Source organism: Novosphingobium aquiterrae, assembly GCF_042434435.1.
GTDB lineage: Bacteria > Pseudomonadota > Alphaproteobacteria > Sphingomonadales > Sphingomonadaceae > Novosphingobium > Novosphingobium aquiterrae.
The window spans coordinates 1-53,697 of record NZ_JBHLTL010000005.1 but is presented as its reverse complement, the minus strand read 5'-3'; the positions used below and the strand labels follow the sequence as shown (position 1 = coordinate 53,697).

The window sequence follows — 53,697 nt, the reverse complement described above, 5'->3', positions numbered from 1 at the left end:
CCTGATCGGTTTACGCAGAGATTGACTCTGCTTTCCATCTTTGATTTTTTGATCACGCGCATTCCCGATCAGATCCGCACGCCACCTTGGAAGGGTGCGTCGTGATTTCATCCAATTGTAGTTTGATCGTCGTTGCCGCAATGATTTGCGTCTCGGCCGCGAAGGCTAGGGAAGTCGATCTTGTCAATTTTTCTCCGTTTTTCGCTACCGCCAAAAATGAGCAAGGGGCTGTCGGAATCGCGTTAAGCACCCACTTTGAAGGGTTGGTTGAGCCGGCCGATGCGCGCCGAAGTGGTGATAGAACCCACGCTATTGGCGGAAACGACCCGTCAGGACTTTTCGAACCGAAACATCCGGCGATCATGGCGCCTTCCACCTCGTCATCGTGCCTGCAGAATGGGTATCGCTCGACTTGGTGGTTGTCTCCTGAAGTGGAGAACCGCCGAGTAGCCTATTTTGCAGCAATGTCCGCAATAGCTTGCGAAAACGGGCTTCCTGAGAGCCTTCTCGACGCGGTCATTGCTCAGGAGTCAGGATACAAGGCTTGGGCACTAAGCGGGGCGGGGGCGATGGGCATGATGCAGGTCATGCCGGGAACAGCGAGAAATCTGGAGCTAAGGAACCCTTGGGATGCGCTGGCCAACATGAGGGCGGGGGCACGCTACCTTCGTCAGCAACTCGATCGCTTTGGACGTGTCGATCTGGCCTTGGCTGCATATAATGCGGGGCCAGAACGTCGCTCCCTCGCGCTGGGCAACATTCCTGCAATCCCGGAGACCCGTAATTACGTGCAGGCCATCACCACCAACTGGCTCCGGCTCACCAGACTTGGGAGCCAAAATTCACCCGTCGCCGAACGGGCAATGGCGGCCAATATCGCGGTACGAGCATCAGGCTATCGCGAGGTATCCCTCATAACCTACGAGGGCACGAATGCGGCAAACCCGATGTAGTGGGCATACAGAACCGCGATCGCCAGAATGCTCGGAAACCCCAAGAAATACGCGAGTTGGAAATGCAACCACACCCGCGGCAGCCAGAGAACCCACCCCACGATTGATTGGCGAGGTGGAGCCAGTGCGCCTGTCCGAATGTCGTAGCACGTCTTGAGCGCCGCACAGGCCGAGCAGATCGCGGCAAGCAGGGCGACGGCGCTGTAAAGCTTCTGCCACGCCAGTATGGTCTCAGGCGCCATTCCGCGCTTAAGCCTGCAAAGTCTGGTCGTTCTGCATGACCCGCTCTTGGTGCGAGAGCAGCAGGTCGTAGGCCCGCCGGGCGGCCTCGTGGATGATCGCCGGCCGCAAGTCGACCTCGATCGAGCCGCGCCGGCAGGTCATGACCTCGAGGTAGAAGCTCTTGAGGCTTTCGGTTGCCAAGAACACGGCCTGGTTGGCGTAGGCGTCTGGGTCGTGCAGCAAGGCTACACTGATCTTGGCGCGGACGTGATCCATGCCAAGTTCCCTGAAGATCCGATCTCGAAGGCCTTCCGTGAGCGGGTTCGTCTGTTTGAGGATCTTGTGCAGCCTAGGCCGAGGTATCCGCATCCGGTCCGCCAGATGTGCGGGGGGGATGCCCTGCCGGGCGAGTTCGGCATTGATCAGTTGCTTGTATTGGTCCTGTTCCCCAGGCCCCGGGTTCGGATTGGCAAAGAGAAAAACCGGTTCCGTCTCCGGATCAGCGCTCGGCTTGAAGACCGTCTCAGGCGTTAAGTTCCTGTGAGGCATTTCCCATCCCTCCCAAGGCAAAACGTCTATGGGATGGCATAACCTGTCAAGAGTCTTAAGAAGCGCGCAATACCGCTCCGGATATCCACCTAGATCAGATTGTGGCGTTCGGCTAGGTAGACGGCAAGTGGGACGAGGATCTTATCAACCCCCTGCTTATCTCGGATCTTCTTTACCTTGTCGCGCAACGCATCGTAGTCATCCGACCACTTCGGCGTGACCTCCAGCCACACCGCAATATCGCCCTCGATCGTGAAATCGCTGAGGAACAGGTCCAGCTCCTCCTTGGAAATCCCGTGGGATTTAAGGCGTTCACAGGCCCTTTGCACCGTCATTCGCATCGTTTGGAAGCGCCCGGTCCGCTTGGAATAGGCGCACATCGCATCAGCCAGCAAGTCGAAGCACTGCTGGCTCAGGTGTATCCTGACATTGCGGTTGCCTGCGGCCATAGACGGATCATCCAGCACATGTGTTGCCCCGCACAATGGCCCGGAATCGTAAATTTTGCGAGTCCGGCGACTGCGGAGCGAGTCGCAGCGCTTGTTTCCTCCAGAGGGAATTCAAATTCCCTCTTGGGCATAAACAATTCCCGCAGGGGGAAAAGCAGTTCCCGCAAAGGGAATTCCGTTTCCCCAAAAGGGAAACAAACCCCGCTTGAAATTGCCGCTTCGGGAAAGCTTCCGATTCGCGTGGACACCTCAACCACCTGTTAATTGCTCCGATCTGCGCACCTCTGTTCATTCTGAAGGCCGTGAATGACGCGGCTTTTGGAAAAAGGACGAGAGATGAAACGCATCACACAAGGGAAGGGGCAGACCCTGCTCCAGGGCGCGGCGGTCATCGCCGTTGCGACCGTCTTCGGCACCGAGGTCGCGATGGCCGGCGCTGACGCCACCTTCAACACGGCGCTCACCGCCTTCACCGGCTTCCTCGAAGGCTCGGGCGGCAAGATCATCACCGTGCTGAGCCTTGCGGGCGGCATCGTCGGCCTTGCCTCGGGCCGCTTCAGCCTGGCGCAGGTCGCCATTCCGGTGGGCGTCGGTGTCGGCGCGGGAACCGGCGTACCGATCGTCACCGCCGCAGTCACCGCAACGATCTGACCCCAAGCGGTCCCCCCTCCGGCCTCGCTCTCGAAACGAAGACTGGCCGGACAAACTGGAGGGCGGTGTCGTCTCATGAATCGCTATACGGTTCCCGCGCATCTCGATGATCCCGAGCTCATCGGCTTTTGGACGCTCGATGAGTTTCTCGCGATGATCCTGCCCTTCGCGTGGGGAATCCTGTCTCAACATATTCTGATTGGGATTTCAGCAAGCGTGCTGGCCTGGTGGGGATTGCGCAAGTTGAAGGCGGGACGCGCCGTCTCGTGGATCATTCATTCGGCCTACTGGTACCTGCCTGGTGCCTTCATGGGCCTCAAGGCGACGCCGCCCTCCCATCTTCGACTGATGGCGGGCTGATATGGACCTCTCGATTTCCCACGGCCAGGCGCAGCGGCTTTTGAAGCAGCGCAACCTCCTGGCGATCACGGCAACCGGGCTGTTCGGCCTGAGCGTGCTGCTTACCCTGACTGCGGCGCACCGCGACCGCGAGGTCGTGCTGCAGCCGGTGCTGGCAAAGCCGCTGACGCTATCCTCCAGCCACATCGACAAGGACTATCTCGAACTGGTGACGCGCGATGCCGCGCTCCTCACGCTCAACCGCTCGCCATCCAACCTCCAATACTGGATGGATTCGATCCTCGCCATCACCGATCCCAGGACCCACGGCCGGATGAAGGCCGAGCTCATGAAGATCTTCAATGAGCAGAACGGCTCGAGTGTCTCGCAGTATTTTACGATCGAGCAGCTGAGTGTCGATCCGGATGCACTGACCAGCGAGGTCAATGGCGTCCTCCACACAGTCGTCGGCTCGAAAGAAGTGACCGCCGAGGCGCGTACCTTCCGCTTCGTGTGGAGCTACTCAGGCGTCAGCCTCAAGCTCGCCGGGTTCGGGCGCGTCACCAAGGATGGCGCGGGTGCCGAGAGCGGCAAGACCAGCAACAAAAGCGATGGGGGAGAGGGTTGATGGCCCAGCTTGGATGGGGCGCGATCGGCGTCGGCGCGGTGCTCGCCGGCAGGCCCTATGCGATTACGGGGCGGCCGGTGGGCGCGGCGCTCATCTGCCTTGGCGCGCTGTGCCTTGCTGCTCCCGCCATGGCCGACCAGAGCATTCCTGCGGCCGACAACGGCACGGTGGCCTGCGTCGCCTCGGCGAAGGATCTGACCCGGATCAGCCTTGCCGGCGATCAGTTCGCCGCAGTCTCGAAGATCAGCACAGGCAACCCGGCCGAAGACTTCAAGATCGTCAACGAACCGGTGCGCGGCGACATCTATCTCTCCGTCCCCGACGGCTTTGCGAGGAGCAACCTCTCGTTCTTCGGCACGACCCGCAAGGGCTACGTCTACAAGTTCGTCTGCCAGGTTCGCGGGAACGATGCCGAGCAGGTCTTCGTCACCAATACGGCGATCAAGGCCGAAGTGGCACATGACTGGGAAGTGCGAAGCTCGCCCGAGGACAGCGCGGTGCGCCTCGCTCAGGCGATGTACCGCAGTGAGACCATCGAGGGCTTCGAGATGCGCCAGGACGTGCTCGAACCGGTCACGGTCGGAAAGCTCGAAGTGCAGCAGGTCGGTGAATACCGCGGCGCCGACCTCAAGGGCCTGGTCCTGCGCGTCCGCAACACCGGCCGCGACGCGCTGGCCCTCGACGAGAACATGCTCGCCGCCAAGGGCGCGGTCGCCTTCATGACCCCGGTCAGCGAGCTCGCGCCGGGCCAAGCCGCCGCCGTCTACCTCATCCAGTCGAATGGAGGCCGCTGATGGATTGGAAGAACCCGTTCCGCAAAGGGCCCAAGGCGCTCGATGGGTCTGCCGGCGACACGGAAGGAAGCGATGCCTCGCCGCTCGGCGATGCGATCGTCGCCAACGAAGCGGTCAAGAAGAAGCAAATGCTGCTGCTCGGTGCCGGCGGGCTCGCCGCGCTGCTGATCGGCTCGACCTACATCTTCTCGGGCGACGGCAAGAGCAGCGACGCACACGTCAAAAAGGAAGTCGGCGACGTCTCGGTCGACGAGATGGTCAACAAGAACATGGCCGAGAAGGAGTGGCGCGCCCAGTCCGAAGCCCAGATGATGGCAATGGACAATAACATGCGCGCGCTCGCCGCCCGTGCACAGCGCGCCGACCAGCTTGAGGCGCAAATGGCGCAGGGCCAGGCCCAAGGAGCGATGGGCAGTGCAGGCGTGTCGCCGGACACCGAGCGGGTGCTTTCCGCCTATCAGAGCGAGAACGAGCAGCTCAAAGCGGCGCTCGCGGCGGCGCGGCAGTCGCCGGTCATGGGGCAGCCGGTTATGGGCCCGGGGGTTACACCGGTCGGACCCAATGCCATGTACGGGCGCACCAGCCCGCCAAGCTACCAGAGCGCGCAGGCCACTCCTGCAGGGCAGGCTGCGGCCGCCGCTGCGGGCCTCCCCAGCGGACGAGGAAGCGAGGTCAGCCTCGTCTCGTTTAATGAGGGCGCGAGCGGGACCGGCAGTCCCGTGCCCAAGGGCAACACGGTCTACACCGACAGCGCCAACTACCTGCCGCCGAACTCGATCGCGGTCGCCAAGGTTATCGTCGGGGTCGATGCGGCCGCCGGCGTGCAGAGCCAGACCGATCCACTTCCCGTGGTCCTGCGCATCACCGGCCCGGCGCGCTCGGTCTATGACAACGGCCGCCTCCTCACCACCAATATTGCCGGATGCCTGGTCAACGGCGCGGCGCGCGGCGACCTCTCTTCCGAAAAGGTCTACGTCAAACTGCAGCGAATGACCTGCCCGCAGCCAAACGGCCGCTACGCGGTCTCGGACGTGAAGGGCTTCATCGCCTTCGGCGGCAAGACCGGGGTGAGGGGGCGCGTCGTGAGCCGCGAAGGCGCGCTCATCGGCCAGGCTTTCCTTGCCGGGCTCGCCGGTGGGTTCGGACGCGGGTTCTCGGCGAATACCAATTCGATCCTTCAGGGCACCAACGTCAATGTGAACGGCCAGCGGCAGAAACTTGGCGCCGGAGAGATCCTCCAGGGCGGGCTTGGCGAAGGCGTCGCGACCTCGGCCGACACCGTTTCCAAATACCTGATCGAGCGGGCCGAACAGTACCAGCCCGTGATCGAGATGCCGACCGGGATCGATGTCGAAATCGTGTTCCTCGAGGGCGTGTTCATCAACGGATGAGGAGGAAATCATGAAGCTGAAATCACTGAGCTTGAAGTCACTGCATTGGGGGCCCGGCGCCCTTCGCAAACTGGCGATGCCGCTCGCGGCGATCGCGCTCGGCAGCGGGGGCTCGCTGGTGTGGGCGAATGCCAATGCCAACGCGCCGAGCGTCCCATCGGAAACCGATCTTGCGGTGACCGCCGCGCTCAAGGAGCGCCTGCCGCGCACGCAGGTGAGCAGGGTCAATTGCCAGGTCGTCGACGGTGTCTGCGAGGTCACGGCGGGATCGCAACTGTTCTACGTCGACAGGACCGCGCGCTATCTCCTGATCGGGCGCGTCTACGACATGCAAACCCGCCAGGACCTGACCGCCGTGCGGCTGCTCGAGGTCAACCCCGACCTGCTGGTCGGCGGGGCCGCGGGTAGCCGGCAGGAAGCCCAGGAAGTCGAGACCCCCCGCCGCGGCGTCAGCACGCCATCGGCGAGCGGTGCCCCCCGGATGATGTCGCTCGCCGCACTGCCCGAGGCGGGCGGCATTGTCTGGGGAGCAAGCTCGGGGCCGACCGTCACCGTCTTCAGCGACTTTCGCTGCGGCTATTGCCGCGCGCTTTCGGGGGTTCTCGAGACGATGAACGTCCGGGTGATCGAGCGGCCGATCTCGGTGCTCGGCAGCCGCGACCTTGCCAACCAGGTGTTCTGCGCGCGTGACCGGCGCAAGGCGGTCAAGGCTGCCTATGCGGGCGCCCCGATCACCGACACACGGGCCTGCGACACCTCGCCGCTCGATGCCAATGAACGTTTCGCCCGCGAGCAGGGGCTGGCCGGCACGCCGGTCATCGTGCGCTCGGACGGAGCGGTGATCGAAGGCTTCCGTCCGCGCGAAGTGCTCGAGCAATGGCTGAAGGGCGCTCGCTCGTGACCGCGCTGACGCCAGGGCAGCTTGCCGGTCTGTGCCGCGCAGTGACGCGCAAGTCGCGTGGGCAGGTCTCGCTGCCGCCGGTCGCGATCGACCGGGCCGAGGCGTTTGCGCTGTGGCACGAGGTCGCATCGAGCTTTGGCAAACCCGAAGGCCGGTTGCTCGCCGCGCGTGATCTCGACCGCCTCCGCCGACGGGCCTGGCAGGTTTCGCACGGGTACGCGGCGCTCCGCGAAACCAGCCTCAGCCTCGAAGCGGGCCTTGCCTTCTGGCGTCTCGCCCTGCGCCTCGGCAAGCTCGCCGAGCGGCGCAAGGCGGGCGGCCTCGCGCGGGCGGCATCGGTCGCGGCGCTCGGTCTCGCCGCCACCCAGCTCGCGGCTTGCACCAGCCTGTTCGGCGGCAACATCAAGGGGAGCTTCGCCTGCAGCGCGCCGAACGGCACCTGCGCGCCCTCGACGGTGATCGACGACCAGGCCCTGTCAGTGATCCAGAACGCCCGGCCGATGACGCCGGGACAATCTCCAGCGGGACCCTATATGCGCTCGCCCACTGCGGCGCGGCCAACAACCGCCGCCTACGTACCAATCGGATCGGGCCGCATCACGCCGGCGCAGGGCGGCATGGCCCACCGAGAGCGCCGGGTGCTCCGCGTGGTGTTTCCATCGTTCGTCGATGGCGGCGGCAATCTCCATGAGCCGCGGATCGTGCATGCCTTGGTCGATGACGGGGCCTGGATGCAGCTCTCAGGCAGCGAACCCACGGCGATCGACCAGATTGAGGGCCGCACGGCGAGCCTTGCCAGCGCGGCTTTCACCCCGCCGTCCTTGCCGGATGCGGCGACCCTGCCGAGTGACATGTCACCCGCGCCGGAGGCCAAGCCGGCACCTGCTGGACCGCCAAGCGCTGAAGCCGTAGCGGCGGCACGGGCCAAGGGCGCAGCGCTGAAGGCAGGGAGTGCGATCGACGCGATCCGCGCCGAGGTGCAAAGCCGCCTCGCGCAAACGGCGAAGGCCCCGGGTTCCGTGCCGCCGGTAGCCGCCCTGACGCCCAACGCGGCACAAGGCGCGGCACATAATGCGGCACCTGCCGACGCGGTCAAACCCGCTCCTGTCACCGCAGCGCCGGTCAACGGGCCAGCGGCCTTTCCCTCCAAGGTCGAGGAGTAGGGCCGATGGCTTCGCGGGGCTTCTGGGACCGGTTCCTCGACATGGTGTTCGGCGAAAGCGCGCATCCCGAGGCGACACGCCCGGTGCTCGGCGCGCCGATGCTGTCGAACTGGCTGCCCTATCGCAGCTACGACAAGAAGAGCCGGATGTTCATCAACACGGAATCGCTCGGGTTCATCCTCGAACTCGCGCCGATGATGGGGGCGGATGAGCGCAGCGGCGAGATCCTCACCCAGTTCCTTTCCGACGCCGTGCCTTCGGGCTGCGAAATCCAGTTGATCCACTGGCAAAGTCCATCGGTCGGGGAACGCATCGCCGACTGGGTCATGCCGCGCATCGTCGCCAAGGGCGTCTACGGCCGCGCCGCGACCCACCGCGCGCGCTGGCTGCGCCGGGCAGCGTGGATGTCGATTTCGCGCGATGCGCCTTTCTACCTGCGTAATACCCGCGTGATCCTCTCGGTCGGCGCACGGCTCAGCGGCGGAATCGGCGCTGATGCGCTCGGCTCGGTCCGCGAGAGCCTGCACGGCACGCTTCAGGCGCTCTCGATCCCGGCGCGCGACGTCGGCCCGGTCGAACTGATCGCCTTCCTCGACGATTTCCTCTGCCCCGCAGTCGACAATGCCGACCGGCCCGAACACTATTCCGAACTCGATCCGATCAACATCCAGTGCGTGCGCCGCGACCTCGAGACCCAGGTCACGCCCGATCGCATCGTGCTGCAGACCGAACGGTTTCGTGCCACAGGTGAAAGCCAGGACGGCGCGCCGGTGATCGGCGAGGTGGTCCCCGACAAGTTCGACTGGCGCTTCTTCTCGGTCCGCAACCTGCCCAAGCAGTGGGCGCCGTGGGACGTCCAGAAGATCATCGGCGACGTCATCAACGACAAGCTGCGTTTCGGCTGCAACGTGATGACCGTGCTTGGCCTCGTTTTCCAGGACGAGGAGGCGGCCCAGTCGCGCGCCGGGCTCAAGGTTATGCGCACGACCAGCCTTGCCGACAGCCGCTCGGCCCGGTTCCTGCCCCAGCTCTCCGAGCAGCGCGACGAATGGCAGTATGTGCAAGGACAGATGCGGCAGGGCCGCAAGCTCGCGCAGGTCTATTACGGGGTTGGCGCGCTCTCGCCGCTCGGCAAGGGCGACGTCAACGAGCGCATGGTTAAGTCGGTCTACAAGGCGTGCGGATGGGATCTCATCGACGAACGCTACCTCCAGGTCATGGGGCTACTCGCTGCCATGCCGCTCTCGTTCCCCAACGGCCTGTCGGCGGACCTCAGGTGCATGAAGCGCTTCAAGACCATGCTGACGACGACGGCCGCCTCGATCGCGCCGCTCCAGGGCGAGCATACCGGCGGGCACATTCCGCACGTGCTGTTGATCGGACGGCGCGGCCAGCCCTTCTTCTGGTCACCGTTCCAGAACGCGGCCGGCAATCACAACGTCGCGGTGTTTGGCAAATCGGGCTCGGGCAAGTCGGTCTTCCTGCAGGACGTCTGCGCGGCGATGTCAGGCGCCGGGGCCAAGGTCATCGTGATCGACGACGGGCGCTCGTTCGAGCACATGGCCAAGGCCTTCGGCGGCGCCTTCGTCGAGTTCAAGCTTTCCTCGGGCTTCTCATTGAACCCGTTCGACATGATCGATGGCGAGGCGCTGTCCTCCGACGAGGACGGCGAGGACTACGAGGTCGAATGCCTTGCCATGCTCAAATCGATCGTCGGGCAGATGGCGCGCCAGCAGGACCGCCTGTCCGATACCGAGCGCGGCCTGATCGATTCCGCGGTGAGCAGCGTCTGGCGCGAAAAGCAGCGGGCCGGCACCATCGACGACGTTGCTGCGGCGCTTCGCTCCCTGCCATCGCCCTTCGCCGGCGATCTGGCCGATGCCATGTCGCCGTTCCTGAAGGGCGGGACCTATGGCCGCTTTTTCGAGGGTGCCTGCTCGATCGATCTCTCGGCAGGCCTCACCGTGTTCGAGCTTTCGGATCTTTCCTCCAAGCCCGAACTGCGCTCGGTCGCGCTCACTGCGCTCATGTTCCTGACACTTCGGGTCATGCGCGATCTCGACCGTTCGGTGCCCAAGCTGACCATGATCGACGAGGCCTGGCAGCTCCTGGGGGGCGGGCAGATGGGCCAGGCGATCGAGACCTATGCCCGGACCTGCCGCAAATATGGCGGCTCGCTGATCACAGCCACCCAGTCCCTCAATGACTTCTACAAGTCCGAAGGCTCATTGGCCGCGCTCGAGAACTCCGACTGGTCGATCGTCCTCCAGCAGAAGGAGGAGACGATCAATGATCTCGCCAAGCACCAGCGCTTCGAGATGGACCACTACACCGAGAGCCTGCTGCGCTCGCTGAAGCGCAATGGCACCGAGTATTCCGACGTCCTGATCAAGGGGCCCGAGACGCTCGCGGTCGGCCGGCTCGTGCTCGATCCCTATTCGGCGACGCTCTACTCATCGAGCCCGCGGGTCTTCTCCGAGATCGAGGAAAAGGTGCGCGCTGGTCTGCCGCTCCCCGATGCGATCGAGCGGGTGGCCTTTCCCGACTTCGTGCCGCCGCAGCCCGGAGCCCCCGACTTTACGGACGGCGAACTTGCCGAGGCGGCGGAATGATCACGCTTCTCGCCTCGCCCCGCCGGCCGATCCGGCTCGCCGATGCCTGCTACCAGGCCTTGTGCCTTACGGGTTGGCTCGCGGTCACCTTTGCCTGCGTCGCGGCGCTGTGGCTGCTGTTCTTCGCGGCGCTCGGCAACTTCAGCTTCGGCGGGACCGTGCTCCAGCTCGAAAACTTCGCCTCGCGCTATGTCGCCGCGAGCGCCGAGCGCCAGGTCCGCTTCGCCCATTTCTTCTGGCTGACCAGCGCCGGGCTCTTCGCCGCGGTCGGCTTCTTTCGCCGCCACTCGCTGCTCGCGCGCGGGGCCGCGGCCACCTCAGATCCCAGGGAGAACCATCATGGCTAGAAGCCCCCGCACGTCCGCGGCTCCTGCGGCCGACACTACTGCCGGCCCGCTGTTCGAGGCCGATGTGAGCCCGCCCCGGCCTGCGCCCCGCGCCCGCATCGGACTGGTTCCCGTGGCGCTGGTCGGCGCGCTGGTTGCTGCGGGGTTGTGGGGCGCCTGGGTCACCAAGAACGTGCTCGGGGCAGGGGACCGGCCGGCCATCGCCAAGGTCCAGCTCTCAGGCATTGTCGGCGAATATGTCCAGGCCCAGGCCCGCTCGGCCACGCCGCCCGAGCAGGTCACCACCGAAACCCGCGCGTTCATGGGCGAGGTCCAGAAGAACCTCGAGCGCCGCGGCACCTCCGGCCAGATCGTGCTGGTAGGCGAGGCCGTGCTGGCCGGCAATGTTCCCGACATCACCGCCGAAGTCCGCCGCGAAGTCTTTGCAAAGATAAAGATGCCCCAAGCTGCAACTGCTTCGGCGGGCGAGGTCATGGGCGCGATGCGCGCGGCAATGAACGGGCAGGGCGCCCCGCAGGCAGCGGCCCCGATGCCGGGCGCTGCCTTTGGAGGACAGGGCAGTGCTCCCGTCAACTGAGCCGCTCACCCAGCGATCCTCGCACGCCCGGCGCTGGCTGGTGATCGGCGCGCTTGCCGCGACGCTGGCGGCCAGTTCCTCGCTCGCGAGCTGGCGCGACGATCATGCGATCCTGATCAACACGACCCAATCGCTCCCCAACTGGGCGTTCTGGATCGACAAGCACCGCCGCCCGGCGCGCGGGGACTTCGTGGTGTTCGCGCCGCCGCAGACGCCGCTCATCACCGCGCATTTCGGGAAGGTCTCTCCGCCCTTCGCCAAGCGCGTCTACGGCATGCCGGGTGACATGGTCACCCGCGAGAATGGCGTGGTGCGGATCAACGGGGCCGAGGTCGCACGCCTGAAGGTGCTGAGTTCGCGCGGCGAGAGGCTGGAGCCTGGACCCACGGGCCGCATCCCCGAGCACTGCTACTATGTCGGGACCAAGCACAAGGACGGGCTTGATAGCCGCTACGCCGACATCGGCTTCGTCTGTTCGGGACGCATCATCGGCACCGGGGACTCGGTGCTGTGAGCCGGTTGGCCCTTCTGTCCGCCGCGGGCGGTGCCGCGCTGCTGATAGGCTGGCCGCTGATCTCGGCGGTGAGGGCTGCCGACTATGGGCAAATGGGCCAGACTTTCCCGATCATCGAGGCCGATCTGCTCACGACGATCGAGACCAGGCTCAGGACGCTGGAGGCAAACGGCGGGATCGAGCGGCTGCAGCGCGAGATGCAAAAACAGGCCGTGGCGAGCGTGCAGCGGCCCAAGCGGGTCGATGGCATGACCCCGGCGACCACCAAGCGCGAGTGGCTGTTCGATCCCTCGATCGTCACCGAGGACGATATCGTCGACGCCAAGGGCAACAGAATCGCCGCGCGCGGCACCAGGGTCAATCCGCTCGACATGGTGCAGCTCAGCCAGGCGCTGGTCTTCGTCGACGGCGACAATGCGGCCGAACTGCAATGGGCGCTGCGGACCTGGAACGACACGGCGGCCAAGATCATCTTCGTTTCGGGCTCGCCCTTCGACGCGATGAAGCCGTGGCAGCGCCGCTTCTACTTCGACCAGGGTGGCACGCTCACATCGAAGTTCGGCATCCGCCACACCCCCGCCGTGGTGAGCCAGGCCGGCGCCAGCCTCAAGATCAGCGAAATGCCGCTGCCGCGCGCGGCGATAACCCCAAGCGGAGGCAAGACATCATGACCCATCCGCTCATCACCTTCCTCAAGACCCCGATGGCGGCGCCCGAAACGCGGAGGTTGCGGCGCATGCGCAGGCTCTGGATGGTGCTGTGCTGGTCGCTGGCGCTCGCCGTGCTGCTTCTCCCGGTGCTGAAGGCGCTGCTGGGGCCGTGGGCTGCGCTTCCCGCGCTGCTGCTGACAGTCGCGGCGATGCTTCACGGGCTTGCTTATTTCCGCGCCAAGGCGCGCGCGGACGATGCCTTTGGGCGGGAGGGGCGGCCATGATGCGTGTTCCCGCGAGATTCATGGCGCTGCTCGGCGCGCTCGCGCTTGCCTTGGCTGGAACCAGCCCCGCGCGGGCCGATACGGTCACCTGCCATGGCAAGTTCATCAATCCGATCACCGACGTGTGCTGGTCGTGCCTGTTCCCGCTCTCGATCGGCGGGCTCTCGATCTGGAAGGGCTCGCGCCCCGATCCCAAGAACCCGTCGTTTCCCCTGTGCGCCTGCGGTTCGCCGATCCCGCGCATCGGCATCTCGGTCGGTTTCTGGGAGCCGGTACGCCTCGTCGATGTCACCAACAAGTCGTGGTGCTTTCCCAACCTCGGCGGGATCCGGCTCAACCCCGGCTTCGACATCGGCGAGGGCCATGTCCAGGGACGCAGCCAGATCGGCGGCAAGACGCAAAACTCCTCGCAGTGGCAGTCGCATTACTACGTTTATCCGCTGCTCTACTGGATGGAGATCCTGACCGACTTCCTCTGCTTCGAGCAGACCACTTTTGATGTCGCCTATGTGACCGAGATCGACCCGCTGTGGCAGGACTCGGCGCTAACCTCGATCATCAATCCCGAGGTGGCGCTCTTCGCCAACGGGATCGCGACTGCGGCCTGCGCGGCCGACTGCGTTGCAGCGACTGCCAAGCTTCCGATCGACCAGATGTTCTGGTGCGCGGGCTGCAACGGCGGGATGTATCCCTTGAACGGCCACGTCTCGGCCCACGTCACGCCGATCCAGGCCTCGCGGCTCGTCGCCGAACGCATGCTCTACAAGATGCACCGCGAGGCGCTGGCCTGGGGAACCATGGGTTCGAAGGCCCTGTGCCACAAGTACCTGATGCCGGTGATGAGGAAGCAGCAATACCGGCTGCAGATGACCAATCCGATCTCGATGGTGAAGGGGCGCTACGCCTGCGCGCCGGTCGGCGCGGCCACCATCATCCCCCAGACCGGCAAGGGCTACCCCGTCAAGGGCGAGGACTTTGGCTACCTCGTCTGGCGCAAGCGCAACTGCTGCATGCTGTGAGGACACCCATGACCTTCGCGCGGCTCCCGCACAAATCCCGGCTCCTTGGACTTGCTGGCTTCCTCGCCCTGACTGCGGTCTCGGCCGCGCTTGCCCAGACTATAGACGGCCTCGACCTGAAAGCCGTGAAGGCACGCGGAACCGAAGCGACGGCCGATGCCCAGAGCCTGGTCGATGCGGTCGCCGGCAAGGGCGAGGCGCACCGCGGCGAAGCCGAGCAGCTGCGCGAGGAGGGCCTTGCCGCGGTCGGCCGTATCAACCCGGCCGATCTTCCCAAAGGTCCAGACGGCGCGGTCGATTTCGACGAACTGCTGAGCGGGGCAGCCGCCAATACCAGGACGCCGATGGGCGAGGGGCCGATATTCATCGTCTTCGCGAGCCTGTCGATGCCCGAGGCCTCGCTCACCCGGCTGATTGCCGACACCACGAAGGCTGGCGGGGTGGTGGTGTTCCGCGGTTTCCCGGGCGGGAGCACCAAGGCTTTCGCCGATGGGCTGAAGCGGGTGGTGACCAATGAGGGCGAAGAAGCCCACCTCGCGATAGACCCGCGCCTGTTCCGCGCTTTCAAGGTTACGGCCGCCCCGACCTTCGTTGCCGTTGGCCGTGAATACGAGCTCTGCGACGGGCTCGACTGCACCAGCGTGCCCCCCGATCACGACCGCATCACAGGAAACGTCACGGTCGAATACGCCCTCGAGACCTTCGCCGGCGGGCGCGGTCCCGGGGCAGGTGTTGCGCGCGTCGCGCTCGCCCAGCTGACCAAGGGCCAGTGAGATGGGTGGGCGCCGCTTCACCAAGCAACGGCGAACAGCGGTCTTCCTAGCCCTGGCGCTGCTCGCGCCGGGCACAGCCAGCGCGCAAGTGTACATCCCGCCGCCCGACGACCTCATCGAGCCGCAGCCCGCACTGCCGCCCGCAACCGACCCCGGCGTTCCCCCGCCGGCCCCGCCACCGCCTTCCGCGCCGGCCACCATGACGTGGGACGAGGCGAAGGCGCAGGCGCGCGAGCTGGGATCAACGGTTCGCGGCGCCAACCAGGGGATCACCGATGCCCCGGGCGCTGCCGGGCAGATTCCGGGCTATCAGGCGAACTATCCCGGGCTCACCCAGTATTACGACAACCCCGGCAACATGTATGCCGACGGGGCGGCGGCAGGCTACAATAGCGATGCCTACCGCACCGCCAATTCCACGACGCGGCCGACCGTCGATGTGAAGCGCAGCGACCTTTCGCGCGCCAACACGGTCACCGAGGATCCCAACGCCTATCTGCAAGGCATGAGCGCTGACGGCTCGACCGGCAACTGCGTGCCGCTACCCCCGGGCTCCGGCACATCCAACATGGCCGAGTGGACCTGCAACGTCGGTTCGACGGTCGCCCTCCAGCCCAAGACCTGCACGCGCAGCCTCTCGGTTTCGGCGTGGAACGAGACGCTTTACCAGTACCTGTGTGTTACCGCGCCAGGCTTTGCCGGCTGCGCCTCGCTGGCGAGCAATAGCCTATGCCGGAAGACCGGAACCTATCCGGTGCCGCAGTACAATCTCACCGTCGACTATTACGACTGCGACGCGGCCGTCACCGATCCCAACGTCTATCTCATGGGAACTGTGCCCAAGCCGCCGCCGGCCAACGCTTTCCAGGTCGTCAGCAACGTCTACCGCTGCAACAACGAAGGCCTGACCGCCGCGCTGACCTTCGATCCGGTGACCGGCTTCCCGCAGCAATATGTGACCGGGCTCCAGCAATGCGGCTCGCTCGCGTCCGAACCCAGTTGCACCCGGACGACGGCCAGCGCCGCAGGCGTGACCGATCGGCAGCTGTGCAAGACCTGGGACTTCATCGGCGATCCTTTCGGGGGCGGGGGCTACCTCACTTGCGCCGAGCCGGCCGCCCCCGAAGAGGTCTATGCCTGCAGTTCCAATGTCGCCGGGATCGTTCCCGAAAGCTCGGTCTCGAAGTGGTTCACCGAAACCTGGACCGACAATGCCTGTTCTCTCGATCTCGGCACCTGCACGCTCGCCAGCGAGACCTGCACCGCGCCGGGCGAGACCCGGCTGATCGACGGCGTGCCGGTAACCCGGCCCTGCTGGGAGAGCACGAAAACCTACCAGTGCCAGACCGTGGTCGGTGGCGGCAACGACTGCGGCAAGCTCGACGCGACACCCGGCTGCACCTTCGATCACGAGACTTGCCTCGACGATCCACCAAGCGGCGATGGCTCGTGCAAGGTAGCCGAGCGTGTCTACAAGTGCCCGATCCCGGGAAGCACCCAGCAACCCGCGCAGTACATCTGCGGCGGCGATGTCTACTGCGTCAATGGCGACTGCGAGCCGATCGTGCGCGAGGCCTCCGACGAGTTCAAGGATGCGGTCGTGGCGCTGAACGCGCTCGGCCAGGCCAACGCCGAATTCGACGAGAGCACATTGACCCTGTTCAAGGGCACCGCCGAGAGCTGCGCGCACAAGGTCTTCGGGCTCGCCAATTGCTGTTCGGGCAAGGGCGTGCCGCTCCTCACCCCGCTGCTGTGCAGTCCGTCCGAGGTCCTGCTCGACCAGAAGGACGATGCCGGGCTGTGTCACAAGATCGGCACCTACTGCTCGTCGAGCTTCCTTGGCATCTGCCTCACCAAGCGCGACGTCTATTGCTGCTTCCAGTCGAAGATCAGCCGCATCCTCCAGGAGCAGGGCCGCCCGCAGATCGGCAAGACCTGGGGCACGCCGAAAAAGCCGCTCTGCGACGGGTTCACCATCTTCGAATTCCAGCAGCTCGACCTCTCGGTGATGGATTTCCGGGAGATCTACGCGGAATTCGTCGACGCGGCGAAGCTCCCTGACGAGGCCGCCACGCTCATCGAGATCCAGGCAAACATCGAGGCCTACTATGCCGCCCACAAGCCGTAACGGCGGGGGCACCTCGCCCCCTTCAGCACCTGGCGCCAAGGTTGTCCCGCTCAGCGCTTTCGGCGCGATCGCGGACATGAGCATGGTCGAGTTCTGCCTCGGCATGGCGCTCTCCCGCCGCGCACCGCAAAGCGCGGGCGAACTGGCGGCCGAAGTCTCGGCCTGGTTCGACCGGCCGGTGCGCGCCCGCGCTCTCAAGGCGCCGCTTGAGGCCATGCTCGGCCGGGGCTGGGTCGCGCCGGATGCCGAAACCTACACGCTGAGCGAGGCAGGCACCGCCGCGCTCACCCCGTTCACCCACGCGCTGGTGCGAATGCTCGACGGCGGCCGCCGCCTGCTCGACCTCGCTGTCTTCATGTCACTGATCAAGGAATTCGAGAGGAGCGGATCATGAACCCCCGCCACATGTACAGACACCGCATTGCCGCCCTGTGCCTCGGCGTCAGCCTGATGCTTTCCGGCACGGCCCCGCTTCACGCTGCCAATGAGGACGGCGTCGAGGTCAAGCAGTCCGAGGACGCGCTCTACTGCAAGGAGCGCAAGCTCGGGACCTGGTTCTACTGCGAGAAGCCGAGGGAGGAGCCGCGCAAGGCCGCCACGGCTACGCAGCCGCCGGCGCGCGAGCGCCTCGCCGCGATCGGCACCCAGCTCGAGGAACTGAAGGCACGCGCGATCCTCGAGCCGAGCCCGGAAAACGTCACTGCCTATGTGCGCTTCCAGCGCGAGCAGCTCGACCGCTCCTCGATGTTCGCCGACGTGTGGCAACGCGCGCTGTGGCAGGATCCCGGGCTCGACTACACACTCCAGCGCCCGGTCTCGACGCTCGGCAAGCGCGCGTGGATCGACCAGCGCAAGTCCGACCGCGACCGCGTGATGGGGGCGCTCTCGCAGCGCTATGGGGTGTTCTACTTCTTCTCCTCGAGCTGCGGCGCCTGCGACATCTTCTCACCGATCCTCAAAGCGGTCAGCGACAAGTACGGGCTCGCCGTCCTCGCAGTTTCGATGGACGGCGGCCCGTCGGCGACATTCCCCGGCTACATGGTCGATAGCGGGCAGTACGAGAAGCTTGGGATGGGCACCGAGCGGCAGGTTCCGGCGCTGGTGCTGTTCGATTCCGTCACCAAGCAGCCAATGCCGATCGGCTACGGCATCCTCAGCCAGGACGAGATCATGGACCGCATGTTCCAATTGACCCAGGTCCAGCCCGGGAGCGACTACTGATGCGCGCGTCCCTCACTCAGGTCTCGCGCTGCGCGCTTGGCACCGTGCTCGGCGCGGCTGTACTCATGGCCTCGCCGACGCCGGCGCTCGCTGGCGTCGAAGGCGAGATGCAGAGCTTCATGTCGGACATGGGAGCCCAGGCCAATGTCACCGGCCCCAGCGCCTACCAGGGCCAGTCGGCAGGCTACTATTCGATGGGTTCGGTCTGGTCGCGCTTCCCCCAGAAGAACATCCAGCCCTTCAATATCCAGCTGCCCCATGCGCGCGCTGGCTGCGGCGGCATCGACCTCTTTGCCGGGAGCTTCTCGTTCATCAACACCGCCGAACTCGTCGCCATGCTCAAGGCGACCGCCAACAATGCCTTGGGCTTCGCCTTCAAGCTCGCGATCGACACGATTTCACCCGAGATCGGCAAGGTCATGGATGAGCTAGCCCAGAAGGTTCAGCAGATGAACCAGATGAACATCTCGTCCTGCGAGACCGCGCAGGCGCTGGTCGGCGGGCTGTGGCCCAAGACCGACACGGCGTCCTCCGTGATCTGCGAGGCGATCGCCAACAGCCAGGGCGCGGTCGCCGACTGGGCCCGCGCGCGCCAGCAGTGCAACAACGGCGGCCAGCGGGAGGCGCTTAAAGCTGCCAATTCCGACCCGGACATGAAGGAACAGGCCGGGATGCCGAACAACTACACCTGGGAGGCGCTCGGCAAGAAGTACGGCGGGTTCGACACCCAGTTCCGCGAGTTCCTGATGACACTCGTCGGCTCGGTGATTTACGACCCGCAAGGATCGGGCGGGAAGCCGCGGGTGCAGTTCATCGGCCCGGCCGATCCCGCGCTGATCAGCGCCATGCTCGATGGCACCTCGCAGACGCCGCACAAATACTGGAGCTGCGGCAGCGACACCACCAAGTGCATGGCGCCCACTGAGACCGACATGGTCATCGGCCCCAACGCGGCGATCAAGGCGAGGGTCCGCACGCTGATCGAGAGCATGGCACTGAAGGTGCGCGATCCCGGCGCTTCGCTGACCCCGGCCGAGGTCCAGTTGCTCGGCATGGCGAGCGTGCCGGTCTACAAGATCATCACGGTGAGCGCCGCAGCCGAGTTCGGCATCTCGGCCCAGGAGATCAACGATCTCTCCGAAATTGTCGCGGTCGATCTCGTCACCACCATGACCATGCGGTTCATCGACATGGCTGTGAATGCGCGCTCGGACTTCAACGGGGCGGACGCGGATAGCTTACGCGAGTGGCGCGAGGGGCTTTACGAGACCCGGCGCAACTTCCTCGGGATCGCCGCGCGCACCTCGCAGCGTTTCGACCAAACCTTCGCGCTGATCCAGCGCACGCAGATGCTGGAGAAGACCCTGCGCACGCAGCTCTCCCCGCAGATGTCGGCGGCGCTGCGGTTCTCGCGCACCCTCAACCAACAGGTCCAGTAGACCGCGACGAAGGAAGGCACCCCTCATGCTCGAGGTCTTCACGGTCGGGGGCGGCGACTACCTCGTCAACACCTTCAACGCGATCGCCGCCTGGACCGGATCGGGCGGGTTCAAGGCGCTCATCCGCGTGTGCATGGTGATGGGGCTGATTTACGCACTGCTCGTCACCGCCATGGATCTCGACTGGCGGGCCTGGTTTCGCTGGTTCATCCAGTCGACGCTCATCTATCTCGTGCTGATGGTCCCGACCGTGACCGTGAAAGTCACCGACCGCGTCAATCCGGGGTTAGCGCCAGCCACCGTTGCCAATGTGCCGATCGGCCTTGCCGCGATGGCCTCGTTCACCAGCCAGGTCAGTGACTATCTGACTCGCACCGCCGAGACGGTCTTCGTCATGCCCGCTGCGCTCAATTACTCGACTGGCGGCTTCGTCTACGGCGCGCGGATGTGGGACAAGGTCCGCGGCTTCGAGATCCGTGATCCGGTCTTCAAGGCGAACGTAGACGGTTATCTCAAGCAATGCGCCTATTACGATATCCTGCTCGGCACCAAGAGTTTGAAACTGCTCAGCGAAGCGCCCGATCTCTGGGCCGAGCTCGGGGTCAATGCCGCGACAAACCGGGGGATGAAGTACCTGACCGATACCGGCGCGGGCACCGTTGATATCGAGGGCAAGACCTGTGCCGAGGCCTGGACGCTGATCAACAACCAGTGGGATGCGCAAATCACTGCTTACGCATTGCCCTTTGCGCACACCATGTATCCCAAGCTCACCCAGGCCGCCGCCGGGGCCAAGCTCGCCGCCGATGTACCCGTGGTTTCGCAGCTCCTGACCGGCACGGCGATGACCCGGAACCAGTTCTTCAAGCAGAAGAGCATGGTCGATGCCTTCGAGGCCGCGCAGCTCGATTTTGGTAATGCTGACGCGGATTCCTTCGCGCTGCAGCGCGCGGACACCCAGACCCGCAACGCGATGACGACCGCGGCTGAGCAGGGGCTGATCTGGATACCGGTGCTTGGCGTCGTGCTGACCGTGGTGTTCTACGCGCTGTTCCCGATCGTATTTCCGCTGCTGCTCTTCCCGCGCACGGGAATTGCGACGCTCAAGGGCTACTTCTCCGGATTCTTCTACCTGTCGGCCTGGGGACCGATCTACGTCCTCATTCACTCGTTCATCATGGACCGGCTCGCCAGCCAGACCAATGCGCTTGCCGCCGGCAGCGTGAACCTCGCCAACTGGGCGGGGATCGATGCGGTGAACCAGGACGTCGCCACCATGGCGGGGTTCCTGATGATGTCGGTGCCGGTGCTGGCGCTGATGGTGATGCGCGGCACCATGTCGGTCGCGAACAACCTTGGCTCAATGCTGGCGCCGGTCCAGGCGGGTTCGGATGCCGCCGCGCTCGAGCGGACCACGGGCAACTATGCCTATGGCGACGTCAGCTACGGCAACCTCAATGCCGACAACCGCCAGATGTCGCAGTGGAACACGGCACCGAACCTGCTCGCAGGCAGCGCGCACTCGGGCTTCCGCGAAGCCGATGGCCGCATGTTCAACGAATATGGCTCGGGCCATACGGTGATCGACACCAATGCCGCGATCTCGCAGTTGCCGTTCAAGCCGACCATGACGCGGGGCTACGCCTCGGACCTGCGCTCGCAGGGCCAGTGGTACATGAACGAGGCCGACAAAATCGAGAACGGTACCTCAACCAGCTGGACCAGTTCGAAGGGCCGTTTCGGCAGCGCGGTCACCGCGACCAGCGACGTATCGGGCTCGCGCCGCGAGAACGGCTCGCGGGCGTCGGACACCCACAATGTCGGGGGCAACCTGGTGGTCGAAGGCGCCTCGGGTAGTTCGACCCGCGAGGTCACCAACAACGACCTGGTCCTGCGCGAGGGGAACAATCGCTCGTCGAATAACTTCGATCGGCGCACGTTCGGCACAAGCCTATCACTTACCGGCACCGGTACAGTGGGAACGCCACTCGAATCCGAAGCGGGAAGCGGTGTTTCAGCGTCACTGTCCGGAGGCTTTTCGGGCCGGCGAGAAAGCGGCGACGGTGCAAGCGTCGGAACCGAGCGATCGGCAACGAACCAGACCACCCGGGGGACCGACAAGTCGGACGAGACCAGCAACCGCGTGGTCGTCAGCGGCTCGAGTGGCGACGTCCAGTCGTCGGGCACCTACAACCAGAGCTCGGACTACGCCGATCATTCGCACTCGCGGACCAGCACCGATGGAACCGACTGGCGCACCTCGGAAGCCGAGGAACGGCGGGCGGCTGCCGCGCGCTACCGCGAGATCGGCAGCCGGATGATGTCGGAGGCAAGCTACGCCGAGAACCATGGCTTCCAGATTTCGAGCGACATGTCGAACCTCATCCAGGACCGTTACGAGACGCTCCAGCGTGAGCACCCCGAATGGCACCTGCCAGACCTGTCCAACCCGCGGCTCGACTACCGCGACGTCTCGCGCCGCGATCAGGCTATTGCCTTTATCATGGACGATCTGATGGGCGATCTGCGCGCTCATCGCATCAACGAACTCAGCGACGTCGCGGGAATTGCGGGGTCAGGAATGCTCGGGTCGAACGGCGATCTCGGCATGCCTGGGCCGCCGCGCCTGCCGTCGGGGACGGTTGCCCCGGCGCTTGTGCCCTCGCCGCTCGAAGGTGGCACGCTCATGGCTGTCCCCGATGGACCGGTCGATGGGACAGCCCTCGCCAAGGATCTTGGTATGAAGGTCAAGCCCGGCGCGCGCCTCGGCCATATGGATGGCGCGCTGGTTCCGGCGATGGGCGTTGTCGCCGAGGAAGCGCGCGCCCTTGGCTTGCCCACACCAGTGGTGACGTCAGGCAATGACAGCACCCAGCACAAGGCCGGGTCGGCCCATTACGACGATCGCGCGCTCGATTTTCGCGGCAACAACATCTCGAACGAACAGGGCGAGCAGTGGGCGGAAAAGGTCAAAAGCCGTTTGGGAAGCGCCTATGCTGTCGACTTCGAGCGGTTCCCAGATGATCCCGCCCGGGATCACCTCCATGTTGCGAAACGCCCGAGCTAGATGTTAGCCAAACAGACGCGACGCAAAAGCAAGTCCAGATCCTGCAACGATCATCAGGATCACGAGGAAGATAGTTGGACCACGGCCAAAGCCGCCAGATTTGCCACGGAAAGTCGGGAGTTGCAGGCCCGTTACGTGGTCAAAGTGGCCGAGCCGAGGATAAATCGGCCTCCCATCCAGTCCGTAGTGATCATGGTCCATCGAGGGTCTCCTCGCCCTGACCATGATTACCCCGAACGGACTGTCTTTTCAATCATGTGCCAGGAACAATTGGAGCCCCCGCAACCTATCGGCACCCTCTCTCCTTTCGCAGCGCGCCCGCGCTGGAAGTCAGTCGCCGCCGGCGGGATAGCTCTCGATCCGCGCTTCGCCGGCCCGCCGGATCTGGGACGCGGCCTCCTCAAAATGGAACGCCACCGCATCGCGCGCCCGCAGCGTGTCGCCGGCCTTCATGTAGGCAACGAGGCGCTCGTGCTCGGTCAGCGAGCTGCGCGCTTCCTCAAGCTGGAAGTAGTTCGCCCCCGCGATCCACACCGCCGGCGGGATCGCCCTGGAATAGGCGGCGAGCGCTGCCCGATTGCCGCTGATGCGCACCAGTTCCAAGTGCCATTGGTAGTCGATGTAGGCTCCGGCGAGGAGGTTGCCCGGATCGCGGTCGTCCATGCCGCGCAGCACGCCGTTAAGCCGCTCGAGATGGGAGAAGTCCGCGCTCGCCGCCACGCCCGCGACCTGCGCGGCGGCCATGGCCTGGATCGCACCGGCAAGATCGAGGTGCTCGACGATCCGCTCGATCGTCCAGTCGTTGATCGAATAGCGGCCGTGGTCGCGGGTAAGGAGGCCAAGGTCGACGAGCTCCTGGGCAAAATGCTCGGCGGTGCCCAGCGCAAGGGTGTGCAGCCCGGGTATGTCGGACGGACTGTCGAAACGGCGACGCTTCTGGGGCTCGCGAAGCACAGCAAACAGGTTCTGCGCCGGACACGCAATTGTTCGTACACCTTCCAATTTCGTCTGTGTTCCCAAGGCGACGAACTACTCCCTCTTGCCCAAAACGGGATAATCGGAAGCGGCAGGATTCGGAAATCAAATCGATCCTGTGCTATGGAGAGGGAAATTATGCGGCGGGCCAGAACTCGCCCATGGGGGCTCGTCACTTGGCCAAGGCGCATTCACTTGCTGAACGCATGTTCCTCGAACTCAGGTTCGGGGTGCTGTCGGCGCGCTATCTGCCCGGCCAGATCATCCCCAAGGACGAGCTCGGCGAACTCTACGAATGCCGCCCTGCCGCCGTCGCCGAAGTCCTCAATGCACTGGCCTTCGAAGGCTACCTGACGCGCCAGTCGCGCAGCGAATTCATCGTGCGCACCTGGGGAGCCGAAGAGGTCGAGGATCTCTTCGAGATGCGCGCCAACCTTGAGGGTCACGCCGCCTCGCGGGCGGCAACGCGCGCCAGTGCGGCCGAGATTTCGCTTCTGGGTGCGCTTGTTGCCGAGGCCCGCGAAGCCGCGCCCGACAGCCCCGACGACCTCGAGCGCGTAATCCACGAGAACCTGCGCTTCCACATCGAGGTCATGCGCATGTCGCGCATCCCGCAAGTCGCCGAGATGGCGCGCATGGCGCTGCCCAACGCGCTTCACCGACGCATCGCCTGGTCACAGCGCGCCGAGGATGCCGAGCAGTCGCAGCGCATGCACCAGAAGATCGCGACCGCCATCGCCGAGCGCTCGGCCTCGATGGCGCGGCTGCTGATGCGCGAGGACATCTACTCGGCGCGCGAGGCCGTGCTCGCAGCAATCGCCGGGATGGGATCGCACGAGGGCGAAGTCGCGTCCGTGGTCCGGCTCGCGCCGACCCTGGAAATCGGTGGCCGCCTTTACGGTGAGGGGACACGGGAGGCCGGCGCTGACGGACGCCTCGTTCCGTTCGGCGTTCCTGCAAGGAACATGGGCCAGAGCTAATTTGTCGGCTCAGTGGGACGGTCGTCGGTGGACAGCCTCGAGCGGTCGGTCTCCAGTTGCTCAAGCACCACCATCATGAGATTGGCGGCCTGAAGCAGCCCGGCGGCATTCAGAACACCCAGAAAATCATTGCCGTCGGAGACGATCAGGTCGAGCGTACTTCGATCGATCAGAAGTCGCTGCATACGCATCAAAGCTGCCCCCGAAGCCAAGATCGCAAACGATTGTTCAATATAGACATTCTGTCAATATTGCACCGAGTTAAATTTGCCGAAATGACTCAATAATGGAGCGAGTTGGGTAAGTGTCCCTAGAAAACCATGTCGCAACTGCAACATGACAAGTGTTCGCCTCATTCGCAATTGCAACAACTTTGAGAGTCGGCGCGGCCCGGTGGGAGGTGGCCCGAACCGCGCCGACGTTCCGGTCAGGCGTAGATAGCCTTCTCGACGCAATGGATGCAGTCGACCTTGCGCTCTTCGCTGACGGAATGGTGATGGGTGGGATCCGCCTTGTCCGGGCAGTCCGAACAGAGGCCAATGGCATCCTGCTGGTCGCGGACGGCCGCATCCTTCAGCGCCTGCTTGCGCGCCTCGAGCGCTTCGCGAAGGCGGGCGAGGGTCGCCCTGGTCTGTTCGGAGCTGGTCTGTTCGGAGCCCGCCCGGCTTTCGAGCTGGCTCTGGATCAACGTTGACGCCGCAGCCGCTCTGGAAGCGGGCTTGGCAGCGAGGGCAGGGGTTGCGGCCGCCGCAAGCAGCGGCACCAGCAGATAGGCATATCGTTTCATGGCTAGTCTCCTTGGTTCAGAAAAAGCCGGTCCGGCGGCCGTATGAGAGGTCGCCGCGCGACGAATCCCCGAGCGCCGACCGGCGCACGCTCAGGGTGACGCCCCGCCTTCCGCGGGCGCGGAAGTGGAGATCCTGGGGATCGATGTTATTGCGTTCAGCCCAATCCTGGGCATCGCGCTCGCTCGCAAAGTCGCCGATTTCCTCGTGTTCATAGGCCATGGTCGCTCTCCATCGGTTCGCTGACGGGCGGTTCGGGATCGGCATCGGGCTTTGGATTTGGCGCATCCGGCGCAAGGAACGCGACCGCCGCCGCAGCAAGGGCGACGGCGATCATTGCCAGGATGACAAGGCCGCGCGCCGCAGGCTCGGGCAGGACAAAGGCGAGGACGGCCAGCCAGACGAGCGTGGAATGCGCGCGGTCGAACACCTGGGTGGCCGCGGCAGGGGCGAGGGCGGGGAAGCGCCTCACAGGTCGAGCCCCAGCGACTTTTCAGGCACGGGGAGTTGCCGCACCGGGGGGTCGGGTGCCTTGCCCAGCACGGCGTCGAGCTTGGCCTTTAGCTCCGGGCTCATCTTGAGTTCGGGCAACTGCCGCGCGTCGATCGGGTTATGGTGGCGGGGTTCGACTTCAAGCCTGCCGGTCACCTCGAGTGCGGAAGTCTTGTTCCCGGGCGTGCGATCGAGTTGCTGCTTCAGCCCCTCAAGATTGTTGGTGACAACCATCATGTCGTCGGTCGCGCGGGTGTTGAGCACGTTCTGCGTGCGCTGGGTCGCGAGGTTGCGCTGCGCGGAGGAGATCACCTCGATCGCCTCTGGTTTCGTCATGCCCTGCGCCATATGGGCATTAAGCGCGTAGCCGAGGTCAAGCCGGCGCAGCATCGGGTCGCCGGGCGCGAGCACCAGTTGCCGCTTGTCGGCAAGCTCGACCCGCATCCCCTCGGGACGGGCCTCCAGCACGATCGCATAGGTCGACTTGGCAATGTCGCGGGGGCCGTCCTTGTCCCGCCAGAACACAGTCTCGCCGTCATGGATCTTGAGCTCTCTCTGCTCGTAGAGCCCGATGCGGTCGAAGCGGTGATCGGGATCGATGCGGTTCGGGTCGATGACCTTGCGCCGCCCGCCAGCCTCGAGCACGACCTTGCCATCCTTGCGGATCTCGCGAACTTCGTATTCCCCGCGCTTCAGGCCCAGTTCGCGCACGTCCATCCGCGCGTCAAACACCTGGCCCACCCGGTAGGTCGAGGCAAAGCGAAGCTCCTCGCGCGTGGCGTTGGCGCTCTGCAGCGTGGTGAGGGTGAGGCCTGGTCCTGTGAGCGTGCCTTCCTTGAGCAGCCCCGTCTGGACCCGCGCATTGATCTCGGCACGGTCATCGCGCCCGGCGGTGAAGATCGCGGTCGCCTCGCGCTTGTCGGGGCTAAGCGACAGCCATAGCTCGGCCGCGCGGGCGAGGTGGTCGGGCCCCGCTTCGATCACCCGGCCGTGCGCGGCAAGAAGCTCGAGCGCCAGGCTCGCATGGCCTTCGTTCGAGAGCCCGGCGACCGCCAGCAGAAGGGCTGAGTTCTTCTGGCGGATGTTCTCGTCCATCCGCACGGTTGCTTGCCCCGCGGCCTGGCTGACGGCGAACATCTTGCCCTGTTCGATCGCTGACAATTGCTGGCGGTCACCCATGAACGGGGCCTTGGCGAGATCGAGCTGCTCGGCGAGCGCGGTCAGCCGCAGCATGTCGCGCGAGGAGACCATCGAGCTTTCGTCGGTGATGATGACGGTATTGGCGAGCGCCGCCTTGGCGGCCTCGAAGCGCTCGCCCGATCCCGCGGCCGCAGCCCCGCCATAGGTGCTGAGAAACTTCGCGATCGTGTAGGCCTCGATCCCCGCCTCGCGCATCTGCTCGGCCGACATGCCCTGGCCGCCCCCGCCGCGCAGGTCGGCGACCATCTTGTTCTGGAAGGCGAGGCCGACGAGCTTGACGCCTTCATCGCCGAGCACCTTGTCCACCGCGCCGAGCAGCGTCGACTTGCCCGCACCCGCGACCCCCTGGACATTGAGGAAGCGATCGGTGCCCGAAAGGATCGCGACGCCTGCGGCCAATTGGCCTTCGTTGAGCTGCCAGGTATCGACCCCGGCCCGGGTCTGGCCGAGTTCGCGCGCCGCGTCCTGAAGCCGCGCCATGGCCTGCTCGGGCGGCATGAACGCGCGGCCCTTTCCGGCCCCGGCATCGATGCGGTCCAGAATCTGTTGTTCCATCGCGAGCGCCGCCGGCGTCGTCACCAGATCGAAGTGCCCATCGAGCCGCTCCGACTTGCCCGGGATCAGGTGGCCCTCGCGAATAAGTTCGCCGATCCGCTCTACGACGGCGGCGCCTTCGAGACCCTTGATCTGGAAGCCCAGCGCCGCGCTGAGGATCGCCTGCGGCGAGAACGCCGCCTCGCGCTCGGACAAGTGGCGAATGGCGGATGCCGTCGCGTGCTGCGCCTTGATCGTGTCTGCGGGGAGGAACAGGGCGGCAGTGCCGCTCACGGCGAGCGGGCTCGGCGTGCGCAGCGCAGCGCCGATCCGGGTCGAGACTTCACCGAGCGCGGCGGTTGCCGTTTCGCGGAAGGTCGGGCGCGCCTGCACCTCGGCGCGGGCCCTGGCCTCGGCGATGAGCGCCTTGCCATCGAACCCCAGTGCCGCAGAGCGATCCTGCCAAGTCTGAACCAGTGCCGGGCGGTCCTCGACCGCCAGTTTGGGATCGCGGGTATTGACCGTCACCCGGTCCTGTCCCTGCGGTGATGCAATGCCGAGTTCCTCGACCTTGGTCAGGATATCTTCGCGGCGCTGGCTGAACTCCTTGATGACCTCGCTCGGCACGCCCTTGATCTCGAACGAGCCGTGCTTGCCCGCCGCCTCGGTCTCGTAGCCAAGCTTCTGCAACTGGGCGCGGAAGGCGGCGTGGTAGAACTGGCCGATCGTCGTGTTGTTCTTCCAGATCTCACCGTTCCACAGCGCCTTCCAGGTGCCCTTCGGGTCGCGCGTCAGGTTGGCGACGACGGCATGGATGTGGCCTTGCGGATCGAGCGCGCGGCTCGTGTCGTGGGCGAACAGGGCATAGACGAGATTGCCAGTCTTTTGCGGCTCGCCGCTGCGCGAGCGATCGTAATTGCGGCTCTCGGCAAACTGCTTTTCGACGAGCTGCGTCATCGTCGATTTGACGGCGGCGAGGTGCGCATCGAGGATCCGCTTGTCGCCGCTCACCAGCGCCAGGATCGAGGCGGACTTGGGCATCGAGAAGGTAAGGTCCAGGCCCAGGCGCCGCCCTTCAACCTGACCCACCATCTCCCCGGCAGGCAAGCGCCCATTCAAGATCGCTTCGAACTGATCGCGTTCGACCTGACCCTCAAGTCCGAGTGCGCGCGCACCCTCGCCGCCCCAGACCCCGGCTTCCGCGTGTTCATCGGCCGTGTAGTAATTGTCGTTCGCGAAATAGTCGGCTGCGCCGCTCGACGATCTGACGGATGCGATGGAGTGCATGGGTTACATCTCCGGTCCGTCATCGTGGCTGGGGACATCGATCTCGGGCTCGCGCGTCTGCTGCTTTTCGAGTTCCGCCGAAACGTCGCGGTCGATTGCTTCGGCAAGTTCGCGGGCGGCTTGGGTGGACCGCTGGGCAGGGACCTTCAGCCCGGCGCTGCGGGGCGTCTTGGGCGCGGTTTCGGCCTCGCTGGAACGCGCAGCTGCTGCGCTCTTCACGATCTCTGCGCTGGCGACCATCGAGCGGCCAAGGCTCGGTTGCGGTGCAACTGTCGGCTCAGCCTGTACGGTAGCGAAGTTCAGCTCTTCCTGTCGGGGTGTGGGGTTTGGCTTTGCCGGTTCGCCGTCGACTTCGGGTGCGGGGGCGAGTTCGAGTTCGTCCTTGGTCTCGCGCCCGCCGCCTTCACTTTCCGCGTCATCATCGGCATCGCGGGCAAACTCGATCGGCTCGACATGGGTGCGCAGGACATAGCCTTCGGCAACCTTGGGATAGTCCTTGTAGGTGAGCTTGATCCGAGCGGCATCGAAGCCTTCCGGGAACACCAGGAAGCCGCGCAGAGAAGGCAGTTTCATGATGTCGTCGGGCAGCACCAGCGGCTGCACTTCGGAGCGCGGGGTGATCGTCGCCGCGTCGCGGATGTTGGCATAGCCGTAGCTGTAGGCCTCATCCATCATCCTGACTTCACGGTGGCCGATGTAGTCCGAGCAGTGCTCGGCGGTGTCGCGGTCGGCTGCGGCGAGAACGAGCTTGGTCCGCGCGAGCGAGGCAAGGTTCTGCGCGCCTTCCTTGCCGTAGGTCTCGGCCAGCTTGGCGAAGGAATGGATGCCGAGCACGAAGGCACCGCCGAAGCCGCGCGCGGTCTGCAGGCCGTCCTCGATCGCCGGGAGGCGGTGCAGGGCATGGACCTCGTCGAAGAAGAACCAGGTACGCAGGTCCCGGGTTCGCGGCAAGCGCATCAGGGTGTGGACCGCGAGGTTCATCCAGAGCGAGAGCAGCGCCCGATTGAGCACCAGTTCGTTGTGCGAGGAGGTGATGAATAGGATCGAACCGGGCTTGTTCTCCGCGCGAATCCAGTCGGAGATCGAGAACGCCTCCTTGCCCTCAGGCAGGAACCGCAAGGCCTGGGCATTGGTGTTGAAGACGGCGCGGATTGATTCCGCCATCTTGGCCGCCTCGGGCGCGGTCAGCGGGTCGGCAACGGTGTGCTCAAGGAGTTTGTGGACCTCCTTGAGGTCGGCCATCATCAGCTTGCTGGCGAGCGCCTGGTTGGTGGCCTCGCCAAGCTTGATCAGCTTGATGCAGGTCTCGACGAACAGCGTGCGCGCAGCCAGCATCCAGAACGGCTCGGCACCGCCGCCATCTGCCGGAAGCAGGGCGGCGGCGATGCCGGTGAAGTCGGCATGGTTCTTCGCTTCGGCGAACACCGACCAGGACGGACAGCGCTCATCCATCGGGTTGAGGATGGTGTCGGTTTCAGGGTTGTAGAACGCCTCGACATAGGCCCCGGTGAGGTCGAACACGACGGCCCGATCGCGCCGCGCGCGCATCTGCGCAATGAGCGCGCGCATCTGGGTCGTCTTGCCCGTCCCGGTCGAGCCGATCATGATCGTGTGGGCCTGTTCGGTGCGCCAGGGAAAGGGCACCCCCGCGATCGAATAGACGTGATGGATGCCGGCTTCCTTGCGCGTCGCGAGGCTCATTTTCATGACCTCGTCGAAGCTCTTGCCGGGCAGGCGTTCGGCGATCTCTGCGCCGAGCATATCGCGGTTGTGGGCATTGATGACATTGGCAAGCTCGTCGGCATCAACCAGCATGGCGCCGCGCTGATGCCGCTCCTCGAGGATCGACTTGCCGCGCCGCTTGGAGAAGTCGACGAACCACACCGCGATCGGCACCGCGACGAAGAGCGAGATGAACAGCGAGCCCCAAATGGCGCGCATCAACTTGTTCCAGGCGATGACCACATCGGGGTGCGAAGCGACCATACCGACAGGGGCCCGGACGACTTCGCCGGAGGGGAGGGTGAGGTTGAGGATTTTGCGAGAGGAGAACTCCATGAAGGTCCATCCAGCGGCGTAGACCCGCATCAGGATCATCTGGATCTCGTGCTCATGGAGCAGCAGCGCGAGGACGATCGAAAGCGCGATGCAGAAGGTGAAGAACCATACCAGCAGGGGCATCTTTGCGGAGGCAAACCACATCATGAATTCGTGGGTGATGAGCTGCGAGCCGCGGGTGAAATCGCCGGCGTTGCGCGGCATGTTCCCGCGCGCGGAATGGTGCTGCAGCTTGCCCGGCCGCGCCCGGTCGGACCAGGTATCAGGACGCGGCACAGAGCGCCTCCATCCGGCGTTCGGCTTCGGTGATCAGCGCGCTATGGGCATCGGGGTACTGGCGCTGCACGATGAGGTCGGCGACCAGGAACAGATACTCGGCCGAGAACTGCCGGCGCCGGTCTGCCTCGCTGGTGCCCGACATGACGCCCAGGAATTGCTCGAGCGCGATTCGCAGGAGGTTCGATCGGGAGACGTTTTGCGCGGTTGCGGCAGCCTGCGCCGCATCGGCCAGCGGCTGCGGAAGCCGGAGGGTTATCAGAACTGTTTCAGTCATCACCACGCCCTTCGAAAGGGCCTAGTGGAGATTGCGCGAGATGGGTTTTAGGCGATCCGGGAAGCCTTGGCAAGAAAGCCGTTGGGGACCTAATGGCGTATTACATTGTAATACCGCTGAAATCGCGGCATTCCGGTACTTTACCGGCAGGCTACAGCACTGTAATACGATGTATTACCAAAGACGCACTCTGTACACACACGCATTTCTGCCATTTTCCCTACGGTCCTGCCGTGTAGGGTGTGCAATCCTTCCCCTTAATCCGATGCCTTGTGTCTGGTGGGTGGTTGCTGGTCTTTAATGCGCATGGAGTCGGGCCTTGACCGCCTGTCCTGGAGTCAATGAGCGCCGCTGATTACAGGACGGGCGGCACGATTTATTTGCAGGACCGTTGGCAAAGGGCTTGCCACTGCGCTCGCTGCTTGGAATCCTCAGGCCGGGAGGTTTCAGCACCAACCCACGAGGTATCAACATGGCCAGAAAAGGAAGTCTCGAAGCGGAACGACAGGCAATCGCGAAGGAGCGTCAGGCGCTGGAAGCGCGCGAGACGAAACTGCGCGAAAGCGAGCGGGCAGCGAGTGTCGAACTGATGCACAAATCGGTTCTCGGCAAGGCGCCTTTCGAGAGGGTCGAAGCATTCTTCGCCGCTCTTGGAAAGCTCGGTCTGGACGAAGCGGAAAAGCGCCTGCGGGCAAGCTGAAACCGGCCTCGGCAGAGGCCAGCGCAGCCGGGGTTCCCAAAGTTACTGCCTGCCTTGCGCAGGCAGGCGAGGGGGCCCCGGCTGCGCTTTATTGAACACACGCAAAAAGAGGGGCCGGAGAGCCCCTCAAGAGCCCTCCGGCGCGGTGCGATATGCGGCATGTCAGAACGGGCAGTCGGCGTCCCAGTCGGGATCCATCACCACGCTCATGAAGCTTGCGGCGCGGGCGATGTTCGCTTCGTCGAAGTCGTCGGCCATCATGCCCGGGATGGAATGGACGATCCGGTCGATCAGGTCCTGGGGCAGGGCGTTGTAGTCGCCTTCGTCGATGGCGAGAAAGCAGCCGAACTCGTCCTCGATGACGTGCTGGTCGAAGAAGCTGTGCTGGGCCCGGATCGTCGCGGCGCGCACCGCTGCGTCATAGCTGATGGGGTCGAAAGCCGGGATGTCGAGGGTCTTGGTAAGAGCGTTCATGTGAGCCTCCTGTCAAAGGAATTGAAGAGGTCTCCTCAGGGATGGCCGAGCTTGGTCCGGGTCAGGAACGGGCCGCTCGCGGCCCGCCGCGCGAGCGGGGGTGGGGGAGCCGATTTTTTCGCCTTCTTCAGGCGTAAAAATTGGGGGAACCGCCCTTCTTGACGCGGGCCAATGGCGGCCATCAGACTTGGAAGTCTGCGAGAGTATTTAACCCTGTTGGGCAGCACCCCGGTGGTCCCAGGCACGGGTCTCGCCCGCCCGGCCGATGCGAAGCCTTCGCGTGCCCGCCAGCAGGCCGTCAGGCCATTACTGGCGGGGGCAAGAAGCGAGCGAGCCGGGCCATGACAGTGTGCGTCCCGATCGACAAAAAAGAAGGGCATCCGGCGGTGAGGCCGGACACCCTTCTGGTTGATGCAATTGGAGCAGGCCCCGCTCAGAATGGCGGGAGTTCATCGGCATTGACGGTGCCACAAGCCGTGCGCTTCATCGCAGGCCGCTCAGCTTGCGCTGCCACTTTGGTCCGCGCCGCCGGAGCCTCGTTCTGGACCGAAGCGTCGCGCACGATGTGCAAGGGAATGCGTGCTTCGCGCAGCCGGTCGGCAAGGTTCGCCTGGATGCCGCCACCGCTGCACACCACCGCCTCGACAGGCTTGAAGGCGAGCATGCGCGCGTTGCGCTGATAGGGCGCCGAAGGTCCCCGCGAGGTATCGGGCTTGCACAGGATCACCGGCACATTGTGGCGCGATGCCCAGGCTGCCGCGATCACGTCCGCGCCCTTGTTCTGGGCGGTCGTTGCAAGCGCCATTGACGGGACCCGGACATGGATCGCATCGAGATAGTCTTCAACCAGCGCAATGTCGGTGAACTGCTGCCCGCCCGAGAACACCACGACCGGGCCGGATGGGGCGAACTGCTCGCGCCGCTGCGCCTTCTGTGCCGCGAGATAGTCGCGTGCCTCGATCATCGAGGCATTGGTCTTGGACGAGACCCGCGATCCCCGCACCGGCGAGAAGGGCCGACCGGTTTCGACAAGGTAGATCCGCGCGGCATGGTCACGCATGCATTCCATCGCATCGCGGCATTCGGCAAGGCTGCGGGCCTGCATGGTGAGGTCCTCTAGGTCGGTCGCGTAGACCTCGCTCGGATCGTATTCGCGCAGCTTTTCCTGCAACCGGTTCGCCATCGCGTCCTCGCGGTCATCGAGGCGTTTGGCGACGACATGAAAACTGTTGGCGATGCCCCAGGCGACTTCGCTCGCGAAGTCCTCCATCCGGGTGTCGCGGAACAGGTCGAAGACGGTCGCGAGCATCATCTCGATCGCCGCCTGCGCCACCTCGGGGTCAGGCATTTCGACAGCGCTCGGTTCGTGCTCGATCGAGAGCTTGGCCAGTTCGGTCTGCTCCATGAATGCCCGGGCGTAGTCGGGCGTGGCGATTTCGCGCGCATAGTGCTCGGCAAGGTCGGCGAAGTTCGAGAAACGGTCCGTCATGATAACCTCCAAAAGGAATTTTCTCTCATCACGCTGATGAAAGATGCCCATCGGAAGGACGCCGGAGTCAGGCAGTCAGGGACGGCGGCGCGCCCGCGCTGCCGCCGCGTGTCGCGGGCGTGGGGGGAGCCGATTTTTGCTCGCAAGGCGCTAGCCGCAGCAGGCCAAAATCGGGGGGCACCCGCGATCCTTGACGGCCGCCAATCTCCCAGGCGTCATGCTATGGCGATGCTGATTTCGCTCAGCCACCGAGATGAGAGAGAGATTACGGTTTTGCCCCCGAACCCCATTTGGGCGTTCGGGGTTAACCGCAAAACACCTTAGACCTTTCCACTCAGAGCCTGTCGAACACCGATCCCATGCGGGGCGAAAACAGGCGCTCGTAGGTCTTGAGGAGATGCGTGTCGGTCATCGCCGCGACGAAGTCGCAGATGACCCGAAGGTCGCCGCCAGCAGCTTCGTACTTTGCGAACTCTTCGCGTGGCAGCAGCCGGGCGGGATCGGCCTGCATCGCCTCGAAGACGGCGACCACCATCCCCTGGCCCTTGAACTCGAGGTGCTGGACGGCAGGCGAGGTAATGACCTCGTCGACGACGAAGCCCTGCAGCACGTCGAGGAACTCGCGCTGGGGAGAGGCGACGGCCACGCCCCAGCGCAGAAATGGCTCGGCGAATTCGGGGCGCTCGACGAACTCGACCGCAGTCAGGAAGTGATGGACGAGGCGGCCGATGAAGCGCTTGCGCGAAGCGGCACCGCCGAACAGTCCATCGACCATCTGGGCGAAGACGTCGTTCTCGCTTTCGCCCGGGTACTTGGCCTTGAGCGCGTCGAGGAATGAGGGACACTTGTCCTGGAGCGCGGCTGCGAAGCGCTCGCGCGTGACGAGATCGAGTGCGATCGCGTCCTCCAGATCATGAACGCCGTAGGCAATGTCATCGGCCGCATCCATGATCGAGCAGTCGAGTGCCTTGTGGCGGGGCTTACCGTGCTTGCCCTCCTGCGGCGCGAAGGTCTGGAAGGCCTCGCGGTCCGCATGCGACAGGGGCTCGAGGATCCAGTCGACGACGTCCTGTTCGCTATCGAGATAGCATTTCGGCGGTTTGCTCGCGCGGCCGTCGATGATCTTGATCGTCGAGGGACCAGCGAGCAGTGCGGGGGCGAGCGCAGGGTTGGCAATCCGGCTGAAGGCGACCGGGTACTTGAGGACCCCGAGCATCGTCCGGCGCGACAGATTCGCGCCAGCGCCTGCGGAGAAATTCTCGAGGCGCGCGAGGATCCGCAGGGTCTGGCCATTGCCCTCAAACCCGCCCGCACCGCGCATGCAGTAGTTGAGGGCGATTTCTCCACCATGCCCGAAGGGTGGGTGGCCGAAATCGTGCGTGCAGCCGATCGAGTGGATCGTGCCGCGATCGGGCAGCAGCGGGGTCGCCGAATGATCGGGGAAGGACTTCTCGAGCTGGCGGGCGATGCCGCCAGCGATCTGCGCAACCTCGAGCGAATGGGTGAGACGGGTGCGATAGAAATCGCTGTCGCCTAGGTTGAGGATCTGGGTCTTGCCCTGCAGCCGCCGGAACGAAGCCGAGTGGATCACCCGCGCGTAGTCGATGTCGCCATCGTCGCGCGCGTCCTCGCTCTGCGGAGTCCAGCCTTCGCGACGGGCGGACCAGTGCCGGACAATAGTCATGGCGATCAGCGGATTACAGTGACGGCGACACCGGCCGCGTCCGCGACGGTGCGCCACTGCTTGTCGGCAGTCAGCGCCGGAAGACCGTCCCGGCGCGCGAGCGCCAGGCAGAAACGGTCGCCGAGCGACAGGCCAGCCTCGGCCGTCGCGGCGCGCAGGCGCCCGGCGATGGTGGCGAGCGCCTGGTCTGCCTCGACGATCGCCATCGGCAGGGGCCGCAGCATGGCGTCGACCTGGTCGGCGGGCATGCCGGCATGGATGAAGTGGCTGACGACCTCGGCGTAGTTGACGCTCGACATGCGCGAGGCGCCGATCGCGTCGGCGACCTTGCCCGCGCCGGGCTCGTCCCGGAGCAGGGCAAGCAGCGCGGAGGCGTCGAGTACGACTTCGGTCATTCGCCCGATTCCTCACGGCGGCGGGCAAGAAAGGCATCGACCGATGTGGCAGCGTTGCCTTCGGTGTATTTCTTCGCCAGCGCCTGGGCGTGGGCGATCGACTGCGCCACGGTGCGCAGGATCACGCCATCCTCGGTTTCCTCGACCAGCAGCGCGCCGCCGCCGGCCAGGCCGAGCCGCTTGCGGATCTCGGCCGGCAGGCTCATCCGGCCATTGGGCGTGATCGTCACTTGTACCGTCATGGCACTGCTCCTGATGCGGCGAACGCGTCGCGAAGCGCACGCGTGAGCCAATTAAGCGGCCATATGCCACAAAATTGCAAACGTGTCACGAACAGCGCTACTTGGCATGATCGTTCAGTTTGATAATATAGCTTATGTTAAATGTTATCAATGGCTTATGCGGATTTCGGGGTATCCTGCCACGATGATTGATCGCGCGGCAAGCGTTGCTCATCATCGATTACTACGAGGCAATGCGGCGCTTCGCGGCTCCAGGACCACAGCACAAGGTTGCGATCGTCGGGCGTCGCACGCGAGGCGAAGCTCGGAACGATGACGCCAGCGCAGCCGCCGGCGATCAGCCGGTCGGCAAGCTCCCAGGTCGGAACGGGCTTGCGGTCACCGGCAAGCCGTTCCCACGCGCAGCTCAGCTGCGCGAGGGTGACGTCGGCGCGCTCGCGCACCGCGGGATCGGTCAGGTCGAGAACATCGGCGAGTTCGGCGCGGTAGCTGCAGATGGTCAGCGGCTGCGCCTTGAAGGCAAAGCCTTGCTGGGCTTCGAGCCAGGCGGTCTCGAGGCTCAGCGCCGCGTAGAAACAAGCCGTGCCGATGCGGTTGAACCGTCCGCCATGCAGCTTCGCGCCTTCGCCGGATTCAGGGTCATAGGCCCAGGCCGGATGATGCGCGCGGTAGACAAGACCGTCGAACCGGCTGAATGACAGTGTCACCTTGATGTTGCCTGACGATCAGGCAAACCCGCCGGCGGCGATCCGGCCGAGATAGGCACGGACCTTCTCGCCGAGGCCCTGGCGGACGAGTTCTTCGGCCGTGGCGTCACCGAACGAAGGCAGCGGCTGCGAGCGGTACCAGGCATAGGCAGCCAGTTCGCTGCCCGCCCACGGAATGACGCGGTTGATGATTTCGCTCACCTCGCGCAGCCGCGCCTGGGTGACCACGCTTTGGCTGCGGGCAGCCTTGGAGACCGCATCACGCGACAATCCGGCCGCGAGGGCCAGCTCGGACTTGGTGATGTGCAAGGCCGCCGACAGCCGGTCGGGCGAGACGCCCTTCTCGCCGGTGACTTCGCTCAGGAATGCCGCGCTTGCCATATGCCTCACCATTTGCCTAAAGCTGAGGCATAATATGCGGCGAAACGCGCGAAATGTCAAGGTCGGCCCTCGGGCCGCAGCAAGGCGCTAGCTGAAGGCGACGCCGAGTTTCTGACGTTTTGCCGGGGCCGCGTCGGCCTTGGGCTGCGCCTTGGGCGCAGCTTCAGGCGCCGTTTCAACCTTGGCGTTCGGGCTCTGCCCCGGTTTGCGGCCAAGGCCGATCCTGACCGCGAGTTCCTTGCGCTTGGCGGCATAGTCAGGCGCGACCATGGGGTAATCGGCGGGCAGGCTCCAGCGCGTCCGGTACTCGGCCGGGGTCATGCCATGATCGCTGCCGAGATGGCGCTTGAGCATCTTCATCTTCCCGCCGCATTCAAGGCAGGTGACGGCGTCGGGCTTGACCGATGCGCGCACCGAGACGGCGGGCTTCAGTTCTTCCGCGGCCGGTTCCGGCGGCTGTCCAAGCGCGGCAAGCGAAGCGTAGACCGCCTGGATCAGGCCCGGCAGGTCGGCGGCCGCGACCGAATTGTTGCTGACATGGGCAGAAACGATATCGGCAACGTGGTCGAGCAACACTTCTTCGGCCATCGGTCTGTAGTCCTCGCATGGAAAATGATCGCCGGACCCTATGGGCGACAAGAACCGGACGCCAGCACGAAAGTGCGCGCGGCCGGGTTCTTGAGCCCGCGCGGCCAAAAAAATGGGGCCAGCGTGAGCCGGCCCCTTTGAAAGTCTTGGGAGAGGATGCCTGAAAGGCACCCCCCATATGGGTCGGGCGCCTTCATGCTGCAAGTGCGAAATGAACGCCGCGCGTTGCCTTCTTGCAACAGCGACCTCCTTCGTGTGCACCGACTGCATGAGCAATCGGGGGCCGGTCCGGTGGCCCAATGGGAGGCGGCGCTGCCGCCTCCCGGGCTCGGGTTTAGAGGAAGAGGACTTCCTCGGCGACGATCTCGACCGCGTAGCGTTCGACGCCTTCGCGGTCGGTCCACTTCGAGTAGTGGAGGCGGCCCTGCACCTCGACCAGGTCGCCCTTCTTCTTGTGCTTGGCGACCGAGGTGCCGAGGCCGTTGAAAGCGGTGACGCGGTGGAATTCAGCGAGGGTTTCGGTGTAGCCGGCCTCGTTCTTGACCGTCTTGCCGTCGACCAGCTTGGGGCGATCGGTGACGAGGGTGAAAGAGGTGATCGCGGTCTCGCCGGCGTGGCGGGTTTCGGGAGCGGCGGCGATGCGGCCGATCAGGATGACGAGGTTCTTCATGGGGTATCTCCGTGGCTTGAACTCGGCGGAACCGCCCGCCGATGAACACCACAGGCAGGGCCAAAGGCCCGGGCCCGCACCGAACGTCATGTGAGGGGAACCCAAAAGCGAGGAGTGGTGCGGCAAGCCCAAAGGGCTTCACGGTCCGCTGCTTTTGGGTTGCGGCCAGGGACTGGCCCTGCAGGGTTCATCGGCAAACGAAGGGCGGTTTCGTCAGGTCAGGCCCAGCGGATCCCCGCAAAGGCCCAACCCGTCAGATTCGGCCCTTTCGGCAGGACCTGCTCCAACCTAAGCGCCCTCAGCAGCGGGCATTGCCTTCCTCGGCCCCCGCACCATGCCGGTCAGAAACAGGTGGGGTCACACGAGGCCGCGCCCGGCCCCTCGCCGTCCAGCGCCATGCGTTACGGCAAGGGTCTTGGTCAGATGCGCAAGCTGGCGCCCGCAGGCGGGCATGGCTCGCCCCCCTCGATAGGGGTCCTCAGCGCCAGGGCCTCGCGAGGCCTTGCGCGACCAGATAGTCGCCGGCGTCCACGCCGTTCACCGAGATCGTGGCAAGCGTCCGTCCATAGGGGTCGGTACCAATCCGCGTGATCATGGCCCGCCCACGCGACAGCAGCCGCGCAAGTGCAACCCGCGAGGCTTCGCCCGCGGCGAAGTCGCACCAGGCGTAAGACCGCCGCCGGTCCTGGCATTTGGGGCTGTCAGGCAATTCAGGTGCATCGATGTTGGCGATGCGGACCCGCTCGCGGCCGCAGCGGATCGTGTCGCCGTCGTGAACCGAAGGCGACATGCAAAGGGCGGCGGCAGCGAGAACGATCGGCATGGCCCGAAGCCTAGCGCCCTCGCCCGCCCGCGCCAACCAGCCTCACCACTTCCTCCACTGGCCCCGATCGTCACCCGCAGGGCCGGCATCCATGCCGGCGAGCTTGGGTGGGCGGCGGTGCGACAGCGCCGACGCTCCGCCCTAGCGAGTAGAGCGGGTCGCCGCGGGGCCCGCGCGGGGCGCGGGCTCCGGGGTGCCCCTTTGCCTCTCTACCTCGCCAAACACCACCAAAACCGGTATGCTCGTCCCTCCAGCTCAACTTGTCCGGCCCCGCTGCCGCAGGCAGAGCCGCCCAAGGGAAAGGATCCCGGCCCATGGCTGAACCACAGCAAATGCCAAGCGCGTTGCAGGTGGCGCGCGCAATGGCGCAGGTCCTGCGCACGAAGCTTGCCGTGTTCGGTGCTGAAGAGATCATGCTCACGCGCGAGGAAGCCGCGCTGTGCCTCGGCCTTGCCGAAGGCGTAAGCGAACAACTGGACGAGGACGAGCGCGCCGCGGACTGAGGCAAGCGGTCCCGCCCTGCGGCTACCGGACGTTGAGCCCCAGTTCGCCCAGCAATTGCCCGGCCTGCTCGCGCGAGATTGTCGCCCCGCGAAACAGCCGGGCATCGACGAGGCGAAGCCCGCCGAGGTCGGCGCCGCGCAAGTCAGAGCCCTCGAACCGCGATCCGGCGACCATCGCCTCGCGCAAGGAACAGTCCTCGAACACGGTCATGCGAAAATCGCCCTTGCGCAGATCGGCACCGGACAGATCGACCCGGCGCAGGGCTTCCTTGCGGAACGAGAAGCCGGGCAGCTTCGCCGAGACCAGCAGCACTTCCTCGAAGTGGATGTGCATGGCGCGCGCCTCGGTGAAATCGGCGCCGGTTAGCTTGGAGCCGGTGAACCGGGTCGAGGTCAGGGTGGCCCGGCGCATCGCGCAATTGTTCCAGTCGCCGCCGATGAACTCGGCTTCGCTGAGGTTCGCGCCCGAGAAATTGGCGAACGGTCCCCGGCAGCCTTGCCAGACCGTACCTTCAAGCTTTGCCCCCGCAAGATCGCTGCGCCGCAGGTTGCAGCGTTCGAAGCGCCAGCGGGTGAGATCGAGCCCGGAGAGGTCGGCCTGCTCGAGGTCGCAGTCGATGAGTGTGCGTGGCACCTTGCCGATCAGGCGCTCGATGTCGCTGCGCGCCAGAGTGGCGCCTGCGATGGGCTGCGAAGCGAAGAGGTCGTCCATCACAGGACCGGTAGCGCGGCATATGCCGCCACGCCAGCAAACCGCGGACGGCCTCCACGGTTGCACAGCGCCAAGCTCGAATCGCCCGCGCGGCGGGCTTGCGGCGACCGAGCGGCTATCATAGTCTGCGTCCAGCGTGCCCATCCGGGACCGCGTCAGACGAAGGAGATGCGCGAGAGGTCGAACGGGCAGCGTCGATCGCGAGAAATTGGAGATACCCCAATGATCCAGCGATACCGTGCGCTCGGCCGCAGCGTGGCCGAAGGCGATGAACTTCAGCTCCTGCTGCGCGAAGCCTACGAGCGCAAAAGCCCGGTCCAATGCGAATGCCGCAAGGGAACCGAGCTCCCCCTCTACATCTCGCACCGCCAGAATGGCTACGTGCTTGCGCGCTGGCCGGGCTCGGGCGCGCGCCATGCGACCGCCTGCGATCACTACGAAGCGCCCGATTACCTCACCGGCATGGGCCAGGTGCGCGGGAGCGCCGTACTCGACGATGAGGCGAGCGGCGAGACCAGCCTGAAGCTCGGCTTTCCGCTCTCGCGCGGGGCGGCCCGGCTCGCGCCTACGGCGCTCACCAACGACAAGCCGACGGTGAAATCGTCGGGTCAGAAGCTGTCGATGCGGGGGCTGCTCCATGTCCTCTGGGACCGGGCCGAACTCACCCATTGGCATCCGAAGATGGCGGGCAAGCGGACGTGGTTCGTGGTGCGCCGCGCGCTGCTCGAGGCAGCGGCAAGCTGCCGGGCCAAGCAGGAAGCCCTGCCCCACGTGCTGTTCGTGCCCGAGAGCTTCAAGATCGAAGAGAAGGAAGAGATCCGGGCCCGCCGCCGCGCGGCCCTCGCCCGGGTCTATGCCTCGCAGGGCGACATGATGTTGGTGGTGGGCGAGATCAAGGAGATCGTGACCGCGCACGGCGCGGAAAGAATCGTCTTGCGCCATGTCGGCGACATGCCTTTCGTGATGGACCAGGACATGGCGCGGCGGTTCCACAAGCGGTTCGCGGGCGAACTCGCGCTGTGGCAGGCGCAGGGTGGGCCGAGCGGCAAGAGCGGCCATCTGGTTCTCGCCGGCTCGTTCGCACGGCGGCGCGAGGGCACCTTCGACCTCATCGAGGTCGCGCTGATGCCGGTAACGGGAGAATGGCTGCCCTACGAGACCAGCGACGAGCGCTACCTTGTCGGCAAGGCGGTCGCGGAGAAGCGGCGGTTCGTGAAGGGCCTGCGCGTCAATCTCGACACCGACACGCCGATCGCCAGCCTGGTGCTCAAGGACACCGGCGAGGAAGCCTGCGCGATCCACATCCATGACCGCGACAACGAGGTGGCGGAACCGCTGGAAGCGCTGCTCGCCGGGCAAGGCGTCGCGCATCTGCTGTGGAAGGAAGGCGAGCCGCTCCCGGCCCGCGTCAGCCGGCCGCCGCGGCGCAGCTGGGACGCGCAGCAGGCCGCCTGAGCAGGCTCAGTCGTCCGATCGGGGCAGCGGTTTGGTCGGCAGCAGGTCGAGACGCCGGGGCGTGTCACCAATCGCCCGCAAGGCCTCGAGCCGCGCCGCGACTTCGCCCTCGTGCTGGGTGATCTCGATGCGATTGAGGCCCACGATCGTCCAGACCGCGAGTTCGGGCCGTTCGGTTACGTGGACCGAGTAGGCGATGGGCAGCTTGTCGGGATAGAGCCAGAGCAGCAGCACCGGGAGCGCGGCGAGGTTCGGTTTGCCGCCCGACGCAGCGAGCGTCATCACGCCCCGCTCGCGGTCGTACCGGCAGGTGATCCCAAGCGGCTGCGGGTGGCCGGCAAGGCCGAGGATCGTCTCGCGAGGCTTCACGCCGAAGACCACGTCGAGTTCGGCCGGGGGCTCGGCCTCGGCGTTCTCAGCCATTTCGGCGAGGAACAGTTCGACCGCGGCGAAGCGCGCGGCTTCCTCGCGGGTGCAGGCAAGTTTGAGCGTGAGCGTAATCGAGGACATGGTTGGGACTTTCGTTTGGCCGCGCGCCGACGCGTCCCGTTGTCCTGGCAAGGGATAGAACGGCCGGAAGACACGGAATTGAACGGATCAGAGGACGAGGTGGCGCTCGACGTGGGCGCGTGTCCGCGGCCTCTGGAGGTTGAAGACGAGGACGCCGTGACTGGCGGAAATGCGCAGCGCCTGGCCGGTGCCGCCCGAAGCCTCGCCGTCGGCGGTCCAGCACAGCACGAATTCCGCAGGGCTATTGAGGCTGGGCCCCAAGACCTGGAACACGCCCAGGGTATGGAGCGCCTGGACGAAGGCTGAGAGCCCGGCGAAGGCCGGATGGTGCGCCTCCGCGATCGCGCGCGCCCTGCCCCAGAGCTCGGCGCCGAGCGTATCGGGATGGAACTCGCTTGCCGAACCGCGCCAACCCGCCGCTGGCAGGAAGATCTGCGCATCGCGGCCGGCTCCGCGCTCGAACGCGCTGTCGGCGCCGATTGCGTGGCCCGAACGCAGGACATAGCCGCGCTTGGTGAGCGCGAAGGCGGCGCGGGTCATCAGGCTGAGGATCTCGGGCGGCGTCACGCGCGCACCGATCCCGGCATAGAAGCGAGGCATGGGCTTGGACTCCCTTTAGGAACGCCCAGCTCCAGCCCCCTCCCCTTACCCGCTGTCGGCGGCAGCGACCGTGGCAGGACCGTAGGCGGCGAGCAGGTTGCGGTGGAGCAACGCGTTCTCAGCGGGGAAAAAGCTGCCGTCGGCGCCCGGCCGGGTGATCTGGAGCGCGGCAGCGACCACGTCGCGGAATGGGCGCATCACCGCGCGCGAGCCCTCGTAGGTTACCGGCTGCGGAAATCCCGCCGCGATCCAGGTGGCGGGTTCCACGAGGTCGTCGAGCCAGGCCTGTGCGTCTTCGGGCAAGGGCAGTTCCGCCGAGACCAGCCACAAGGTCCGGTATATCCCGAAATCATGGGCATTGGCGACCAGGGTAAAGCCCAGCGGCAGCGGCGGTTCGCCGTTGAGGGCAATGATCGCGGCCTTGTAGGCGAGCAGTTCGAGGGTGTTGGCCTCGGCGAAGTCCGCGCATTGCCCGAGCTGGGCGCAGGACTCATCGGCGGGACCGGCACCGAGTTCGAGGATCCGGTGCCGACTCATCGCGCGGCCTCCTCGCAGGCGTCGGGATACCAGGCGAGTTCCACCGCGTCCGGATGGGCGGCATCGAAGGCCGCGATGCGCGCATGGGTAATAAGGCCCGTGCGATCCTTGAGCCCCACATAGCCGCCGTAGAAGCGGCCGCCCGCATGGACGAATTGGGCGTGAATGTCTTCGCTCACCGCCTCGGTGAAGAAGAAACCCGGCACGCCCGCGATGTGCGCCGGCGGCAGGACGCCGAGCATGTCATCGAAGAAGGCCTCGCTCACCCGCGACAGCGGGAAGCAGGCGAGCACTGCCTCGCGCGAGGCGGCCAGCAGGGCTGCGTCAGTTGTGGTCATCGCTCGCACCTTCGGTCACCACGAAGGCCGGGATGGTCAGCTCGGCCCGGGCCATCTCGCGCTTGAGCTCGCGCAGCCGCGTGAAGCTGTTGATCCACGACGGCGGGAAGAGGACGTATTCGTCCTCGCTTGCCGTGTAGTCGCGCATCGGGCCTTGCCCATCGAACAGGATGATTTCGGGGAGGTAGGCGCCAAGGCAGCCGCCGGACCAGCGGCGGAACGGCAGACCGTGTTCGGCGCAAAAGGCGTCGATCTCGGGGATCTGCCCGCCATTGAGCTCCGTGCCGTAAAGCTCAAGCGGCTCGTCTTCCGGGAGCACCGCGGGATCGAAGGGTTCGCCGTCCCACTCGGTGCGCAGGTCATAGCCCGCCGCATGTGCGGCAAAGGCTTCGAGATGTTCGCGCGGCAGTGCGCCGCCGATGGTGATGTGGACGGGGGCTCGGTCGCCCATGGGCTAGGTCCTTTCGCTTGGGTCAGATCCGACCGGCGAAGCCCCCCTCCCCTCAGCCTGGCGTCGCCGCGGACCTCCCTGTCCCCCAGCGTTCGGCTGTGCGATCGACGGCGAGTTCACTGGAACAGGTCTGGCAGAGCGCGAAGGCTTCGGCGGGCGTGCCCGCGAGCCATTGCTCCCAGTTCTCTTGGCGCAAAACGACGGGCATGCGGTCGTGTACCTCGGCCATCTGCGGGCAGCCGTCGACCATGACCATCGAATAGGCCGCGCCCCACTCCTCGGTCGGGCGCCACAGGCCTGCGACCGCGAAGACATCTGCGCCCGCCAGCGAGTACCAGGTCCGGGTCATCTGGCCCTTGATGCCCTCGGCCTCGGCCCAGGCGGTGACGGGGATCAGGCAGCGCCGTCGCTCGAAGCTCGGACGCCAGAATGCAGTGCCGAGCTTGTCCTCGCGCGCATTGTTGACGGGCTTGGGCTTGAGTGGCTGTCCGTTCTTGCCTTTGAGGACAAGCGGGAAACCCCAGGTCATGCCCCGCGTCTCGCCCTCGGCGACGACAAGGCCGGGATAGCCGGGGTAGACTTCGGCCGCGAAGTTCGCGCCAGAGGCGCAGCGCGCACCGAACAACCGGGCGATTTCCGCAGGGGCCTTGGTCATGCGGTAGATGGGGTGATTGCGATCAGTTGTCCGTCGGAGCAGCCTTCCTCTGTGAACGAAGAGCAGGAGAAGGGTTATGAACCATTATGCTGGTCTGGATGTGTCGCTGAACGAAACGGCAATCTGCGTCGTCGATGAAAACGGGGTGATCCTCAAGGAAGGCGCAGTGCCTTCCGAGCCGGACGACATCTGCTCGTGGTTGGCATCGCTGGATGTGCCCATTGAGAGGGCCGGCCTTGAGATCGGTGGTCTTTCCCGCTGGCTTTATGGGGAGCTCCGGGTGCGTGGCGTTCATGCTGTCTGCATCGACCCGAGAAAGCTACGTGGATTGACCAAGACAATGCCGGTCAAAACCGACCGGAATGATGCCCGCTCGATCGCCCAGGTGATCCGCATTGGCTGGTATTCCGTCGTGCACGTCAAAAGCGAGGTCAGCCAGGAGCTCCGAATGCTTCTGACCAACCGGCGGACACTCCTGACAAAGGCCATCGACATTGAGAACGAAATACGCGGGACGTTGCGCGTATTTGGAGTGAAGTTGTCCGGCCGCATTACCACTCATACGTTCGAGCAAAGGGCTCTTGAGCTGGTCGCTTCTATGCCCCGGCTGGAGGCAATGATCCGCCCAATGCTGGCAGCGTGGGCAGCTCTGCGAGAGCAATATACGGTGCTCCACCGGATGCTGCTGCAAGCAGTGCGATGCGATGAAACGTGTCGCCGCCTGATGACGGTTCCGGGTGTTGGAGCGGTTACCGCCATCATGTTCGCGGTAACGATCGACGATCCTGACCGCTTTCATCGATCTCGCGATGTGGGCGCTCATCTCGGTCTGACCCCAAGAAAATATGCTTCTGGTGAGGTCGACCGAAATGGCAGGATCTCGAAAATCGGCGACAGCGGCATGAGAACGGTGCTTTATCAGGCCGCATTGGCGCTGCTCACGCGCAGCCAACGCTGGTGTAAGCTCAAAGCTTGGGGAATGCAGGTTGCGAAGCGTCGTGGTCAGCGCCGCGCTGTGGTCGCAGTCGCGCGTAAGCTGGCTATCCTGATGCATCGGATCTGGGCCGACGGCAGCGAATTCCATTGGAGTCAGGAAGCCGCCTAACTCAATCGCAGGTTATCTGAATCCGCCCTTGGGCGGTGATGCCCCCGGGAGGACGAGGTCGAGGAGACTGCGCTGCAACCTTTGTGCGAAAGCCCGTTGGTAGATAGCAGCCCTCGATCTTCGGACCATCATCTTGAGGCGGTCTTGCGCCGACCTCGTAGACAAGAGCGAACCTGACGGGGACGTCAAAAACGATGACCGAATGCCAAGTGGGAGATGGCTATGGTTTGAACATCACGCTACAGTGACCAGTGTCTGCTCGACAGTCGAGCGGATCCGAAACGACTGCGCTGCAACTTGAGTGCTCAAGCACGTCGGTAGATGGCAGCGTTCGGCTCGGGCTGCTCCGACGGACAACTGATCGCAATCAGACAACAAGTTGCACATGCCTTGATGCTCGGCGGACCGCCCTGCCTTGTCAATCGGGACGAGCGGCGGCACCAGCCACCTTGCAAATATGTTCTTCCTATGTTCTCATGCCCACATGGAACGAATCGATACGTCTGCTGTCGCTTATGCGATCCTGGACGCCCCGGGCTGGGCGCGGGTCGGGATCACGGCCCCAAGCTCCTGCCTGCGCGAGGATGCCGCGTTCGAACTCGCGCGCGTGATTGCCGATGCGGTCGATGCGCCGGCAAGTTCATCGCCTTCTGAGCAATCCACCCTGCCGCTCTGAAGCGCACCAGCTCAGCCCGCCGGGCGGGCGAGCAGCGCCTCGATCTGCGGATCGAGCGGAAATCCGAAACGCCGGGCGATTTCGGCGGCGTGTTCGAAGTCGGCAGCGCTGACGTGGAGCGAGCGGGCGAGATCTGCGAGCGTCTCGCCTGCTCGCGGTGCGGACAGCGCATGGAGATTCCCGTGCGCCTGCGTCACCGCAAACGGCCAGGTCATGGCCACGCCAATCACGTCTTCGGCGAGCACGACTAGCGTGTCTCCGGTATTGATGGCCTCGTCGCACTGGACCGCATCGTAGGCATTACCGGTGCTGGCAAAGGCGTGGTGGCGCCGGGTGATGAAGGCGAAGCGTTCACTGTCGGTCAGCATGTCTGGTCTCCGGGTATCCCCATGCAAATGAAGAGGCGGAACGCCGGGCGGGGGGCAGTGCCGACGTTCCGCCTCAGGCCGCGCGGGGGGGCTCATCCGCGGCCTTTGCACGAGGACGGGGACCCGCTTGGGGTCCCCGCCGGTTGGAGTTGGACTTGCCGATCAGGCGTCGACGAGCGGCGGCAGCGCGCCGTCGTGTTCGGCGCCGTCCTTGGCGCCCGCCCGGCCGCGCTTGGCGGGCGGGGTCGCGGTGCTGTCGCCCAGGCCGTCACCGGCCTGTTCCTCGCTGCGGTCGCCGCCGGCATCGTCAGCCGGGAACATGTCGCTCTCGCCGTATTCGGCCGAACCGAGCTGGCTGTTGCGGCGGCGCGGACGCTGCCAGGCCACCGCCATGGTGCCATCCTCGCGCGGGAAAGCGGCGATGTAGAGCGGCTGCGCCATCGACGGATCGTCGATCTTGCCCTGGTAGAAGCTCTCGCCGGTCGAGTTCGAGGAGAGTTCGAAGAGCGCGCCGACGATCACCCAGCGGCGCTGGTCGTTGAGCGCGACGATCTCGTAGCGGGGCGCGCGGGGGTTGCTGGAGGTCACCGGCCGCAGGCCGATGGTGCGGGTGATGGTAAGCGTTTCGACAGAGCCGATCAGCTGGCCGTTGGCGTTCTTGCGGATTTCACCGATGTTCATGGACGTTCTCCTAGGTGGATCGATTGCGACCGAACCCCTTGTTCGATCACTCTCTTCCCACCCCCCTTCCCTCCCGGCCGTCAGGCCGAAGCTGCGGGCATTGCCCGCAGAGGTATCCAGGACCGCTCAAGCCATCCTTTCAGAAGGTTTCGAACGACCGAGGTTGGGGACACTCCTGAACGGCTCCTTTCGAAACCAGCATCTCGACAAGTAGTCGTTCGTTCAACTTTGGCGTTGAGACGCTTTTTTTCGCGCATCGTCGCGGTTGAACGACGGACCATTCCGTTCGCCCAAACGCGTGTTGCAAATTTCGTCCGCAGATGTTCAGCCAATTGCAGCCTTTTGGGATCGTGGTCGATCGGGCTTGAACTATGCATGTGGCCGGAGATGAAAGGTCTGGGCACGATTGCAGTCTTCTTCGTCTAGGTTGGGAAATTGTATCCCCAAGCGAACCGTGACGTGAGCTATGGTGGGCTATCGCCTTGAGCGTGCTTGACGCACGCATAGGAGTAAGGCCCGTGAAGAATACTGCCATGATACTTTCGCTCGCCATCGCAACGCTTCTCGCGCCGCAAATCGGCCAGGCAAAACCGGTCGGCATCACAATGGTGCAGGCCCGCGCCATCGCGCTCAGAGCTGCGCCCGGCCACATCGAAAAGGCCGAACGCGAGCGCGAAGGCGGGGGGATGCGCTATTCGTTCGACATCCGGCAGGGCCAGCGGATCCACGAAATCGGCGTCGATTCTGTCACCGGCAGGATCGTCGAGAACAAGTTCGAACCGCTGAACGCCAGGGATTGAACGACGGGACGATGCGCATCCTGCTGGCTGAAGACGACGATGACACCCGGCACTTCGTCGAGCGCGGGCTCGGCGAACTGGGGCACAATGTCATCTCCGCCGAAAACGGGGAGGATGCGCTTCATCTTGCAGTGACCGAGGCGGTCGACGTGATCGTGCTCGACAGGATGATGCCCGTTCTTGACGGTCTATCTATCCTCAAGCGCTTGCGAGCCGGGGGTGTCGCGGCGCCGGTGCTGATGCTGACCGCGCTTGGCCGCATCGAGGATCGCGTGGATGGCCTTGAAGCCGGTGCTGACGACTATCTGATCAAGCCCTTTGCATTCAGTGAGCTGGCCGCCCGCATCCAGGCGCTCGGGCGCCGCACCGCGCCAGCGGCAGCCGCGACGAAGTTGGCGGCAGGCGGCATAGAAATGGACCTGCTCGCGCGCGAGGTCCGGCGCGAGGGCAAAGCGGTTCTTCTCCAGCCGCGCGAATTTCGATTGCTCGAAGAGCTCCTGCGGCACGCTGGGGAGTTCGTCACCAGGACGATGCTGCTCGAGCGGGTGTGGGATTTTCACTTCGATCCGCAGACCAAGATCGTGGAAACCCACATGAGCCGGCTGCGCGCCAAGCTCAACGAAGGCCATCTTCCCGACGCCATCGAGACGGTGCGCGGCGTCGGCTACCGGCTGCGCGCGGCATGAGGTTGTTGCCACGCAGCGCCGCGAACCGCATCGCGCTGGTCGGCTTTCTTGTCTATGCTGTGGCAACCTTCGTGCTGGGCGCCGCGGTGATCTTCGCAACCCACGCTGCCTTTTCGCGCCAGATCGACGCCAACATCGAGCAGGCTTCCGCCGCGCTGCTGGTCGAATATCGCGGCGATGGATTGAAGGGGGTGATCGAAGCAATCTCGCAGCAACGCGGACCCGGGCCGATATCGCTGGGAACGGCGCTGTTCGCGCCTGGTGGCCGGCGGATCGCAGGCAACCTCGTAACTGCCATGCCGGAGCCAGGATGGCGCAAGATCGTATTTGTCGATCCCGTCGAGGGAACCGATCCGGCGTGGGCCAAGGTCGATGTCCTGCCTGGCGGATACCGCATGGTGGTTGCCGCCGATCTGGAATCGCTCGAAGCAATCGACCGGACCATCCTTGGCATGTTCAGCCTGGCTTTTGTGGCCCTGCTGGCTTTCGGGATATTGGGAGCCTTCGTGCTCGCCGCCTATCTGAGGCGCAGGTTGCACGGGATCGAAGCAACCGCCGTTGCGATCACCAGCGGCGACCTTGGCCAACGTGCAAGAGTCGGCGAGGCGGACGACGAATTCGACCGCGTCGCGGCTTCGCTCAACGCTATGCTCGACCGAATTGCCAGCCTGATTGCCAATCTGCGGCAAGTGACCGGCGACTTGGCGCACGATCTGCGCACGCCGCTGGCGCGGCTGCGCAACCAGCTTGAAGCAATGCGGCAGACCGGCAACGAATGCGACCGGGCTGGCTCGCTCGACCGCGCGGTCGAGCAGACCGACGACGTGCTGACGCTGTTCGACGCGATCCTGCGCATTTCCGAGCTGGAGGAAGGCGGACTTCATCGCGCTTTCTCGCAAGTCGATCTTTCGGGTCTGGTAGCCGACATCGGCGAATCGCACCTGCCGCTGGCGGAGGATCGCAATCATAGCCTGCGCCTCGCCGTCGAAGACGGCATCGCGGTCGAGGGTGACCGTGAATTGATTGCCCAAGCCGTGATCAATCTGATCGAAAATGCGCTGCGTCATACCCCCGACGGATCGACCGTCGAATTGAGCGCCCGGCGCGATGGCGACAAAGCAGTCGTCATGGTTCGCGACAACGGTTCAGGCATTGCCGAAGGCGACCGAATCCGGGTCCAGGACAGGTTTGTGCGACTGGAGGGCGCGCGCTCGACACCAGGACACGGCCTCGGCCTCAGTCTGGTGCGGGCAATCGCCGATATCCACCGCGCCGAGCTGGTGCTTCGCGACGCCAGTCCCGGGCTAGTGGTCGAACTGCGCTTTCCGGGAGCACCGGCGTGAAAATCCTTCGACCGATATGTCTGGGGTCAATTTGTCTGTCGCTTGTTCTGGGCGCGAGCGCCTGCACACACTATGCCCCGCGTCCGGTCGATCTTTCTGCCATCGCCGCACAAAGGGAGCGCCGCACGCTCGACCTTGGGCAAGCCGCCACCACTTGCCGGAGACTGGCTCCCAAGGCCGAATGCAACCCGTCGCGGCTTGATCGGGCGATGCTCTACGCCGCCATGTTCGACACCAATCCGGCAATAGCGGCGGCGCGGCAGCATGTGCTGAGCGCCGTTGCCGCCGCGCGCAGCGCGAAGCAGGCACCCGGCCCCAAGCTGACCCTCACCACGGAATATGCCGGGGCCGCACCCGATCCCTCGCCCTGGCTACTCGGAGCATCGAGCGAGATTCCGCTCGACATCGGCGGCGCGCGCGCGGTGCGGATCGGCAGCGCCGAACTTGCCGTGGTCACCGCTCGCTATGATCTGGCCGAGACTGTCTGGTCGGCGCGCATGACCCTGGTCCGGGGTCTTGCCCAGCTCTTCGTGGCCGACCGCCAGAATGTCGCCGCCAGCGAGCTTGTCGCCATACAGGAACGCCGCTTCGCAGCGATGGAACGCCGCGTCAACGCAGGCGAGGCTTCGCGCGCGGAACTCGAGAGGGTCAGGGCCGATCTCGCCGACGCGCGTCATCGCCATGCCGATGCCGATGCGCGCCGCGAGGCGGGATTGGTGGAGATCGCCAACGCCATCGGTGTATCGCCCGCTGCGCTGGCCGGAGCGGCGTTTGCGTGGGACGGGTTCGAGGCACCGCAGGATGTCACGCGCGTCAGCGCGGACGAGCGCAGAATAGCTCTTTTGGCGCGGGCCGATCTGCTCAAGTCGATGGTCGCCTATGACCAGGCAGAACTCGACCTGCGCGGCGAAGTGGCAAAACAGTATCCCGCAATCACGGTGGGACCGGGGTTCACCTGGGAACGCGGGCTGGTGAAGATCCCGTTCAACCTCGGCCTGTCGCTGCCGCCATTCGACCTCAATCGCAAGGCCATCGCCGCGGCCACCGCCCGCCGCAGCGAAGCCGCAGCGAAGCTGGAGGCCGATTATGCAGCGGCAATTGGCGCAGTCGATGGCGCCCTTGGCGAAGCAGACGCGGCCCAGCGCGCGCTCGATGAATTCAGGAGGCTGGACCTGCCAATCGCCGCGCGTCTGGCGGCTCAAGCCGACCGCGAACTGGCGGCGGGATCGCTCGATCGGGCCGACTGGGGCGCCGCCCAGGCAGGCCGACTGACGACGCGGCTTCTCGAACTCGATGCGCTGGCCCGCGCGCTTACCGCCGACCTGGCACTAGAAGACGCTCTGCGTCGCCCGCTGTCGGGACCGGAACTGATGATTGGAAGGGGTGAACAATGAGCCGATGGCGATCAGCGGCATGGGCGGGAATGGGTGCGGCGGCCATGGCGCTCGGCCTGTACGGCGCGGGGGCGATCAGGCATTCCGATGCAGTGCAAACGGCGAGTGCGGAGGATGCCGATGCCCCAACGGACAAAAATGCCGCACCGGCGAAGAATGAGCCGGTGACCGACCCGGCCGCGCTCGCAAGACTGGGCGTCAAGACTGCGGCGGTTACTACAACTGTTGCCAGTCAGATGACGGACGGGTTCGCGCGCGGCCTCGATGTCGGACCGCTTGCGGCCATCGTCGCCGAGGCCGATGCCGCGCGCGCGGCGGCTGCAGCATCGCAGGCGGAGGCCTCACGCCTCGAAGCACTTTACCGTCAGGACGTGAGCGCATCGCGGCGATCGGTCGAAGCCGCCCGTGCGCTGGCGCTGGCGGATGCCGCCCGCACCCGGCTCGCCGAGCAACGCGTCGGGCTGGAATTTGGCTCCGGGCTGTCGCGGCTCGGGCCGGGTGCCATCCGCCAGCTTGTTAGTGAGATCGCCGCAGGCCACGCCGCGCTCGTCCGGATCGACATTCCGGGGGCAATGTTGGCGCCAGGAACTGTGGTCGAGATAGGCGAACCAGGGTCAGCCCTGACAGTGCGCGTATTGGGTGCAGCGGCCACTGCCGACGCCCGACTGCAAAGCGCCGGTGTACTCGCCATCGTTCGCGGGCCGCTGGCCCGGCAGGCGCAGGCGGGGCGGATATTGCCTGCGCGCGCCGCAACCGGCGTCGCCAGTTCGGGCATGCTTGTTCCCCGCGAAGCCATAGTCCGCTTCCAGGGCCGGATGTGGGTGTTCCGCCAGAATGGCAAGGCGTTCGAGCGGATCGCGCTCGACGATCCGCAGAGCACACCGCAAGGGTGGATCGTCCGGGGCGGACTCAAGGCCGGCGATGTCATCGCCGTCTCGGGCGCGACCGGATTGCTGGCGCTCGATGCCGGCGGTGCTGTTGCCGAAGCCGAGGGAGACTAAGCGATGCTGGCCAGGCTGATTCGCTGGTGCATCGCCAATGCGCGCATGGTCATCGTCGCCGCCGCGATCTTCGCGATCTACGGCATCAGCGTAGTCGATCGTGCGCGCTACGATGTGTTTCCCGAGTTCGTTCCGGCCCAGGTCACGGTCCAGACCGAAGCTCCGGGGCTTGTAGCCGAGCAAGTCGAGGCACT

Annotated in this window: 63 protein-coding genes; 33 read left to right on the top strand and 30 right to left on the bottom strand. The window is 65.2% G+C overall.

The window, feature by feature from the left end:
• The first annotated feature begins 122 nt into the window (after positions 1-122).
• Entirely contained in the window at positions 123-953 is an 831-nt protein-coding gene (locus ACFFF7_RS08755; RefSeq protein ID WP_379481001.1) for a lytic transglycosylase domain-containing protein, read from the top strand.
• Positions 954-1,202: 249 nt separating this feature from the next.
• On the opposite strand, the gene ACFFF7_RS08750 is transcribed toward ACFFF7_RS08755, so the two are convergent.
• Both ACFFF7_RS08750 and ACFFF7_RS08745 read right to left on the bottom strand, forming a co-directional pair.
• Complete coding sequence (locus ACFFF7_RS08750) at positions 1,203-1,724, bottom strand: hypothetical protein (protein ID WP_379481000.1); 522 nt, start codon at positions 1,722-1,724, stop codon at positions 1,203-1,205.
• A gap of 89 nt (positions 1,725-1,813) precedes the next feature.
• Positions 1,814-2,191, bottom strand: a complete 378-nt coding sequence (locus ACFFF7_RS08745; RefSeq protein WP_379480999.1) for a hypothetical protein — start codon at positions 2,189-2,191, stop codon at positions 1,814-1,816.
• 318 nt (positions 2,192-2,509) lie between these two features.
• On the opposite strand from ACFFF7_RS08745, the gene ACFFF7_RS08740 reads away from it, so the two are divergent.
• The 20 genes from ACFFF7_RS08740 (at position 2,510) to ACFFF7_RS08645 (ending at position 22,671) form a co-directional block, all read left to right on the top strand.
• A complete protein-coding gene (locus ACFFF7_RS08740; RefSeq protein WP_379480998.1) occupies positions 2,510-2,824 on the top strand; it encodes a hypothetical protein in 315 nt (104 codons plus the stop codon).
• Between the two features lie 75 nt (positions 2,825-2,899).
• A complete protein-coding gene (gene traL / locus ACFFF7_RS08735; RefSeq protein ID WP_062345589.1) occupies positions 2,900-3,184 on the top strand; it encodes a type IV conjugative transfer system protein TraL in 285 nt (94 codons plus the stop codon).
• Between the two features lies 1 nt (position 3,185).
• Positions 3,186-3,791: a type IV conjugative transfer system protein TraE gene (locus tag ACFFF7_RS08730; protein WP_379480997.1), complete on the top strand. Its 606-nt coding sequence runs from the start codon at positions 3,186-3,188 to the stop codon at positions 3,789-3,791.
• On the top strand, positions 3,791-4,585 hold the full coding sequence (locus ACFFF7_RS08725; RefSeq protein WP_379480996.1) for a type-F conjugative transfer system secretin TraK: 795 nt from the start codon (positions 3,791-3,793) through the stop codon (positions 4,583-4,585). The genes ACFFF7_RS08730 and ACFFF7_RS08725 overlap by 1 nt, the downstream gene beginning before the upstream one ends.
• Complete coding sequence (locus ACFFF7_RS08720; RefSeq protein ID WP_379480995.1) at positions 4,585-5,976, top strand: TraB/VirB10 family protein; 1,392 nt, start codon at positions 4,585-4,587, stop codon at positions 5,974-5,976. The genes ACFFF7_RS08725 and ACFFF7_RS08720 overlap by 1 nt, the downstream gene beginning before the upstream one ends.
• 10 nt (positions 5,977-5,986) lie before the next feature.
• Positions 5,987-6,877, top strand: a complete 891-nt coding sequence (locus tag ACFFF7_RS08715) for a DsbC family protein (protein ID WP_379480994.1) — start codon at positions 5,987-5,989, stop codon at positions 6,875-6,877.
• A complete protein-coding gene (locus ACFFF7_RS08710; RefSeq protein WP_379480993.1) occupies positions 6,853-8,040 on the top strand; it encodes a hypothetical protein in 1,188 nt (395 codons plus the stop codon). The genes ACFFF7_RS08715 and ACFFF7_RS08710 overlap by 25 nt, the downstream gene beginning before the upstream one ends.
• A gap of 5 nt (positions 8,041-8,045) precedes the next feature.
• Complete coding sequence (gene traC, locus ACFFF7_RS08705; protein WP_379480992.1) at positions 8,046-10,652, top strand: type IV secretion system protein TraC; 2,607 nt, start codon at positions 8,046-8,048, stop codon at positions 10,650-10,652.
• The gene (locus tag ACFFF7_RS08700; RefSeq protein ID WP_379480991.1) at positions 10,649-10,999 is read left to right on the top strand and encodes a hypothetical protein; all 351 of its coding nucleotides are present in this window, start codon (positions 10,649-10,651) and stop codon (positions 10,997-10,999) included. Before traC ends, ACFFF7_RS08700 begins: the two co-directional genes overlap by 4 nt.
• Positions 10,992-11,576, top strand: a complete 585-nt coding sequence (locus ACFFF7_RS08695) for a type-F conjugative transfer system protein TrbI (protein ID WP_379480990.1) — start codon at positions 10,992-10,994, stop codon at positions 11,574-11,576. Before ACFFF7_RS08700 ends, ACFFF7_RS08695 begins: the two co-directional genes overlap by 8 nt.
• 40 nt (positions 11,577-11,616) lie before the next feature.
• Entirely contained in the window at positions 11,617-12,090 is a 474-nt protein-coding gene (locus ACFFF7_RS08690) for a S26 family signal peptidase (protein WP_379481152.1), read from the top strand.
• Complete coding sequence (traW, locus tag ACFFF7_RS08685; RefSeq protein WP_379480989.1) at positions 12,087-12,761, top strand: type-F conjugative transfer system protein TraW; 675 nt, start codon at positions 12,087-12,089, stop codon at positions 12,759-12,761. Before ACFFF7_RS08690 ends, traW begins: the two co-directional genes overlap by 4 nt.
• Positions 12,758-13,024: a hypothetical protein gene (locus ACFFF7_RS08680; RefSeq protein WP_379480988.1), complete on the top strand. Its 267-nt coding sequence runs from the start codon at positions 12,758-12,760 to the stop codon at positions 13,022-13,024. Before traW ends, ACFFF7_RS08680 begins: the two co-directional genes overlap by 4 nt.
• The gene (traU, locus tag ACFFF7_RS08675) at positions 13,021-14,043 is read left to right on the top strand and encodes a conjugal transfer pilus assembly protein TraU (protein WP_379480987.1); all 1,023 of its coding nucleotides are present in this window, start codon (positions 13,021-13,023) and stop codon (positions 14,041-14,043) included. Before ACFFF7_RS08680 ends, traU begins: the two co-directional genes overlap by 4 nt.
• Before the next feature lie 8 nt (positions 14,044-14,051).
• Positions 14,052-14,816 (top strand): type-F conjugative transfer system pilin assembly protein TrbC, encoded by a 765-nt coding sequence (gene trbC, locus ACFFF7_RS08670; protein ID WP_379480986.1) that lies wholly within the window; start codon positions 14,052-14,054, stop codon positions 14,814-14,816.
• A 1-nt stretch (position 14,817) separates the two neighbouring features.
• Complete coding sequence (traN, locus tag ACFFF7_RS08665; protein ID WP_379480985.1) at positions 14,818-16,944, top strand: conjugal transfer protein TraN; 2,127 nt, start codon at positions 14,818-14,820, stop codon at positions 16,942-16,944.
• A gap of 76 nt (positions 16,945-17,020) precedes the next feature.
• The gene (locus tag ACFFF7_RS08660; protein WP_379480984.1) at positions 17,021-17,338 is read left to right on the top strand and encodes a hypothetical protein; all 318 of its coding nucleotides are present in this window, start codon (positions 17,021-17,023) and stop codon (positions 17,336-17,338) included.
• Complete coding sequence (locus ACFFF7_RS08655) at positions 17,335-18,165, top strand: thioredoxin family protein (RefSeq protein WP_379480983.1); 831 nt, start codon at positions 17,335-17,337, stop codon at positions 18,163-18,165. The genes ACFFF7_RS08660 and ACFFF7_RS08655 overlap by 4 nt, the downstream gene beginning before the upstream one ends.
• The gene (locus ACFFF7_RS08650; RefSeq protein WP_379480982.1) at positions 18,165-19,604 is read left to right on the top strand and encodes a conjugal transfer protein TraH; all 1,440 of its coding nucleotides are present in this window, start codon (positions 18,165-18,167) and stop codon (positions 19,602-19,604) included. Before ACFFF7_RS08655 ends, ACFFF7_RS08650 begins: the two co-directional genes overlap by 1 nt.
• A 25-nt stretch (positions 19,605-19,629) precedes the next feature.
• On the top strand, positions 19,630-22,671 hold the full coding sequence (locus ACFFF7_RS08645; RefSeq protein WP_379480981.1) for a conjugal transfer protein TraG N-terminal domain-containing protein: 3,042 nt from the start codon (positions 19,630-19,632) through the stop codon (positions 22,669-22,671).
• A gap of 3 nt (positions 22,672-22,674) precedes the next feature.
• On the opposite strand, the gene ACFFF7_RS08640 is transcribed toward ACFFF7_RS08645, so the two are convergent.
• A complete protein-coding gene (locus ACFFF7_RS08640; RefSeq protein WP_379480980.1) occupies positions 22,675-22,872 on the bottom strand; it encodes a hypothetical protein in 198 nt (65 codons plus the stop codon).
• Positions 22,873-23,001: 129 nt separating this feature from the next.
• A complete protein-coding gene (locus ACFFF7_RS08635) occupies positions 23,002-23,625 on the bottom strand; it encodes an FCD domain-containing protein (RefSeq protein ID WP_379480979.1) in 624 nt (207 codons plus the stop codon).
• A 227-nt stretch (positions 23,626-23,852) separates the two neighbouring features.
• Between ACFFF7_RS08635 and ACFFF7_RS08630 the strand changes: the two genes are divergently transcribed.
• A complete protein-coding gene (locus ACFFF7_RS08630; protein ID WP_379480978.1) occupies positions 23,853-24,626 on the top strand; it encodes a GntR family transcriptional regulator in 774 nt (257 codons plus the stop codon).
• Here the strand turns inward: ACFFF7_RS08630 and ACFFF7_RS08625 are convergent.
• From ACFFF7_RS08625 to ACFFF7_RS08595, 7 genes are all read right to left on the bottom strand, one after another.
• A complete protein-coding gene (locus ACFFF7_RS08625; RefSeq protein WP_379480977.1) occupies positions 24,623-24,811 on the bottom strand; it encodes a hypothetical protein in 189 nt (62 codons plus the stop codon). The genes ACFFF7_RS08630 and ACFFF7_RS08625 overlap by 4 nt on opposite strands.
• A 242-nt stretch (positions 24,812-25,053) precedes the next feature.
• Positions 25,054-25,413: a hypothetical protein gene (locus tag ACFFF7_RS08620; RefSeq protein ID WP_379480976.1), complete on the bottom strand. Its 360-nt coding sequence runs from the start codon at positions 25,411-25,413 to the stop codon at positions 25,054-25,056.
• A 16-nt stretch (positions 25,414-25,429) separates the two neighbouring features.
• Positions 25,430-25,633, bottom strand: a complete 204-nt coding sequence (locus ACFFF7_RS08615; protein ID WP_379480975.1) for a hypothetical protein — start codon at positions 25,631-25,633, stop codon at positions 25,430-25,432.
• A complete protein-coding gene (locus ACFFF7_RS08610) occupies positions 25,623-25,883 on the bottom strand; it encodes a hypothetical protein (protein ID WP_379480974.1) in 261 nt (86 codons plus the stop codon). The genes ACFFF7_RS08615 and ACFFF7_RS08610 overlap by 11 nt, the downstream gene beginning before the upstream one ends.
• Positions 25,880-28,924 (bottom strand): MobF family relaxase, encoded by a 3,045-nt coding sequence (gene mobF, locus ACFFF7_RS08605; RefSeq protein WP_379480973.1) that lies wholly within the window; start codon positions 28,922-28,924, stop codon positions 25,880-25,882. The genes ACFFF7_RS08610 and mobF overlap by 4 nt, the downstream gene beginning before the upstream one ends.
• 3 nt (positions 28,925-28,927) lie before the next feature.
• A complete protein-coding gene (locus tag ACFFF7_RS08600; protein WP_379480972.1) occupies positions 28,928-31,258 on the bottom strand; it encodes a type IV secretion system DNA-binding domain-containing protein in 2,331 nt (776 codons plus the stop codon).
• The gene (locus ACFFF7_RS08595; RefSeq protein WP_185686353.1) at positions 31,245-31,535 is read right to left on the bottom strand and encodes a ribbon-helix-helix protein, CopG family; all 291 of its coding nucleotides are present in this window, start codon (positions 31,533-31,535) and stop codon (positions 31,245-31,247) included. The genes ACFFF7_RS08600 and ACFFF7_RS08595 overlap by 14 nt, the downstream gene beginning before the upstream one ends.
• A 391-nt stretch (positions 31,536-31,926) precedes the next feature.
• On the opposite strand from ACFFF7_RS08595, the gene ACFFF7_RS08590 reads away from it, so the two are divergent.
• Complete coding sequence (locus ACFFF7_RS08590; RefSeq protein ID WP_379480971.1) at positions 31,927-32,235, top strand: hypothetical protein; 309 nt, start codon at positions 31,927-31,929, stop codon at positions 32,233-32,235.
• Between the two features lie 162 nt (positions 32,236-32,397).
• On the opposite strand, the gene ACFFF7_RS08585 is transcribed toward ACFFF7_RS08590, so the two are convergent.
• The 10 genes from ACFFF7_RS08585 to ACFFF7_RS08540 all read right to left on the bottom strand — a co-directional run bounded on the left by ACFFF7_RS08585 (position 32,398) and on the right by ACFFF7_RS08540 (position 39,688).
• On the bottom strand, positions 32,398-32,709 hold the full coding sequence (locus tag ACFFF7_RS08585) for a hypothetical protein (protein ID WP_379480970.1): 312 nt from the start codon (positions 32,707-32,709) through the stop codon (positions 32,398-32,400).
• A gap of 433 nt (positions 32,710-33,142) precedes the next feature.
• On the bottom strand, positions 33,143-34,198 hold the full coding sequence (locus ACFFF7_RS08580) for a DUF2493 domain-containing protein (RefSeq protein ID WP_379480969.1): 1,056 nt from the start codon (positions 34,196-34,198) through the stop codon (positions 33,143-33,145).
• A gap of 334 nt (positions 34,199-34,532) precedes the next feature.
• Positions 34,533-35,882 (bottom strand): anti-phage deoxyguanosine triphosphatase, encoded by a 1,350-nt coding sequence (locus ACFFF7_RS08575; protein ID WP_379480968.1) that lies wholly within the window; start codon positions 35,880-35,882, stop codon positions 34,533-34,535.
• 5 nt (positions 35,883-35,887) lie between these two features.
• Entirely contained in the window at positions 35,888-36,277 is a 390-nt protein-coding gene (locus ACFFF7_RS08570) for a type II toxin-antitoxin system VapC family toxin (protein WP_379480967.1), read from the bottom strand.
• Positions 36,274-36,519 carry an AbrB/MazE/SpoVT family DNA-binding domain-containing protein gene (locus ACFFF7_RS08565; protein ID WP_379480966.1) on the bottom strand — a complete coding sequence of 82 codons (246 nt, stop codon included), beginning with the start codon at positions 36,517-36,519 and terminating at the stop codon, positions 36,274-36,276. Before ACFFF7_RS08565 ends, ACFFF7_RS08570 begins: the two co-directional genes overlap by 4 nt.
• A gap of 155 nt (positions 36,520-36,674) precedes the next feature.
• A complete protein-coding gene (locus ACFFF7_RS08560) occupies positions 36,675-37,226 on the bottom strand; it encodes an RES family NAD+ phosphorylase (protein ID WP_379480965.1) in 552 nt (183 codons plus the stop codon).
• Between the two features lie 18 nt (positions 37,227-37,244).
• On the bottom strand, positions 37,245-37,607 hold the full coding sequence (locus tag ACFFF7_RS08555) for an antitoxin Xre/MbcA/ParS toxin-binding domain-containing protein (RefSeq protein ID WP_006949410.1): 363 nt from the start codon (positions 37,605-37,607) through the stop codon (positions 37,245-37,247).
• Positions 37,608-37,694: 87 nt separating this feature from the next.
• Positions 37,695-38,195: a Ros/MucR family transcriptional regulator gene (locus ACFFF7_RS08550; protein WP_379480964.1), complete on the bottom strand. Its 501-nt coding sequence runs from the start codon at positions 38,193-38,195 to the stop codon at positions 37,695-37,697.
• A 334-nt stretch (positions 38,196-38,529) separates the two neighbouring features.
• A complete protein-coding gene (locus tag ACFFF7_RS08545) occupies positions 38,530-38,865 on the bottom strand; it encodes a single-stranded DNA-binding protein (RefSeq protein ID WP_006949404.1) in 336 nt (111 codons plus the stop codon).
• A 478-nt stretch (positions 38,866-39,343) separates the two neighbouring features.
• A complete protein-coding gene (locus ACFFF7_RS08540) occupies positions 39,344-39,688 on the bottom strand; it encodes a thermonuclease family protein (protein WP_379480963.1) in 345 nt (114 codons plus the stop codon).
• 314 nt (positions 39,689-40,002) lie between these two features.
• Here ACFFF7_RS08540 and ACFFF7_RS08535 point away from each other — a divergent pair, with 314 nt between their 5' ends.
• Positions 40,003-40,191: a hypothetical protein gene (locus tag ACFFF7_RS08535; protein WP_193829183.1), complete on the top strand. Its 189-nt coding sequence runs from the start codon at positions 40,003-40,005 to the stop codon at positions 40,189-40,191.
• Positions 40,192-40,213: 22 nt separating this feature from the next.
• On the opposite strand, the gene ACFFF7_RS08530 is transcribed toward ACFFF7_RS08535, so the two are convergent.
• Positions 40,214-40,903, bottom strand: coding sequence for a pentapeptide repeat-containing protein (locus tag ACFFF7_RS08530; RefSeq protein ID WP_379480962.1), 690 nt, complete (start codon positions 40,901-40,903; stop codon positions 40,214-40,216).
• A gap of 222 nt (positions 40,904-41,125) precedes the next feature.
• Here ACFFF7_RS08530 and ACFFF7_RS08525 point away from each other — a divergent pair, with 222 nt between their 5' ends.
• On the top strand, positions 41,126-42,358 hold the full coding sequence (locus tag ACFFF7_RS08525; protein ID WP_379480961.1) for a DUF1173 domain-containing protein: 1,233 nt from the start codon (positions 41,126-41,128) through the stop codon (positions 42,356-42,358).
• 6 nt (positions 42,359-42,364) lie between these two features.
• Here ACFFF7_RS08525 and ACFFF7_RS08520 read toward each other — a convergent pair whose 3' ends face one another.
• The 6 genes from ACFFF7_RS08520 to ACFFF7_RS08495 form a co-directional block, all read right to left on the bottom strand.
• Positions 42,365-42,868, bottom strand: a complete 504-nt coding sequence (locus ACFFF7_RS08520) for a hypothetical protein (RefSeq protein ID WP_379480960.1) — start codon at positions 42,866-42,868, stop codon at positions 42,365-42,367.
• Between the two features lie 87 nt (positions 42,869-42,955).
• Positions 42,956-43,468: a hypothetical protein gene (locus ACFFF7_RS08515; protein WP_379480959.1), complete on the bottom strand. Its 513-nt coding sequence runs from the start codon at positions 43,466-43,468 to the stop codon at positions 42,956-42,958.
• A 45-nt stretch (positions 43,469-43,513) separates the two neighbouring features.
• A complete protein-coding gene (locus ACFFF7_RS08510) occupies positions 43,514-44,005 on the bottom strand; it encodes a hypothetical protein (protein ID WP_379480958.1) in 492 nt (163 codons plus the stop codon).
• A complete protein-coding gene (locus ACFFF7_RS08505) occupies positions 44,002-44,343 on the bottom strand; it encodes a hypothetical protein (RefSeq protein WP_379480957.1) in 342 nt (113 codons plus the stop codon). The genes ACFFF7_RS08510 and ACFFF7_RS08505 overlap by 4 nt, the downstream gene beginning before the upstream one ends.
• Positions 44,330-44,794 carry a hypothetical protein gene (locus ACFFF7_RS08500; protein WP_379480956.1) on the bottom strand — a complete coding sequence of 155 codons (465 nt, stop codon included), beginning with the start codon at positions 44,792-44,794 and terminating at the stop codon, positions 44,330-44,332. The genes ACFFF7_RS08505 and ACFFF7_RS08500 overlap by 14 nt, the downstream gene beginning before the upstream one ends.
• A gap of 52 nt (positions 44,795-44,846) precedes the next feature.
• Positions 44,847-45,449, bottom strand: a complete 603-nt coding sequence (locus ACFFF7_RS08495) for an SOS response-associated peptidase (protein ID WP_379480955.1) — start codon at positions 45,447-45,449, stop codon at positions 44,847-44,849.
• A 76-nt stretch (positions 45,450-45,525) separates the two neighbouring features.
• Here ACFFF7_RS08495 and ACFFF7_RS08490 point away from each other — a divergent pair, with 76 nt between their 5' ends.
• Positions 45,526-46,554 carry an IS110 family RNA-guided transposase gene (locus tag ACFFF7_RS08490; protein ID WP_379480954.1) on the top strand — a complete coding sequence of 343 codons (1,029 nt, stop codon included), beginning with the start codon at positions 45,526-45,528 and terminating at the stop codon, positions 46,552-46,554.
• A gap of 484 nt (positions 46,555-47,038) precedes the next feature.
• Positions 47,039-47,230 carry a DUF6771 family protein gene (locus tag ACFFF7_RS08485; RefSeq protein ID WP_379480953.1) on the top strand — a complete coding sequence of 64 codons (192 nt, stop codon included), beginning with the start codon at positions 47,039-47,041 and terminating at the stop codon, positions 47,228-47,230.
• 11 nt (positions 47,231-47,241) lie between these two features.
• On the opposite strand, the gene ACFFF7_RS08480 is transcribed toward ACFFF7_RS08485, so the two are convergent.
• Together ACFFF7_RS08480 and ACFFF7_RS08475 are read right to left on the bottom strand one after the other, a co-directional pair.
• Positions 47,242-47,598 carry a hypothetical protein gene (locus ACFFF7_RS08480; protein ID WP_379480952.1) on the bottom strand — a complete coding sequence of 119 codons (357 nt, stop codon included), beginning with the start codon at positions 47,596-47,598 and terminating at the stop codon, positions 47,242-47,244.
• Between the two features lie 162 nt (positions 47,599-47,760).
• On the bottom strand, positions 47,761-48,279 hold the full coding sequence (locus ACFFF7_RS08475; protein WP_379480951.1) for a DUF736 domain-containing protein: 519 nt from the start codon (positions 48,277-48,279) through the stop codon (positions 47,761-47,763).
• Between the two features lie 518 nt (positions 48,280-48,797).
• Here ACFFF7_RS08475 and ACFFF7_RS08470 point away from each other — a divergent pair.
• The 6 genes from ACFFF7_RS08470 to ACFFF7_RS08445 all read left to right on the top strand — a co-directional run.
• Positions 48,798-49,079, top strand: a complete 282-nt coding sequence (locus tag ACFFF7_RS08470; RefSeq protein WP_292960362.1) for a PepSY domain-containing protein — start codon at positions 48,798-48,800, stop codon at positions 49,077-49,079.
• A gap of 11 nt (positions 49,080-49,090) precedes the next feature.
• Positions 49,091-49,765: a response regulator transcription factor gene (locus tag ACFFF7_RS08465; RefSeq protein ID WP_169494881.1), complete on the top strand. Its 675-nt coding sequence runs from the start codon at positions 49,091-49,093 to the stop codon at positions 49,763-49,765.
• Positions 49,762-51,108 (top strand): sensor histidine kinase, encoded by a 1,347-nt coding sequence (locus tag ACFFF7_RS08460; protein WP_379480950.1) that lies wholly within the window; start codon positions 49,762-49,764, stop codon positions 51,106-51,108. Before ACFFF7_RS08465 ends, ACFFF7_RS08460 begins: the two co-directional genes overlap by 4 nt.
• Complete coding sequence (locus ACFFF7_RS08455; protein ID WP_169494879.1) at positions 51,105-52,502, top strand: TolC family protein; 1,398 nt, start codon at positions 51,105-51,107, stop codon at positions 52,500-52,502. The genes ACFFF7_RS08460 and ACFFF7_RS08455 overlap by 4 nt, the downstream gene beginning before the upstream one ends.
• The gene (locus ACFFF7_RS08450; protein ID WP_169494878.1) at positions 52,499-53,503 is read left to right on the top strand and encodes an efflux RND transporter periplasmic adaptor subunit; all 1,005 of its coding nucleotides are present in this window, start codon (positions 52,499-52,501) and stop codon (positions 53,501-53,503) included. Before ACFFF7_RS08455 ends, ACFFF7_RS08450 begins: the two co-directional genes overlap by 4 nt.
• 3 nt (positions 53,504-53,506) lie before the next feature.
• On the top strand, positions 53,507-53,697 hold a 191-nt coding region (locus ACFFF7_RS08445), incomplete at its 3' end, for a hypothetical protein (RefSeq protein ID WP_379480949.1).

What these genes read in the sequence shown, in the direction of transcription:
- trbC (WP_379480986.1), top strand. Translation starts at nt 14,052, where the DNA reads ATGACCTTCGCGCGGCTCCCGCACAAATCCCGGCTCCTTGGACTTGCT.
- ACFFF7_RS08710 (WP_379480993.1), top strand. Translation starts at nt 6,853, where the DNA reads ATGGCTGAAGGGCGCTCGCTCGTGACCGCGCTGACGCCAGGGCAGCTT.
- ACFFF7_RS08450 (WP_169494878.1), top strand. Translation starts at nt 52,499, where the DNA reads ATGAGCCGATGGCGATCAGCGGCATGGGCGGGAATGGGTGCGGCGGCC.
- ACFFF7_RS08740 (WP_379480998.1), top strand. Translation starts at nt 2,510, where the DNA reads ATGAAACGCATCACACAAGGGAAGGGGCAGACCCTGCTCCAGGGCGCG.
- ACFFF7_RS08655 (WP_379480983.1), top strand. Translation starts at nt 17,335, where the DNA reads ATGAACCCCCGCCACATGTACAGACACCGCATTGCCGCCCTGTGCCTC.
- ACFFF7_RS08660 (WP_379480984.1), top strand. Translation starts at nt 17,021, where the DNA reads ATGAGCATGGTCGAGTTCTGCCTCGGCATGGCGCTCTCCCGCCGCGCA.
- ACFFF7_RS08550 (WP_379480964.1), bottom strand. Translation starts at nt 38,195, where the DNA reads ATGGCCGAAGAAGTGTTGCTCGACCACGTTGCCGATATCGTTTCTGCC.
- ACFFF7_RS08545 (WP_006949404.1), bottom strand. Translation starts at nt 38,865, where the DNA reads ATGAAGAACCTCGTCATCCTGATCGGCCGCATCGCCGCCGCTCCCGAA.
- ACFFF7_RS08490 (WP_379480954.1), top strand. Translation starts at nt 45,526, where the DNA reads ATGAACCATTATGCTGGTCTGGATGTGTCGCTGAACGAAACGGCAATC.
- ACFFF7_RS08700 (WP_379480991.1), top strand. Translation starts at nt 10,649, where the DNA reads ATGATCACGCTTCTCGCCTCGCCCCGCCGGCCGATCCGGCTCGCCGAT.
- ACFFF7_RS08475 (WP_379480951.1), bottom strand. Translation starts at nt 48,279, where the DNA reads ATGAACATCGGTGAAATCCGCAAGAACGCCAACGGCCAGCTGATCGGC.
- ACFFF7_RS08460 (WP_379480950.1), top strand. Translation starts at nt 49,762, where the DNA reads ATGAGGTTGTTGCCACGCAGCGCCGCGAACCGCATCGCGCTGGTCGGC.
- ACFFF7_RS08485 (WP_379480953.1), top strand. Translation starts at nt 47,039, where the DNA reads ATGGAACGAATCGATACGTCTGCTGTCGCTTATGCGATCCTGGACGCC.
- ACFFF7_RS08580 (WP_379480969.1), bottom strand. Translation starts at nt 34,198, where the DNA reads ATGACGGACCGTTTCTCGAACTTCGCCGACCTTGCCGAGCACTATGCG.
- ACFFF7_RS08720 (WP_379480995.1), top strand. Translation starts at nt 4,585, where the DNA reads ATGGATTGGAAGAACCCGTTCCGCAAAGGGCCCAAGGCGCTCGATGGG.
- traC (WP_379480992.1), top strand. Translation starts at nt 8,046, where the DNA reads ATGGCTTCGCGGGGCTTCTGGGACCGGTTCCTCGACATGGTGTTCGGC.
- ACFFF7_RS08480 (WP_379480952.1), bottom strand. Translation starts at nt 47,598, where the DNA reads ATGCTGACCGACAGTGAACGCTTCGCCTTCATCACCCGGCGCCACCAC.
- ACFFF7_RS08730 (WP_379480997.1), top strand. Translation starts at nt 3,186, where the DNA reads ATGGACCTCTCGATTTCCCACGGCCAGGCGCAGCGGCTTTTGAAGCAG.
- ACFFF7_RS08505 (WP_379480957.1), bottom strand. Translation starts at nt 44,343, where the DNA reads ATGACCACAACTGACGCAGCCCTGCTGGCCGCCTCGCGCGAGGCAGTG.
- ACFFF7_RS08575 (WP_379480968.1), bottom strand. Translation starts at nt 35,882, where the DNA reads ATGACTATTGTCCGGCACTGGTCCGCCCGTCGCGAAGGCTGGACTCCG.
- ACFFF7_RS08640 (WP_379480980.1), bottom strand. Translation starts at nt 22,872, where the DNA reads ATGGACCATGATCACTACGGACTGGATGGGAGGCCGATTTATCCTCGG.
- traL (WP_062345589.1), top strand. Translation starts at nt 2,900, where the DNA reads ATGAATCGCTATACGGTTCCCGCGCATCTCGATGATCCCGAGCTCATC.
- ACFFF7_RS08630 (WP_379480978.1), top strand. Translation starts at nt 23,853, where the DNA reads ATGTTCCTCGAACTCAGGTTCGGGGTGCTGTCGGCGCGCTATCTGCCC.
- ACFFF7_RS08510 (WP_379480958.1), bottom strand. Translation starts at nt 44,005, where the DNA reads ATGAGTCGGCACCGGATCCTCGAACTCGGTGCCGGTCCCGCCGATGAG.
- ACFFF7_RS08540 (WP_379480963.1), bottom strand. Translation starts at nt 39,688, where the DNA reads ATGCCGATCGTTCTCGCTGCCGCCGCCCTTTGCATGTCGCCTTCGGTT.
- ACFFF7_RS08515 (WP_379480959.1), bottom strand. Translation starts at nt 43,468, where the DNA reads ATGCCTCGCTTCTATGCCGGGATCGGTGCGCGCGTGACGCCGCCCGAG.
- ACFFF7_RS08565 (WP_379480966.1), bottom strand. Translation starts at nt 36,519, where the DNA reads ATGACGGTACAAGTGACGATCACGCCCAATGGCCGGATGAGCCTGCCG.
- ACFFF7_RS08555 (WP_006949410.1), bottom strand. Translation starts at nt 37,607, where the DNA reads ATGGCAAGCGCGGCATTCCTGAGCGAAGTCACCGGCGAGAAGGGCGTC.
- traU (WP_379480987.1), top strand. Translation starts at nt 13,021, where the DNA reads ATGATGCGTGTTCCCGCGAGATTCATGGCGCTGCTCGGCGCGCTCGCG.
- ACFFF7_RS08495 (WP_379480955.1), bottom strand. Translation starts at nt 45,449, where the DNA reads ATGACCAAGGCCCCTGCGGAAATCGCCCGGTTGTTCGGTGCGCGCTGC.
- ACFFF7_RS08530 (WP_379480962.1), bottom strand. Translation starts at nt 40,903, where the DNA reads ATGGACGACCTCTTCGCTTCGCAGCCCATCGCAGGCGCCACTCTGGCG.
- traN (WP_379480985.1), top strand. Translation starts at nt 14,818, where the DNA reads ATGGGTGGGCGCCGCTTCACCAAGCAACGGCGAACAGCGGTCTTCCTA.
- ACFFF7_RS08570 (WP_379480967.1), bottom strand. Translation starts at nt 36,277, where the DNA reads ATGACCGAAGTCGTACTCGACGCCTCCGCGCTGCTTGCCCTGCTCCGG.
- ACFFF7_RS08680 (WP_379480988.1), top strand. Translation starts at nt 12,758, where the DNA reads ATGACCCATCCGCTCATCACCTTCCTCAAGACCCCGATGGCGGCGCCC.
- ACFFF7_RS08535 (WP_193829183.1), top strand. Translation starts at nt 40,003, where the DNA reads ATGGCTGAACCACAGCAAATGCCAAGCGCGTTGCAGGTGGCGCGCGCA.
- ACFFF7_RS08725 (WP_379480996.1), top strand. Translation starts at nt 3,791, where the DNA reads ATGGCCCAGCTTGGATGGGGCGCGATCGGCGTCGGCGCGGTGCTCGCC.
- ACFFF7_RS08715 (WP_379480994.1), top strand. Translation starts at nt 5,987, where the DNA reads ATGAAGCTGAAATCACTGAGCTTGAAGTCACTGCATTGGGGGCCCGGC.
- ACFFF7_RS08625 (WP_379480977.1), bottom strand. Translation starts at nt 24,811, where the DNA reads ATGCAGCGACTTCTGATCGATCGAAGTACGCTCGACCTGATCGTCTCC.
- ACFFF7_RS08595 (WP_185686353.1), bottom strand. Translation starts at nt 31,535, where the DNA reads ATGACTGAAACAGTTCTGATAACCCTCCGGCTTCCGCAGCCGCTGGCC.
- ACFFF7_RS08615 (WP_379480975.1), bottom strand. Translation starts at nt 25,633, where the DNA reads ATGGCCTATGAACACGAGGAAATCGGCGACTTTGCGAGCGAGCGCGAT.
- mobF (WP_379480973.1), bottom strand. Translation starts at nt 28,924, where the DNA reads ATGCACTCCATCGCATCCGTCAGATCGTCGAGCGGCGCAGCCGACTAT.
- ACFFF7_RS08650 (WP_379480982.1), top strand. Translation starts at nt 18,165, where the DNA reads ATGCGCGCGTCCCTCACTCAGGTCTCGCGCTGCGCGCTTGGCACCGTG.
- ACFFF7_RS08520 (WP_379480960.1), bottom strand. Translation starts at nt 42,868, where the DNA reads ATGTCCTCGATTACGCTCACGCTCAAACTTGCCTGCACCCGCGAGGAA.
- ACFFF7_RS08585 (WP_379480970.1), bottom strand. Translation starts at nt 32,709, where the DNA reads ATGAACGCTCTTACCAAGACCCTCGACATCCCGGCTTTCGACCCCATC.
- ACFFF7_RS08500 (WP_379480956.1), bottom strand. Translation starts at nt 44,794, where the DNA reads ATGGGCGACCGAGCCCCCGTCCACATCACCATCGGCGGCGCACTGCCG.
- ACFFF7_RS08525 (WP_379480961.1), top strand. Translation starts at nt 41,126, where the DNA reads ATGATCCAGCGATACCGTGCGCTCGGCCGCAGCGTGGCCGAAGGCGAT.
- ACFFF7_RS08645 (WP_379480981.1), top strand. Translation starts at nt 19,630, where the DNA reads ATGCTCGAGGTCTTCACGGTCGGGGGCGGCGACTACCTCGTCAACACC.
- ACFFF7_RS08750 (WP_379481000.1), bottom strand. Translation starts at nt 1,724, where the DNA reads ATGCCTCACAGGAACTTAACGCCTGAGACGGTCTTCAAGCCGAGCGCT.
- ACFFF7_RS08695 (WP_379480990.1), top strand. Translation starts at nt 10,992, where the DNA reads ATGGCTAGAAGCCCCCGCACGTCCGCGGCTCCTGCGGCCGACACTACT.
- ACFFF7_RS08465 (WP_169494881.1), top strand. Translation starts at nt 49,091, where the DNA reads ATGCGCATCCTGCTGGCTGAAGACGACGATGACACCCGGCACTTCGTC.
- ACFFF7_RS08620 (WP_379480976.1), bottom strand. Translation starts at nt 25,413, where the DNA reads ATGAAACGATATGCCTATCTGCTGGTGCCGCTGCTTGCGGCGGCCGCA.